The organism is Streptomyces sp. 378, from assembly GCF_030124145.1.
Taxonomy (GTDB): domain Bacteria; phylum Actinomycetota; class Actinomycetes; order Streptomycetales; family Streptomycetaceae; genus Streptomyces.
Genome location: NZ_JASKMS010000002.1, coordinates 281662 through 339332, shown reverse-complemented (window position 1 = coordinate 339332; position 57671 = coordinate 281662). Strand labels below are relative to the sequence as shown.

Sequence of the window (57671 nt, the reverse complement as noted above, 5' to 3'; positions counted from 1 at the left end):
TGCTGGGGGAGCCCGCCGAGGAGCGGCTGGTCGGCGACGAGTCCGTCGCGGTGGCGCGAGCCGGGGCGTACCCGGTGACCGTCGAAGGGCTGACGTTCCGCTACCCCGGTTCCGAGGAGCCGGTGCTCCGGGACGTCAACCTCCGGATCGCGGCGGGGAGTTCCCTCGCCCTGGTGGGGGCGACGGGCGCGGGCAAGACGACCCTGGCCGCGCTGATCGCCGGCATCGGCACCCCGGAGGCCGGGTCGGTGCGCATCGGGTCGACCGACCTCGCCGATCTGGACGAGGCCGGGGCACGGGCCCTGGTGAGCATCCTGACGCAGGAGACGCACGTGTTCTCCGGGCCGCTCGCCGACGACCTGCGGCTGTCGGCGCCGCGGGCGACCGACGTCGAACTGACGGACGCGCTGCGCACCGTCGGCGCCGAGGGCTGGGTCCGCGCACTGCCCGAGGGGCTCGACACCCCGGTCGGCGAGGGCGGTGAGCGCCTGGACGTCACCAAGGTCGCGCAGATCGCCTTGGCGCGGCTGGTGCTGGGCCGGGCGCCGGTGGTGGTGCTCGACGAGTCGACCGCCGAGGCCGGCAGCGAGGGCGCCGCCGAACTGGAGCGGGCCGTGCAGGCCGCCTGTGCGGGCCGCACGACGCTGTTCGTGGCACACCGGCTGACCCAGGCGATGGCCGCCGACCGGATCGCCGTGCTGGACGCGGGCCGGGTCGTGGAGCAGGGCACACACGAGGAACTGGTGGCTCTGGGTGGCCGGTACGCACGACTGTGGCGGGCCTGGCGAGAGGGTAGTTAGGCAACCCTTATTTAGGTTAGCCTAACTCCACATTCTGGAAGGGACGCTGAGTCTTCGATGATGGAACCGCGCGCTCGTCTCACACTGCCTTCTCCCACACGTCTGGCCGATGTGCGCCGGCGGATCGGCGACTACCCGGACAGGACCATCGCCGAAGCCTGCGCCATCGGACTGTCGTACTGGGCGACGGGCGAGAGCCCCGAGGGGATCGACCTCACCCCCGGCACGCTCTTCGCCGACGTCCTCGGCTGGGTCGACAACGGCGGGACCGCCCCCGGAGGTTGGGACATCGCCCCGGACGGTCGCACCCTCGGTGTCCCCGACCGCGTCCGGCCGCAGGACGCGCAGCTCGCGCTGGACGACCTGGCCGACTTCCCGGACCGGCCCCTCGGCACCATCGGCCCGTCCAGCATCGCGGCCAGGCTCCGGACGCTGGGCGAGTGGAACGACAACCGGGCCGACCGGGTCCGCCCCACCATCGTGGAGATGTTCCGGGAGCAGGCCGGTGCCCGGCCGGACGCCGTGGCCGTCGTCGACGAGCACCGGACCCTGACCTACCGTGAAGCGGCCGAATACTCCAGCCAGTTGGCTCACCACCTGCTCGCCCGCGGACTCGGCTCCGAACAGGTCGTGGGCATCTCCCTGACCCGCTCCGCCGACATGGTCGTCGCCCTGCTCGCCGTGCTCCAGGCCGGCTGCGCCTTCGTACCGCTCGATCCGCAGTGGCCCGCCGCACGCCGGGCCGTCGTCATCGAGGACGCCCGGGTCGTCGTCCAGCTCAACACCTCGGGCGACCACGACCCGGCCGAACCGGACGCCGTGGCCGTCGACCTGGGCCACTGGCGGTACGGCTCGTACCCGGCGCGCGGGCCGGCGGTCACCGTCCTCGGCGACGCGCTGGCCTACGTCATCTTCACGTCCGGTTCGACCGGGCGGCCCAAGGGCGCGATGATCCGGCACGAGGCGATCAGCGAGCGCCTGCTGTGGCAGGTGAACGAGATCCTCGGCTTCGGCCACGACGACGCCTCCCTGTTCAAGGCGCCGCTGTCCTTCGACATCTCCATCAACGAGATCTTCCTGCCCCTGGTCTCCGGCGGCCGGCTCGTCGTCCTGCGGCCCGGGGGCGAACGCGACCCCCACCACCTGCTGAGCGTCATCGCCGAACAACGCGTCACCTTCACCTACCTGGTGTCGTCCATGCTGGACGTCCTGCTGGAGATGGCGGGCGACTCCGGCCGCCTGGACAGCCTGCGGCACGTCTGGTGCGGCGGCGAGGTGCTCACCCCCGAGCTGTACGAGCGGTTCCGGACCCGACTCGACATCCCCATGTACCACGGCTACGGCCCCGCCGAGACGACCATCGGCGTCTCGCACGTCATCTACCGGGGCGCCGCGGAACGCCTGTCGACCTCCATCGGCAAAGCCAACCCCAACACCCAGCTCTACGTCCTGGACGACGAACTGCGCCCCGTCCCGGTCGGCGTCGGGGGAGAACTCTACGTCGGCGGCTTCCTCCTGGGCCGCGGCTACGTGGGCGCGCCCGGCCTGACCGCCTCCCGCTTCGTCGCGAACCCCTTCGCGAACGACGGCTCCCGCCTCTACCGCACCGGCGACCTGGCGCGGTTCGCCCCCGACGGTTCGCTCGACTTCCTCGGCCGCGCCGACAACCAGATCAAGATCCGCGGGATGCGGCTGGAGATCGAGGACGTCGAGATCGGTCTCGCCGAACACCCGCGCGTACGGCACACCTGCGTCGTCGCGAAGCAGAACGCCGTCGGCGGCACCTATCTGATCGGCTACGTCATACCGGCCGCCGGCGGCGAGGACCTGCGGGCGGACGAGGTCAAGGCATGGGCCGCCGCGCACATGGTCGAGTACATGGTGCCCACCCACATCGTGGTGATGGAGGAGTTCCCCCTCACCGCGAACGGCAAGCTCGACCGCAACGCGCTGCCCGAGCCCACGATCGAGACCGGCTCCCTCGTGCGCCCCACCACCGACGACGAACGCGCGGCGTGCGCCACGGTCGCGGAGGTGCTGCGCCTCGAAGAGGTCGGGGTCGACCAGGACTTCTTCCAGCTCGGCGGCGACAGCATCCTGGCCATCTCCCTGCTCGGCGCGCTGCGCGAGCGGGGCCTGCACGTCACGGCCCGGCAGATCTTCGCCCACGGCACCGTGGGCGCGCTGGCCGCGGTCGCGAGCCGCGAGGACGTCTCCACCGTCGACCACGCCGATGTCGCGACCGGCACCGTCGTCGGCTCGCCCATCGTGCAGTGGCTCGGCGAGACCACGGACGCCATCGACGGCTTCGTCCAGTCGGTCGTCCTGAACACCCCCGCGGAACTGACCGCCGACGCCCTCGACGCGATCCTCACCGCGCTCGTCACCCGGCACGACATGCTCCGCGCCCGGCTGGTGCGCGGCAGCCGCTGGAGCTTCGACATCCCCGAAGCGGACCGTGCCGAGCCCTGTTGGCAGCAGAGCGACCGGCCGCTCGACGAGTGCATCGCCCTCGCCACCGAGGGACTGGACCCCGAGGGCGGCGCGATGCTCCGGGTCGTCTGGCGCCCCCGGGCCCGCCACCTCGTCCTCGTGGCCCACCACGTGGTCGTCGACGGCGTCTCCTGGCGCGTCCTGACGGAGGACCTGGCCACCGCCTGGCGGCAGTTCACCTCCGGCGAGCCCATCGACCCTCCCGCGGCGGGCACGTCCTTCCGGCGCTGGACCCAACTGCTGGAACGCGCCGCGTTCGACGCCGACAGCTCCTGCTACCGGCGCCCCCTGCCCGGCGACGACCGGCCGCTGGCCCACCGCGCCCTGTCCGAGACGGACACCGTCGCGAACGAACGCCTGCGGACCGTCTCGACCGGCCCGGAGGTCACGGCCGCCCTGCTGAACGAGATCCCCGCGAAGTTCCACGCCGGCGTCAACGACGTCCTGCTCACCGCGCTCGCCGTCGCCCTCGCCCGTCGGCGCCGCGACCTCGGCCAGGACCAGACCTTCGCCCACATCGAGCTCGAAGGCCACGGCCGCGAAGGGCAGTTCGTGGCGGGCTCCGCCGGCTTCGAACCCGACCTGTCGCGCACCGTGGGCTGGTTCACCACCCTCTTCCCGGTGACCGTGGACCCCGGCACGGCAGCCGACTTCACCACTCCCGCCTATCTGACCGCCGCCCTCAAGGCGGTCAAGGAGGACCTCGCCCGGGTACCGGACAACGGCGTTTCCTACGGCGCCCTGCGCTACCTCACCCACAGCGAGTTCGACGCCCCCGCACCCCAGGTGCTCTTCAACTACCTGGGCCGCTTCGCCGCCGGTGCCCCCGGCGACTGGCAACTCGCGGGCACCACCGGCCAACTGGGCGAGAAGCGCGATCCGAGGATGCGCCTGCCGCGCGCCCTGGAGTTCAACGCGATCGCCGAACCCTCCGCGAACGGCGGGTACGAACTGGTCACCACCATCTCCTGGCCCGACGGCATGTTCACCGACGCCGACATCACGACCCTCGGCGACTACTTCCGCACGGCCCTGGCCGGACTCGCCGCGCTCGACCGGGGCGGCCACTCGCCCAGCGACTTCCCCCTGGTCCCGCTCACCCAGGCCGACGTCGACACCCTGGACGGCCCGCGGCTGCGGGACATCCTGCCGCTGACCCCGCTGCAGGAAGGCCTCTACTTCCACTCGGTCTTCGACGACGACTCCGCCGGCGCCTACGTCGAGCAGCAACTCCTCACCCTGGAGGGCGAGGTGGACGCCGGCCGGCTCGCGGCGGCGGCCACCCGGCTGCTCACCCTCTTCCCGAACCTGGCCGCCCGCTTCACGGCCCTGGCCGACGGCCGGGTGGTCTCCGTCCTGGACAACGGCGCCGAAGCACCCTTCGCCACGCTGGACCGCCCCGGCATCACCGACGAGGAGATACGCGACCTCGCCGAACAGGACCGCCGCACCGGCTTCGACCTGGCCACCGGCCCGTTGATGCGCTACACCCTCGTCCGCGCCGGCTCCGGCCGGAACGTCCTGGTGCAGACCGTGCACCACATCATCGCCGACGGCTGGTCCGTGCCTCCCATGCTCCGCGCGCTGCTCGCCGAGTACCACGCGCCGGGCACCGTCCACCCGCTCGGCGGCTTCGCCGACTACGTGCGCTGGCTCGCCGGACGCGACGCCGACGAGAGCGACCGCGTCTGGCGCGAGGAACTCGCCGGACTGCCCGGCCCCTCACTGGTCGCCGAGGGACACACCCCCTCCGACCGGTTCGCCGACACCGCCGTGGAACCCGAGGGCGACATCGACGCCGCCGTCCGCGAGGCCGGCGTGCCGCTGAGCGTGGCCGTGCACAGCGCCTGGGCCGTCACCCTGGGCGGCATCCTCCAGGGCCGGGACGTCGTGTTCGGCTCCACGGTCTCCGGCCGCGACGCCGAGGTCCCCGGCATCGAGGACATGGTCGGCCTGTTCATCAACACCGTTCCCGTACGTGCCCGTTGGGCGCCGGGCAGCACCGCGGGCGACCTCCTCGCCGCGGTGCGGGACCACCAGGGCGCGGTCCTCCCGCACCAGCACGTCTCCCTGGCGCGCATCGCCCGGCGGGCCGGCACCGGCTCCCTCTTCGACACGCTCGTGGTGTTCGACGTGGCCACCGACACGACGTCGCTCCGGCGACCCGGCGACACCCTGGCCATCACGGACATCGTCAACGAGGGCGCCCCGCACTACCCGCTGACCCTGGTCGTCGAGCGCGCACCCGACGGCCGCCCCCGCTTCAACCTCATCTACGACGCCGAACTGCTGGGAGAGCCGACCGCCCGGACCGTCCTGCGCACCTTCACCCGCACCCTGACCGGTCTGCTCACCCACCCGGACACCCCGGTCGACGACCTGACGCCCGGGAGCGCACGGCGACCGGCACCCGTCACCCCGACCACCCTGGGCGGACTCTTCGACGCCGCAGCCCGCCGCGACCCCGCGGCCACCGCCGTCACCCAGTGCGCCCTCGACGGCGCCACTCGCTCCCTGACCTACGGCGAACTGTCCGCCGCCAAGAACGACCTCGCCTCGACGCTGCGCGCGGCCGGAGTGGGCCCGGGCAAGCGGGTCGCCGTGGCCGTCCCGCGCTCCCTGGAACAGGTCGTCGCCCTGGTCGCGATCGTGAGCGCGGGCGGCGCCTACGTCCCGCTGGACCTGGCGTACCCGGACGAACGGCTGGAGTACATCCTCACCGACGCGGCCCCTCAGGCAGTCCTCGTGGACCGCGACCAGCACGACCGCTTCACGCGGCTGCTGGACCGGGCGGGAGTGCCGGCGCGCGTCCTGGTGCAGGGCGAGGAGCCCTCGTCCGCTTCCGCGCTACCCGTTCCCGAGCCCGACTGGCACACCCCTGCCTATGTGATCTATACATCCGGGTCGACCGGCCGCCCCAAGGGCGTCGTCGTCCCGCACTCCAGCGTGGTGACCCTGCTCGCCCACACCCGGCCCGCCATGGACTTCGGCCCGCAGGACGTCTGGGTCCAGTTCCACTCCTTCTCCTTCGACTTCGCGGTCTGGGAGCTGTGGGGCGCGCTGGCGTACGGCGGTGAGCTGCTGGTGCCCGAGTACCGGCTGACGCGCTCCCCGGTCGACTTCCACCGGCTGGTCCGCGAACGCGGCGTGACGGTGCTCAACCAGACGCCGTCGGCCTTCTACCAGTTCATCGAGGCCGACCGGCTGGCCGGCGAGCCGCTGCCCGCACTGCGCCGGATCGTCTTCGGCGGCGAGGCACTGGACCCGGGGCGGCTGCGCGGCTGGGTCGAGCGGCACGGCACGGCAGTCCCCGAGCTGGTCAACATGTACGGCATCACCGAGACCACCGTCCACGTCACCCACCGGGTCCTGACCGACGCCGACTTCGGCCCCGGCGACGACGTGAGCCCCATCGGCGGCCCGATCCCCGGCCTGGTCACCCACCTCCTCGACGACCGGCTCCGCCCGGTGCCGCCGGGCCGGGTCGGCGCCATCTACGTCGCCGGCGACCAGGTCTCGCTCGGCTACCTGGGCAGGCCGGGCCTCACAGCGGGCCGCTTCGTGGCGAACCCCTTCGCGGCCGACGGCTCCCGCATGTACCACACGGGCGACCTCGCGATCCGCACCCTCGACGGCGAACTCCAGTTCACCGGCCGCGCCGACGACCAGGTGCAACTGAAGGGCTTCCGCATCGAGTTGGGCGAGGTGGAGTCCGCGATCCGCGGACTCGCGGGTGTGGTCGACGTGGCCGTCACGGTGGCGGACACCGGGGACCATCTGGTGGCGCATGTGGTGGGTGGAGTGCCGGCTGATTTCGAAAGCCAGTTGTCGAAGAAGCTCCCCGTTCACATGATCCCGGGCAGGATTCTCACGACCGATGCCCTACCGCTGACGGTGAACGGCAAGTTGGATCGAAAGGCGCTGGTGGAGCGTGCCCTCAGGGGCGCGGGGCTGTATCGATGTGCGGCTCCGCCGCGGGGCGCGACAAGCCACAACGCGTCCGCAGACGAAACCACCGCGGTAGCCGCACTCACCAAGATCTTCATCGAGACGCTGCCCGGCGTTGCCGTGGACGCCGACACCGACTTCTTCCACGCCGGAGGCGACAGCATCATCGCGATCGCGGTCGTGAACCGGGCCAGGACACTGGGCCTGCCCGTCACCCCGAGGGACGTCTTCCTGCTCAAGACGCCCCGCGCACTGGCGGAACACCTGGGTACAAACGCACCCCGCCCCACACCGGCGGCAGCCCACCGCGAAGACGGCCCGCTGCCCCCCACCCCGATCATCCTGCGCCAGCGCGAACTCGGCGGCTCCCTGACCCGCTTCGCCCAGGCCAGGACCCTCCGGGCCCCCGAAGGCACCGGGTACGCCGACGCCGTACGCGCCGCCCACGCCGTCGTCGTCGCGCACCCCGCCCTCCGACTGCGGCTCCGGACGGAACACGGCGTGTGGACCCTGCGCACCGACCCCGCCCGCGAGGTCACCGTCACACGCCCGGACACCACCGACGCGACAGCCGTCGCGAACGAGGCCGCAGGACGGCTCGGCCCCGAGTCCGGTGAGGTGGTCGCCTTCGCGTGGCTGGAGTCGAGCCGGACCCTCGTCGTCACCGTGCACCACCTCGCCGTCGACGCGGTCTCCTGGCTGATCCTGCTGGACGACCTGGCCGCGGCCCTGCGCGGCGAGCCCCTGCCCCCACCGACCACGTCCTACGCCGAGTACGCCGAAGCCCTGACACTCCAGTCGGCCCGGACCGTCGACGACGTCGGCCGTTGGATCACCACACTCCGGGCGCCCGACCTGCTGCCCGCCCCCGGCGGACTGCGCCGGACCACCGTCGTCCTCGACCCCGACGTGAGCGACCGGCTCACCCGCACCGCACCCGCCACGCTCGGTGTCGGCCTCACCGAGCTGCTGTGCGGCGCCCTGCGCACCGCACTGACCCGGATCCAGCCGTCGCCCACCGACCTCGCGGTCGACCTGGAGCGGCACGGCCGCGTCCCGGTCCTCGAACAGCACGACTACACCCGTACCGTCGGCTGGTTCACCTCCGTCGCACCCGTGCGGCTGGCCCCGCACACCGACCCCGTCGCCGCCGCGCGCGAGGTCGTCGAGCGCCAGCCGGACGAGGCCGGGCACGTCGCCTACGGCCGGCTCAGGTACCTCAATCCGCAGACGGCCCCGCTGCTGACGGCCCGCCCGCAGGTGCTGTTCAACTACCTCGGCCGGGGCAGCGAGTCCCAGGCGCTGCACCTCGCCGCGGGCGACCAGGGCAGCCCGTACGCCGTCGAGGTCAACGCGTGGACCGACGAGGCCACCGGCAGCCTGCTCGCCGAGTTCGTCCTCGCCGAGGGCATCCCCGACAAGATCACCGAACACTGGCGCAGCGCGCTCCGGCAGCTCGCGGACGCGGCGACCACGGCCGAGCGCACCGCCCCCGTCACCCCGCTCCAGCGGGGCCTGTTCTTCCAGGCCCAGATGGGGGGCTCCGCCGGACACTACGTCGCACAGAACTGGTTCACCTTCGACCGGCGCCTCGACACCGGCGCGCTGGCCGAGGCGATGGCGCACGTGATCGCGCGTCACCCGGTCGTCGGCGCGGGCTTCGCCACCGACGACGCCGGAAACCCGGTGCAGGTCCTCAAGGCCGGGCGACGGGCCGACGTCCGCACCATCGCCCTGTCCTCGGACACCGAGATCGACGCCCTGCGCGCCCGGGACCGGGACACCGGGTTCGACCCGGGCGAGCCGCCGCTGATCCGGCTGACCGTCGTGCACCTGCCCGGCGACCGGGACGGCCTGCTGCTCAGCTACCACCTGCTGCTGTGGGACGGCTGGTCCCGCGAGATCGTCCTGCGGGACCTGTTCGACGCCTACCGTGCCGTCCTCGCGGGCGAGCCGCTCGACCCGGCGCCGGTCACGCCGGGCTTCGAGGAGTACGCCCGCACGCTCGCCGCCAAGGACCCGGCGGAGTCGGAGCGTTTCTGGGCGGAGAAGCTGGCCGCGCTCCCCGGCCCGACCCTGCTCGCCGGACCGTCCCCGTCCTTCTCGGACGACCTGCCGAGCGCGCTCACACACACGCTGTCCGCCGAACAGTCGGACCTGGTTCGGGAAGCGGCGCGGGTGCACGGCGTCACCCTCAACTCGGTGCTGACCGGCGCGTTCGGACTGCTGCTGGGTGCGTACACGGGCCGCGCTGACGCCGTGTTCGGCGTGACCGTGTCCGGCCGCGAGGGCGAGGGGCTGTCCGGCATCGTCGGCGTGCTGCTCAACACCGTGCCGATGTGGACCCGGCCCCGCCCGGACGACACGGTCGGCGCCTACCTGTCGGCCGTCCAGTCGGCCCGGGTCGAGGCGATGGAGCACGAGCACCTCGGGCTCGGCGAGATCCAGCGGGCCGGCGGACACGACACCCTGTTCGACAACCTGTTCGTGCTCCAGAACTTCCTGGACATGGACGCGTTCGCCGAGATGAACGCCCGGCACGGCATCACCTCGGTGAAGGCCGACGACTCCACCCACTATCCCTTCACCTGGGTCGTCACGCCCGGCGACCGGCTCACGGTGAAGCTGGAGTACCGCGACGGCGACACCGGGAACGCCCGCCGTCTCCTCGACGACTACCTGAGCGTCCTGGAGGACCTCGCCCGGGCCACCGGGCCGGTCGGCGCGCTGCGGGGTCTCGGACCGGTGCCCGAGCCGGGCGCACGCACCGACATCGGCACGGACACCGTCGTCGACCGGTTCGACCGGGCGGCGGACCGCGACCCGGGGCGGGTCGCGCTCGTCGCCCACGGATCGACGATGACCTTCGGTGAACTCCGGGACCGCAGCCGGGCTCTGGCGGGCGTGCTCGCCGCGCGCGGCATCGGGCCCGAGACGGCGGTGGGCCTCGCCGTCCCGCGCTCCCTCGACTGGATCGTGGCCCTGTTCGCCGTCCTGCGGGTCGGCGCCGGGTACGTGCCGCTGGAGCTGGATCACCCGGACGAGCGGATCGCCGCCATCGTCGAGGACGCCCGGCCGGACCTGATCCTCACCGTGAGCGCCGTGTCATCCCGGCTGACCGGCGAGCTGATCGAACTCGACCGCCCGCTCCCGGCCGCGGAGCCGTACGTGACGTTCGCACCGGACGATCCCGACCGGCTGCGGCACCCGGCGTACACGATCTACACGTCCGGTTCGACCGGCAGGCCCAAGGGCGTGGTGACCGAGTACGCCGGGCTCACCAACATGCTGATCAACCACCAGCGCCGCATCTTCGAACCGGTGCTGGCCGAGCACGGCCACCGGGTCTTCCGGATCGCCCACACCGTGTCGTTCGCGTTCGACATGTCGTGGGAGGAGCTGCTGTGGCTCGCCGACGGCCACGAAGTGCACGTCTGCGACGAGGAGTTGCGCCGGGACGCGCCCCGGCTGGTCGCGTACTGCCTGGAGCACGGGATCGACGTCGTCAACGTGACCCCGACCTACGCACAGCAACTGGTGGCCGAGGGCCTGCTCGACAACCCCGATCGGCGGCCGGCGCTGGTGCTGCTGGGCGGTGAGGCCGTCACGCCGACGCTGTGGCAGCGGCTCGCCGAGACCGAGGGCACGGCCGGCTACAACCTGTACGGGCCCACCGAATACACCATCAACACCCTCGGCGTCGGCACCTTCGAGTGCGCGGACCCGGTGGTGGGCGTCGCCATCGACAACACGGACGTGTACGTCCTGGACCCGTGGCTGCGGCCGCTGCCGGACGGCGTACCCGGCGAGCTGTACGTGTCGGGCGTCGGCATCGCGCGCGGCTACCTCGGACAGCCCGCCCAGACCGCACACCGCTTCGTCGCCTGCCCGTTCGGCGACCCCGGCGAGCGCATGTACCGCACCGGCGACCTGGTGGTCCGCCGGCCCGACGGCAACCTCACGTACCTCGGCCGCACCGACCAGCAGGTCAAGATCCGCGGCCACCGGGTCGAACTCGGCGAGGTCGAGGCCCTGTTCGCGGCCCACCCGGCGGTGCGGTTCGCCGCCGCGGTCGCCCAGCCCGACCCGCAGGTGGACGGCGCGTACCGGCTCGCCGCCTACCTGGTGCTGGAGGGCGCGGAGCTCGCGACCGTGGCCGCCGACGTGGGTGCCGGGCTGCCGGACTTCCTGCGCCCCACGCACTACGCGCAGGTCGACGGTATCCCGCTGACGGTGAACGGGAAGGCTGACACCAAGGCGCTGCCCGAGGCCAAGCCGCTGGGCGCGCTGACCACGGCGGGGGAGCGGGGGCCGGAGACCGAGACCGAGACCGTGGTGTGCGAGTACTTCGCCGAGGCACTGGACCTGGACGACGACGAGGTGAGCGCGGTGAGCGACTTCGTGTCCCTGGGAGGACACTCCATGCTGGCGGTTCGGCTCGTCGGGCTGCTCCGCCGCGAGTACGGTCCCGTGATCACGATCCGCGATCTGTTCACCCTGCGAACCCCGGAAGCGATTGCCCGCCACCTCGATGACAACTGACACGCAGCGGCCCCGCCAAGGGGCCGCCATCCTCCGCACCGCCCTGCGCCGCAACATCGGCGCCATGGCCTGGGGCACCCTCCTCATGGGCCTCTACCAGGCCGGTGAGACGGCCTTCCCCATCGCGCTCGGCCTGATCGTCGAGCACGCGATGCGCGACGGCCGCAGCCTTGAGGCGCTCGCCCTGTCGATCGGCGCGCTGGCCGTGATCATCACGACGGTGTCGCTGTCGTGGCGGTTCGGCATGCGGATCCTGCAGAAGGCCAACACGACCGAGGCGCACCGCTGGCGGGTGAAGGTCGCCGCCTGCGGCCTGCTACCCGTGGCCCGGGACGTCGACCTCAAGTCCGGCGAGGTGCTGACCATCGCCACCGAGGACGCCGACCAGACCGCCGACATCATCGAAGTGGTGCCGCTGTTGATCAGCTCGCTCGTCGCGGTGCTGGTCGCGGCGGTCGCGCTGGGCCTGGCCGACGTCCGGCTCGGCCTGCTGGTGATCGTGGGGACCGTCGCCATCCTGTCGACCCTCAGCGTGATGTCCAAGCGGATCGGCAGCAGCATCCAGGAGCAGCAGGCCCGGGTGGCGCGGGCGGGTGCGAAGGTCGCCGACCTGATCACCGGCCTGCGCCCGCTGCACGGCTTCGGCGGCAACCAGGCCGCGTTCCGGTCCTACCGGAAGGTCAGCACCGAGGCGAGACACCAGGCGATCACCGTCGCCAAGGTGAACGGCGCCTACGCGGGCACCGCGCTCGCCCTCAACGCGGTCCTCGCCGGTGCCGTGACCCTGACGGCGGGCTGGCTCGCCTTCGAAGGCCGGATCACCATCGGCGAACTCGTCATGGCGGTCGGCCTGGCGCAGTTCATCATGGAACCGCTCAAGCTGTTCTCGGAGATGCCCAAGTACGTGATGATCGCGCGTGCCTCGGCCGAGCGGATGGCGCTGGTGCTGTCGGCCCCGCCGGTCATGACCCCGGGCTCCGGACTCCCGTCCCCGGGCGGCGACCTGGAGATCGACCGTGTCCGCCACGGCACCCTGACCGACCTGAAGTTCCAGGTGAAGGCGGGGGAGTTCGTCGCCATCGCCCCCTACCAGCCACGGGCGGCGGCCGACCTCGCAGCCGTCCTGGCCGTGCGCGTCCCGCCCGCCGCGTACGAGGGAACGGTGCGGCTCGGCGGCCAGGAGCTGGCGGACCTCTCCGTCGAGGCGGTCCGTGAGCACCTGCTGGTCAACCCGTACGACGGGGAGATCTTCGCGGGCACCCTCCGCACGAACATCGACCCCGCGGGCACCAGCCGCACGGTCCCCGCCGCCGTCGAGGCCTCCCTGCTCACCGACGTCGTGGCCCTGCACCGCGAAGGCCTCGACTACGCCGTCCGCGACCGGGGCGCCAACCTCTCCGGAGGCCAGCGTCAACGCCTCTCCCTGGCCCGCGCCCTGGCCGCCGACACCGACGTCCTCGTCCTGCACGACCCGACGACGGCGGTGGACGCGGTCACCGAGCAGCTCATCGCCCGCAACGTGGCGAAACTGCGCCGGGGCCGCACGACGATCGTGATCACCAGCAGCCCCGCGTTCCTGGACGCGGCGGACCGGGTCCTGGTCCTGGACGACGGCACGATCACAGCGGACGACACCCACCGCAACCTGCTGTCCAAGGACGAGACGTACGGCCAGGCGGTCGCCCGGTGAGCTGCAAGGGGGCTGGGGGACATGCCCTCAGGGGCGCGGGGCTGAGCCGATGCGCGGCTCCGCCGCGTGGGCGTGACCGGCCCCCACCGGCCGGGTCATGGCCCCGACGCAGAGGGGGAAAGCTGTCGTCCGGTGAGCTGCAAGGGGGCTCGGGGGACATGCCCTCAGGGGCGCGGGGCTGAGCCGATGCGCGGCTCCGCCGCGTGGGCGTGACCGGCCCCCACCGGCCGGGTCATGGCCCCGACGCAGAGGGGGAAAGCTGTCGCACGGTGAACTGCCCAGGGGCTCGGGGGACATGCCCTCAGGGGCGCGGGGCTGAGCCGATGTGCGGCTCCGCCGCGTGGGCGCGACCGGCCCCCACCGGCCGGCAGGCGACTACTCACCGAGGGCCCAGCCGACGTCCCTGAGCAGGGCATGACGCCACCCGGCCCGGTCATGCCCCGACGCGGACCGGGAAACCCGCACGGTCGCCCCGGCGCGTTCCACCAAGCTCTCGGTCACCTCACAGTGGGGCAGCATCCGGTCCTCGTGCCCGCCGACGTCGAACGCCACCCGCAGCCCCGACAGTTCGGCCCCCTCCCGCAGCCGCTCGGCGACCGCGCCACCGACCGGCCCGCCCAGCGGATCGGCCCACCCCGGGGCTTCCGGCGTCCACCAGAACGACCCGGACTGACAGGCGACCCGCGACACCAACTCGGGAAACTCCAGTGCCGCGTACACCGCGCTCAGTCCTCCGAGACTCTGCCCGGCGACCACCAGCCGCTCCGGATCGGCGTGGACGCCCGACTCCGCCACCAGCGGCAGCAGTTCGTCCCGCACCGCCTCCCACAGCTCCGGCCGGCACGTGAACTCCGTCGCCCGGTCCTTGGCGGGCAGAAAGACGAGAGTGACCGGCGGCAGATCCCCCGCTTCCACCGCCGAGTCGAACGCCGTCATGGCCGGATGCAGATACAGCCAGTCGTCCCCGTCGAGCAGCAGCACCACCGGCCCTCCGCCCCCCGCCGGATGGACCCGCACGGTCCGCCGCCCACCCAGCCGCGCACTCGCCCAGCGGATCCGCGCCCGTGGCACGGGCAGCACCGCATCCGCCCCCAGCAGGGGCCAGTGGGGCTGCTCCGGCGCGTCCGGCGTCGCGGCGATGGACCGGTCACCGCCTGCCCCGGCGGGGTTGAGCGGGTCGGCGTACGACGCGTCCGCCACCAGGAACCGATACGTCACCCGCAGCCGCGCGGGCATGCGCACCTCGGCGTACCAGCAGTCCGTGTCCTTCCAGCGCCGCAGGGCAACCGGTTCCGACCAGCTCTCGAACTCGACGGTCACCGGCTCGGACCCGCGCCACAGGAACAGGGTCACCCAGCCGTCGGCGCCGTCCGGCACCGCCACGGGTGCGCCCGCGGCGGCGGCCCAGAACGCGTCACTGCCGGGCGCGCCCGGCAGCCCGAACTCGGCGAAGGCGTCCTCCCTGTCGGCCGCGGCCAAGCGCATGAACGTCTCCTTGTGAGAGGGAAGGGGCAAAGGCTAAGCTCCGTCAATTAGGCGAGCCTAACCTAATCTTGACCCTCCGAGGAGGCACCGCGCATGAGCACCAACCCCTTCGACGACAGCGAAGGCCGTTTCCTGGTCCTGGTGAACGACGAGGGCCAGCACTCCCTCTGGCCGTCCTTCGCCGAGGTGCCCGGGGGCTGGACGATCGCCTTCGCCGAGAACACCCGCGAGGCGTGCCTGGAGTACGTCGAGACCCACTGGACGGACCTGCGCCCCCGGTCCCTCGCCGCGGCCCAGGACGCCTGATCCTGCCGATGCTGTGCACCAGGCTGACCAACGCCCGCTTCCTCACCATGGAGCCGGACCACCCGGTCGCCCATGACCTGGGCATCTGGCAGGGCCGGATCGTGGGTCTCGACGACGCCGTGACGTCCCTGCCCGCGCGGGAGACCGTCGACCTGCAGGGCGCCACGGTGCTGCCGGGGTTCATCGACGCACATGTCCACCTCGCCTGGACCGGGTTCAAGCAGAACACCCCGAGCATCGCGGGCCGCACCCGCATCGACGACGTGCTCTCGGTCGTGGCCGAGGCCGTCGCCCGCACCCGCGCACCCGGCGACTGGGTGAGCATCGCCGGGTACGACCAGCGGGCCCTTGGCCGCCATCTGACCGCCGCGGACCTCGACCGGGTCAGCGACGGACGCAAGCTCTACCTGCTGCACGACTCCGGGCACGGCTGCGTCGTCAACACCGCCGTCCTGGACCTGCTCCCCGACGGCATCCCGCACGAGAACGGCTTCCTCGCCGAGCAGGCCATGGGCGCCGCCCGCGCCCTGCGTCTGCCGTACTCCCAGGAGGACCTGGCCGAGGCGATCGGCCGCGCGGCCCGCACCTGCCTGGCCGAGGGGGTCACCGCCTGCGCCGAAGCGGGCATCGGCGGCGCCCTCTTCGGCCACAGCCCCGTCGAACTCGGCGCCTACCAACTCGCCCGGGACAAGGGGCTGCTGCCGCTGCGCGTACAGCTCATGGTCTCCGCGGACCGGCTGCGCCCGGTCGACACCCACGAGTCCGACGGCTTCCCGAGCGCCCTCGACCTCGGCCTGCGCACCGGCTTCGGCGACGACCGGCTCTCCGTCGGCGCGCTGAAGATCTACACCGACGGCGGCATGATGGCCCGCACGGCCGCGCTGACCCGCCCGTACGAAGGGCTCGACCACGCCGGGCAGTTGCAGGACGACCCGGACGTGCTCACCGACGTCATCGTGGACGGCCACCTCGCCGGCTGGCAGCTCGCGGTGCACGCGATCGGCGACCGCGCGGCCGACATCGCCCTCGACGCGATCGAGCGCGCCCAGCGCCTGCGACCCCGCCCCGAGGCCCGCCACCGCATCGAACACGCGGGGCTGATCCGGCCCGACCAGCTTCCGCGCTTCGCGCGACTCGGGGTCACCGCCGTCGTCCAGCCCACCTTCCTGCGCTGTTTCGGCGACGACTACGCCTCGATCATGGGTGAGGAACGGGCGCCCTGGATGTACCGGGGAAAGGCGTTCCTGGACCACGGCATCCCGCTGGTGGGCAGCTCCGACCGCCCCGTCGCCGACGGATCGCCCCTGCGCGCCGTCCAGTTCATGGTCGAACGCGTTTCCGCTTCCGGGCTGTTGATCGGCCCGGACGAGGCCGTCACCGTCGACCAGGCCCTGCACGCCTACACCGTCGCCGGCGCCCGCGCCTGCCACTGGGAGGACCGCCTGGGCAGCCTCACCCCGGGCAAACGCGCCGACCTGGTCGTCCTCGGCGACGACCCCCGGCGCGTCGACCCCTCGCGCATCGGCGACATCGAGGTGGCGCGGACCTACGTCGACGGCCTCCCGATCCGCCCGCGCGCCTGATTCCCGGTTCGGACCGAGGAAGGAACCCCTTGACCACGGCCACGCCGCGCCCTGCCGCGCCGCCCCTCGCTCTTCCGGCGCTGACACCCTCCGTGCGCACCGCCCGCCCGGACGAGGCTCCCGCCCTCGCCGCCCTGTCCCGGCCCTTCGTCCGCTCGGGCGCGCTGCGCGAACGCCCCGTCTCCCTCTATGCCGCCCACGCGGCCGACTTCCTGGTGCTGGAGGCCTCCGAAGGCACCCTGGACGGCTGCGTGGGCCTGCGCGCGTACCCCGGGGACCCGGGGGAGGCCGACGCACGCGCGGGCGTCGTCTACAACTTCTGTGTGGCCGCGCACCGGCAGGGCAGCGGAGCGGGGGCCGGACTGTTACGCGCGGTGCTCGCCACGGCGCACGCCCGGTCGCTCGGCGTCCTGTACACGGCGACCACCGGGAGCGCCGGACTGTTCCTGCGCTATGGCTTCACGCAGACGACGGCCCGTCAGGCGCCGCGCTCCTGGGCCACATCCCTGGACCCGCGGCGCAACGCGCACGTGCTGGTCAGGAGGTGGTGACCTGGTCGGGGACCACGGTGGTGCCCGGGCCCGCCCCGGTGAGCACGCTGCGCAGCACCGCGTGCGGTACCCGCCCGTCCACCACGTGCGCTCCGCGGACCCCGCCGCGGACGGCCCGCAGACAGCCCTCCATCTTCGGCCGCATCCCGCTCGCCAGCCCGGGCAGCAGCTCGTCCAGCGCACGGGCCGTCAGACGCCCGATCACCTCGGTGCTGTGCGGCCAGTCCGCGTACAGCCCCTCGACGTCGGTGAGCATCACCAGCCGCTCGGCGCCGAGCGCCACGGCGAGGGCCGCCGCCGCGAGATCGGCGTTGACGTTGTAGACCTGCCCGTCCGCGCCGCGCGCCACGGGGGAGACGACCGGGATGTGCCCCTGCTCCAGCAGCGCGCGCACCATGGCCGGATTCACGTCCACGACATCGCCGACGAGACCGAGGTCCACCGCCCGGCCGTCGACTCGGGCCGGCCGCCGTACGGCCGTCATCGTGTGCGCGTCCTCACCGGTCAGGCCCACCGCGAAAGGCCCGTGGGCGTTGATGTGCCCGACCAGCTCCCGCTGCACGCGACCCGTCAGCACCATGCGCACCACGTCCATGGTCTCCGGGGTGGTCACCCGCAGACCGGCCTCGAACCGGGTCTCCAGTCCGAGCCGGTCGAGCATCGCGCTGATCTGCGGCCCGCCGCCGTGCACGACGACCGGCCGCAGACCCGCGTGCCACAACTCCACGACGTCCTGCGCGAAGGTGCGTTGCAGACTCGCGTCCACCATGGCGTTGCCGCCGAACTTCACGACGACCACACCGCCCCGCAGCTCCTCGGGCCAGGGAAGGGCCTGGACGGACGGATCCCCTGCTCGGTCGGGTGTCACGGTCACGCGGTCACTCCGTTTCCTCACCGACATGGGAGATGGTACTTAGCCAAGCCTAACCTGAATCGAAAGGCCTATTGGTCAAGAGGGCGTGGAGCAGCGGAAGTTGGCATGGCCGGTGGGCGCCCGCCCGAGGTCCTCCAGGGGGAGGAACTCCTCGGGGCGCCCCTGAGCCCATACCGCGGACACCCAGGCCGGCCGTTCACGAGGAGCCGTACGGCTACGCCGATGCTCGATGGTGCGCCTGTGTCCCTCAGTGAGGCACCTTTTCCGCTGAGGCCCACGCGAGGTGAGGAGGCGTTGCGCCTGTTCCCCGGCGTCGCGTCCGGCGCTTGCCCGCCCACCTGCAGACGACGTAGATGGCGAAGGAGACCGTCGTGACGTAGGGGCTGATGGGGAGGGAGCTGCCGAGGGCGAGCAGGATGCCCCCCTCGATCGAGACCACGGCGAAGGCCACGCTGAGCAGCGGCAGGAGGACGGGTGACGCGGTGATGCGGGCGGCTGCCGCGGCGGGGGTGACGACGAGGGTGAGGACCAGCAGGGCGCCGACGACCTGTACGGACAGGGCGACCGTGAGTCCGAGGACGAGCATGAAGGCGAAGGACAGTCGCCGTACCGGCACGCCGCGGGCCTCGGCGACGTCCGGGTCGGCGCTGGCGAAGGCCAGCGGGCGCCAGATGATCGCCAGGGTGACCAGGACGAGGGCGGAGGTGCCCAGCAGCCAGGTCATCTGCGGGGTGTCGACGGCGACGATCTGGCCCGTGAGGAGGCCGAACTTGTTGGCCGCCCGGCCTTTGTACAGGGCGAGGAAGAGCACCCCGAGGCCGAGGCCGAAGGGCATGAGGATGCCGATCGCGGAGTTGCGGTCCCGGGCGCGCGCTCCGAGCACGCCGATCGCTCCGGCCGCGACCAGTGAGCCGACGATGGAGCCCGCCACGATGTTGACCCCCATCAGCAGCGCGGCCGACGCGCCCGCGAACGACAGCTCGCTGATGCCGTGCACCGCGAAGGGCAGGTCCCGCATGATGACGAAGACCCCGGCCAGGCCGCCGATCAGACCGAGCGCGGCGCCGGCGACGAGGGAGTTGCGGACCAGCACCAGCAGTTCGGTGTAGTTGTCGAAGCTGAAGATCTGCTGCCAGATCCCGTCGGCGAACGTCATGGGCGCGCTCCGTCGGTCCGGTGGGTCTCGGGGGCGGGATGATGGGGCGGGGCCGGCTCGTCGGGGGCTCCGACGACCACGATCCGGCCGTGCACCCGGACGACGTCGACGTGGGTGCCGTACAGCCGGGACAGCGACTCGGAGGTCAGCACCTCCTCCGGCGTTCCCACCCGATGGCCGCCGCGTGCCAGGTACAGCACCCGGTCCACCAGCCCCAGCACCGGGTTGATCTCGTGGGTCACGAAGACCACCGCGGTGCCGTGGGAGCGGCGCCGGGCGTCCACGAATTCGGTGACGGCCCGCTGGTGGTGGAGGTCGAGGGAGAGCAGCGGCTCGTCGCACAGCAGGATGCGCGGGTCGGTCGCCAGGGCCTGCCCGATGCGTACCCGCTGCCGCTCGCCCCCGGACAGCATGCCGAGGGGGACGTCGGCGTACGCCGAGGCCCCGACCGCCTCCAGGATCTCGTCCACCCGTCGACGGACGCCGGCGGTGCGCAACCGCGGTCCGAAGCGGTGCCCGTCGATCCCGAAACGCACGAGGTCGCGGGCGCGCAGCAGCGCGTGGGCGGACACGTCCGCCTGCTGGGGGACGTAGCCGATGTGCCGGCCTGCCTCGCGCCCGGGCCGGCCGAGGACGGTCAGCGTTCCTGCGGACAGCTGCTGCCGGCCCAGCAGGGTCCTGACGAGGGTGGTCTTGCCCGACCCGTTCGGCCCGAGGACGGCCAGGAACTCGCCGGGCCGCACCTCCAGATCGAGGCCGTGCCAGACCACCCGCTCGCCGTAGGACACGGCGGCGCCGCGCAGAGCGAGTACCGGGGAGCCGTCGGCGACACCGGTGTCGGTGTCGCTCCGGTGGGCCTGGGGCAGGGAGGGCATGCCCGGTCGCCTCACTTGGTCAGCGCGCTCGCGAGCGCGTCGACATTGGCCGTCATCCAGCCGAGGTAGTTCTCGCCCTTGGGCAGGGTCTCGGTCACGGGAACGACGGGGATGCCGGCCGCCTTGGCCGCGCTCTCGACCTTCTCCGTCTGCGGGCCGGAGGTCTGCGCGTTGTAGACCAGCGCCTCGACCTGCTTGCCGCTGTACAGGGCCAGGGTCTCCTGCAAGACCTTCGGGGAGACGTCGTCGCCTTCCTCGATCGCCTCGCTGAACTCCTCGGGCGTCCTGTCGACCAGGCCGCTCGCCTCGGTCAGGTACAGCGGCACCGGCTCGGTGATGCCGATGCCCTCGCCGCCGTGCTCCTTCTTGATCTGCGCTTCCTTCGACTCCAGCGGAGTGAGTTTCGACTTGAAGGTCTCGGCGTTCTTCGTGAAGGTCGCGGCGTGGTCCGGGTCCGCTTTGCCCAGGGCGGTGGCGATGCTGTCTGAGATCTTGGCGACGCTGGGCAAGTCGTACCAGATGTGCTCGTTGAGATCGCCGCCCTCGGGCGCGGTCCTGCCGGAGACCTTGACGGCGTTGATCACCTCGGCGGAGGAGTCGCTGCTCTTCAGCATCCTGTCGACGAAGTCGTCGTAGCCTCCGCCGTTCTCGACGACGACCTTCGCCTTGGACAGGGCCAGCTGGTTCTGGGTGTCGGCCTCGTAGGAGTGCGGGTCCTGGTCGGGGTTGCTGATGATCGAGGTGACGTCGACATGCTCGCCGCCTATCTGCTCGACGATGTCGCCGTAGACGTTCGTCGAGGCCACCACCGTGACCTTGGACGAACCGCTCGAGTCCGACGTGGAAGTCCCGTCGGCTGCGGAATCCGAACTGCCACAGCCCGCCAGCAGCGCCAGGGAGGCCCCGGTCATCAGCGCCAGGTGACGGCGGGGCGGGGGCGTGCGCATGGGTCCTCCAGGGCGGGTGGTAAAGGGAGTTTTCCCGACAGATCAGGCGAGATCGGATCAGTCGGTCGAAGCCGGTTACTTACCCACGCTAGATGGAAACGAATGTCAGGACCATGGCTGAATCTGATCGATGTGAAAATCATTGCCAAGGCTTGACGTGGCGGCTGCCTGTGCGGCAGGGGCGGGTGCCTCAGGCCCTGGCCGATCAGGCCCCTCGGGCGGCGCACCGTCCGGGGCTCTCTCCGGCAGGTCATGGTCTCCACCGGCTGCCTGGGGGCGATCCTGCGCTGCCGCCGCCGAGGTCATGGGCTGTACGGGGCCGACCAGCCGTGCACACCGGGCCGAAAGCCCGCCGGGATGTCATACGCCTGGGTCCGCTCGTCACCGAGGCCGGCGCGGAGATGGTCGGCGCCGGGCCGAGGGCCGGAACGCGGACGACGGCGCACTGCCCGCCCGGCTGTGCGCGGGGGCCCGGCCCGCGGCAAGTGGCCCGTCTCGACCGAGGCCCGAACTCCCGGGGTCGACAGGAAGCCCGCGTTGGCCGCATCGCAGGGGTGCCGGATCAGGGACAGGCCGGGCTACTCCTGTGCGTGCCGGATGGCGTCCAGCACGATGTGCGCGACGTGGTCGTCGGTGAGGCCGTACCGGATCTCCCGTGCCTGACGGTGTGCGGTCACGATGCGCGAGGTGCGCAGCACCCTCAGGTGCTGCGACACCAGAGGCTGACTCACTCCGAGGGCGGCGACCAGTTCGTGGACGTACTTCTCGCCGTCCGAGAGTTCGCGCACGATGCCGAGGCGGACGGGGGAGGCCAGCGCCTTCAGGAGGTCACTGGCCGCCAAGAGGGCCCGCATCGGTTCCTCGGAAGGGGTCGCTGGAGGAGTGGTCGTCATATGCGCACATTAGCAAGTGGCAATGATTGCCGGTTTCCTTGGCGCCGCCCCGCAAGCCGACTCAGTGATCGTCCCAGTGTCCCTCGTGCGCCGCGTGACGGTGGCCGTCGTGCACGTAGTCGACGTGGTCCTCGTGGGGGATGGCCACATGCCCGCAGCTCTCGCTGTGCTGGTGGTCGTGACCCTCGTGGGGGGCGTGGCCGGTGCTCGCACACTCGTCGACGTGGCCGTCGTGGTTCCGGTGGAGGTGACCGTCGTGCGCGAAGTCGGTGTGGTCGCCGTGCGGGATGGCGACATGCCCGCAGCCCTCGCCGTGGGTGTGGGTGTGGTCGTCGTGCGTGCGGTGCTCGGTGGCGCTGGTCATCTCGTGCTCCTGATCGTGCGGTGGGTCGCGTTCCTGCTCGGCCGAGACATGGGTTCCGCCGACCGTGCATAGCGACATTAACATATAGCGATGTACGTATGTGTTGGGTGACGGGGCGCGCGTTCCTTGGTGCGGATCGTCCGGCCGGGCGGGTGCACCGTGCGCGGAAGGCGCCGCGCTGGTGCGGGGGCGCGCCGCACAGGCGACGTCCACGGCGGACCACCTGGCCTTCACGGCACTCCGGGCGCACGGGGGTGGCGAGACCGTCCGACGGTTGAAGAAGGCGGAGCCGGGCGGGTGGGAGCCGGAGAACCCGGCTGGGACCTCGAACCCACCGGCCGACACGGTGGATGCGGCAGCCCTTGATCCAGAGAGCGTCCCGGTGGGGGCCGGGCGGGAGTCTCCTCATGGCCCGGCGTGCCCGCAGCGGGCCATGAGGAGTCTCGGCCCCGGGTGTCGGCCGGCGATCCCGGCCTCGTCGAAGTGGTGGTGTGCGCCGCCGCGTCTCAGAGGGGTTGCCAGACGCGGGCCAGCGCCGACGTGGTGAGGACCTGGTCCGGATGCCCCTGTCCGGCGAGACGTCCGTCCTGGAGCAGGAGGCATGCGTCCGCCGTGCGCGCGGCCTCCAGGTCGTGCGTGGCCTGGACGACCGTCACCCCGTCCGCGACGAGGTCGGTCAGCAGCGCCCCGATGCGCTCCCGCGCCTCCGGGTCCAGGCCTGTGGTCGGCTCGTCGAGGAGCAGCAGGTCCGATGCCTGCGCCAACCCCTGCGCGATGAGCGCGCGTTGGCGCTGCCCACCCGACAGCTCGCCCAGTTGACGGGAGGCGAGGTCCCGGATACCGAGCCGGTCGAGCGCGGCGTCCACGGTCGTGTGGTCCTGGCGGGTCAGCCGGCGCCACGGGCCGCGCTCGACCCAGCGCCCCATCTCCACGGTCTGCCGGACGGTGAGCGGCAGGGTGTCGCCGACGGCTCCGCGCTGCGGCACGAAGGCGGGCGGCCGGTCTCCGTCGTGGTGGAGATCGCCGGATGTCGGCTTGATCACACCGGCGAGCACGCCGAGCAGGGTCGACTTGCCGCTGCCGTTCGCGCCGACGAGCACTGTCGTGGCCAACGCGGGTATGTCCGCGCTGACTTGATGGAGCACTGGGCGCCCTGGATAGCCGGCGCACAGCCCGCGGAAGCGGGTGTGAGCGGTCCGCTCTCGGGGCGGGGCGGGTGAGAGGGGCGGTTTGTTGAACATGATTTTCATTGTAATGTCGCGGCCATGGAATGGTTGACGGCCCCCTTCGAGGTGACCTTCGTGCAGCGGGCCCTGTGGGGCGGCGTTCTCGTCTCCGCGATCTGTGCGCTGGCGGGCACCTGGGTGGTCCTCAGGGGGATGGCCTTCCTGGGGGACGCCATGTCGCACGGGCTGCTGCCGGGTGTCGCGCTGGCCGCGCTGTTCGGCGGGAACCTGATGGTGGGCGCGGTGGTCAGCGCCGCCGTCATGACGGCCGGCGTCACCGCGCTGGGCCGTACACCGAGGCTGTCCCAGGACACCGGCATCGGACTGCTCTTCGTCGGCATGCTCTCGCTCGGTGTGATCATCGTCTCGCGCTCGCAGTCCTTCGCGGTCGACCTGACCGGCTTCCTCTTCGGTGACGTCCTCGCCGTCCGGCAGCAGGACCTCCTCGTGCTCGCGACGGCGTTGCTCGCGGCGCTGGTGGTGTCGATCCTCGGCCACCGAGCCTTCCTGGCCCTGACGTTCGACGCGCGTAAGGCCCAGACCCTGGGGCTGCGGCCGCGTCTGGCCCACGCGGTTCTGCTCGGCCTGCTCGGGCTGGCGATCGTCGCCTCGTTCCACATCGTGGGAACGCTGCTCGTCCTCGGACTGCTCATCGCACCGCCGGCGGCCGCGCTGCCCTGGGCCCGCAGCGTGCGCGGGGTCATGGCCCTCGCCGCCGTCCTCGGAGCCACCGCCACATTCGGCGGCCTGCTGCTGTCCTGGCATCTGAGCACCGCCGCCGGCGCGACCGTCGCGGCCCTCGCGGTGAGCCTGTTCTTCCTCTCCCACGCGGTGTCCGGGCTGCTTCAACGCCGTGCGCGCCATGCCCCCGCCGCCGCTCCCGTACTCGAAGTCAACTGAAAGAAGCCAGAGGCGATCGTCATGACGGTCAGCAGAAACGTCACTCCCTGGGCTTCGGCCGCACTGACACTCGCCGCGCTGCTCGGCACGGGCTGCGCGGCGGACAAGGCCGACGGCTCCCGCTCTGCGGCGAGTTCCCCCTCCGCCACTCCGCACGGGTACGTCGAGGGGGCGCAGGAGGCCGCCGAGCAGCAGTCCCGGCTCCTGCTGAACGACCCCGGCAGCGGCAGCACCAGGGTTCTCGACCTCATCACCGGCAAGGTGCACACCACCGCTCAGGTGAAAGGCGCCGTCCGGATCGGAACGGACGGCAGGTTCGGCTACCTCCACGCGTCCGGCGGTATCCATGTGCTCGACAGCGGCGCCTGGATGGTGGACCACGGGGACCATGTCCACTACTACAGCGCGGCGGTACGCGACGTGGGCGAACTTCCCGCGCGCAGCCGCGCGCAGGTACGCGGCGATGCCGCCGTGACCGCGGTGACCGACGAGGGCGGTCGCACCCTCCTCTACGACCGCGGCAAGCTGGAGAAGGGCAGGATCGCGTCCCCCCGGACGCTGCCGGGCACCTACACCGGCGCTGTCGTGCCGTACGAGGAACACCTGCTCGCCTTCTCCGACAAGGGCGGCACCACCGAGCTCGTCGTCCTCGACCGCAAGGGCGAACGCGTCGCCGCCCCGGACGTGGAGTGCGAGCAGCCCCGGGGAGACGCCGTCACCCGGCGGGGCGTGATCCTGGGCTGCGCCGGTGGTGCCCTGCTCGTCCGGACCGAGGACGGCGCCTTCACCGTCGAGGAGGTTCCCTACGGAAAGGACGTCCCGGCGCGGGAGCGGGCCACCTCCTTCCGCCAGCGGCCCGGCAGCGACACCCTCACCGCCCCGGCCGGAAGCGACGCCGTATGGGTCCTCGACGTCACCGAGCGGACCTGGACCCGGGTCGACACCGGTCCGGTCGTCGCCGCCAACACAGCCGGAGAGGGCTCCCCGCTGCTCGTCCTGGAATCCGACGGCTCGCTGCACGGCTACGACATCGCCACCGGAAAGCGGACCGCGCGGACCAAGCCGTTGCTGACCGGGGGGAAGAGGGCAGGCGCCGACGGCAACGCCCCCGTGATCGAGGTGGACCGCAGCCGCGCCTACGTCAACGACCCCGAAGGCAAGAAGGTGTTCGAAATCGACTACAACGACGGCCTGCGCATCGCGCGCTCCTTCGACCTGGACGTCAAGCCGGTTCTCATGGCGGAGACCGGACGATGAGCCGGACCGAGGCGAGGCAGCGCGCGAGGGTGGGGATCGCGCGGCTGCGCAGTCTGATCGTGGGCCTGCTCGCCCTCGTCGCCGCCGCGACCGCGACGGCGTGCACCACCGACGGCGACCGGCCCGGCATCGTCGTCACGACCAACATCCTCGGCGACGTCACCCGGGAGATCGTCGGTGACCAGGCCGACGTCACCGTTCTGATGAAGCCCAACGCCGACCCGCACTCCTTCGGCCTGTCGGCGGTGCAGGCCGCCGAACTGGAACGGGCCGACCTGGTCGTCTACAACGGTCTGGGGCTGGAGGAGAACGTACTCCGGCATGTGGAGGCCGCCCGCGAGTCCGGTGTCGCCACCTTCGCGGCCGGCGAGGCGGCCGACCCGCTCACCTTCCACGCGGCCGACGACGGCGGTCCCCGCAGTGAGGATGGGCGCCCCGACCCGCACTTCTGGACCGACCCCGACCGGGTGCGCAAGGCCACCGGACTGATAGCCCATCAGGTCATCGAGCACGTCGACGGCGTGGACGCCGGCACGATACGCGCCAACGCCGACCGCTACGCCGAAGAACTCACCGGCCTGACCGCCTGGATGGAGAAGTCCTTCGACCGCGTTCCCGAGGGCAAGCGGGCCCTGGTCACCAACCATCACGTCTTCGGATACCTCGCCGACCGCTTCGGCTTCCGGGTGATCGGCGCGGTCATCCCGAGCGGCACCACGCTGGCCTCGCCCAGCTCCTCGGATCTCCGCTCCCTCACCGAGGCGATGGAACGGGCGGACGTACACACCGTCTTCGCCGACTCCTCCCAGCCCCGACGGCTCGCCGAGGTGCTGCGTGCGGAGTTGGGCGGCCGGGTCCAGGTCGTCGAGCTCTACTCCGAGTCGCTGACCGCCGAGGGTGAGGGCGCCGACACCTATCTGCGGATGATGCGCGCCAACACCACCGCCCTGGTCGACGGCCTGACCGGCGACTGATCCTCCGGGCCCCCTGTCACGACCGGCTGACGAGCCATCAGCTCCACGTCACTGCCGCCACCGAGCGGCGCGGAAAGGAACACACCGATGAACAAGTCGATACGCAACAGAGCTCTCACGGGCACGGCACTCGCCCTGGCGGTGTCCACGGTTCTGACCGCCTGCGGAGGGGAGGACTCCTCCAAGTCCTCCTCCGACACGAGGGCGAAGAACGCCCCGGGCGCCAAGGCCGCCGCGGTCAAGGACCCGCTGGTCGCCACCTTCGACGGCGGCCTCTACATCCTGGACGGCAAGAGCCTCAAGACGGCCGAGACCTTCGAGCTCCCCGGCTTCAACCGGGTCAACCCGGCGGGTGACGAGGACCACGTCGTCGTCTCCACCGACGCCGGCTTCCGCGTCCTGAACGCCACCGGGCAGACCCTCACCGACATCGTGTACGAGGGTGCCAAGCCCGGCCACGTCGTACGTCACGCGGGCAGGACCGTGCTCTTCACCGACGGCACCGGAGAGGTCAACGTCTTCGACCCCGCGGACCTGGGCAGCGGCAAGAAGCCGGAAGGACGCACCTACACCTCCGCCGAGCCGCACCACGGTGTCGCCATCGAACTGGCCGACGGCACACTCCTCAGCACCCTGGGCACCGAGGAGAAGCGCACCGGCGCGCTGGTACTGGACAAGAACAACAAGGAGATCGCGCGCAACGAGGACTGCCCCGGTGTCCACGGCGAGGCGGCCGCCGAGAACGAAGCCATCGGCATCGGCTGCGAGGACGGCATCCTGATCTACAAGGACGGAAAGTTCACCAAGATCGACGCCCCCGACGACTACGGCCGCATCGGCAACCAGGCCGGGAGCGACACCTCGCCGATCCTGCTGGGCGACTACAAGACCGACCCGGAGGCCGAGTTGGAGCGGCCCACCCGCGTCTCCCTCATCGACACCGAGAAGAAGAAGCTGCGCCTGGTGGACCTGGGCACCAGCTACTCCTTCCGCTCACTGGCCCGCGGCCCGCACGGGGAGGCCCTGGTCCTCGGCACCGACGGCGCCATCCATGTCATCGACCAGAACACCGGCAAGGTCGAGAAGAAGATCCCCGCCGTGGGGGAGTGGCAGGAGCCGCTGGACTGGCAGCAGGCCCGGCCGACCCTGTTCGTCCGCGACCACATCGCGTATGTCTCCGAGCCCAGCAAGAAGGGCCTGCACGCCATCGACCTGGAGACGGGGAAGAAGATCACCTCCGTCACCCTGCCGGAGAGCACCAACGAGCTGTCGGGCGTCGTCTCCGGTCACTGACCGCCTCCTGTCCGCTACGCCCTCGTGCCCTCGCCGCCGCGGCTTTCCGGCCGCGCCGACGGGGGCGCGCCGCTGCCCAGGGCGCTGCCGGGACCATGGCGCCCGGATGCCGGCCCATCCCGCCGTCGGGCCGGGGTGCGGGGTGCCGGTCGTCCTCCCCTGCGGGGTGCGGTTGTTCCGGGCGTGTGGACCGGGCCGGTCCGGAACACGTCGTCACCGTCCCACGGGATCACCGTCGGCGCCGTCGTTCCGGCCGCGCAGTGCCAGGTGGCCGCCGTGATGCAGGGGTGTGGTCAGCTTGATGCGGGTCGCCTCGTGGCCCGTCTCCGCGTCGACGAGGTGCACCTCGCCGTGCCCGCCCCGGCTGACGGCGATCCAGTCGGAGCCCGGTGAGGCGGCCACCGCCCGTCGCTGGACGCCCTCCCAGGGGGTGCCGCCGCGACGCGGAGCGCCGTCCATGGGGGGCAGGGGGCAGCGGTGGACGATGCCGTCGGTGCTCAGCAGGACCAGTTCGTCGCCGTCGGGGTGGATACGCGTGAAGGCGGTGTGGCGCCGGGCGAGAGCCAGCCGGAAGACGAGTCCGGGTCCGAGTTCCGTGTGGAGCGTGCGGCCCGTTTCCAGGTCGTGGTGCCATGCCTGGTTGGTCCAGTCCGGCCACCGCAGCGGGTCCGGATCACCGCCGCGCAGCGTGCTCCACAGCGCCTGCCGGCGGGTGTCGAGCCGGAGGTACCAGCCCCGGGCGGGCGACTCCCACGCGATGACCCCCTCGGCGGCCAGCGCGTCCCCCTCCCTCCGGGCCCGGTGCACGCCCTCGCCCGTGGCCGCGAACACACGTCCCGCGCCGGGCTCCTGAGCGTCCCCGTGGCCGTCGTCCGGCAGCGGCAGCACCGAGTGGGGCGTGACCGGAGGGCAGCCGGGCGGAGCCGCGAGGAGGTCCGCGAACCGGTGCACGGCCAGCGCGCCGGGCTCCCGGTGCCGCAGCACGACCAGGGGATCCTCGCCGCCCAGCACCGTCACGCCCGGCTCGCCGACCCGCGTGCGGACGCGGGTGGCCTCTCCGGTGGCCAGGTCGACGACCGTCAGCAGGTCCGACCACGGTTCGGTGTTCTTGCCCAGGCCGGTGGTCACAACCAGCCGGCGACCGGACGGGTCGCACGCGAGGTGCTCGGCCGGCACGGCGACCGGGACCGCCCGTTCCACGAGCTTCTCAGCGAAGGGATCGAGGACCAGCAATTCCCCTCGGCGGTCGTCGACGCAGGCCACCCGCCCGCCCGGCAGCGCCAGGAACCCGGCGTGCTCGGAGAGATGACGGCCGGTGAGGCGCCCCGCGACGGCGCCGTCCGGCACGGTCACCACGTGTACGGAACCGTCCACGTGGTCGGAGACGAGCAGGACGGGAGCGGCAGCGGGCATGGAATCCTCCAGAAAACCGGTCTGGTGAAAACGATTATCATGTATCTTCGGTGCGTTCCCGGTACTTGAGAAGAAGCGAGGGCATCGATGCTGCGCTCACCGTCGAGATTCGTCCGCACTTGGATCACCGCAGCGGTGGTGGGTTCCGTCCTGGTCGGTTGCGGCTCGTCGTCCGAAGAACCCGCGAGTGACAAGGCCGGGCCCGCCCCGAAGACCGAGGTCACCGTCGAACCCATCAAGGCGGCGACGGAGTTGACCGACACGAACGGCGCCGAGATCGCCCTGAAGGGGAAGCCGGAGCGGATCGTCTGCCTGTTCGCACTGTGCGACGACATCCTGACCGAACTCGGCATCGTCCCCACGGCCACCAACAGCGGGCTGCTGGCGCACTCTGACTTCCTGGGAGAGGAGAAGGCCAAGGAGGTCGACGTCATCCCCGGCGGGTTCATCGCCCCCGAGGTGGAGGCGATCCTCTCCCACAAGCCCGACCTCGTCATCGGGCTGGGGGACACCCACGGCAAGCTCGCCCCGGCGCTGAAGGGCGCCACCACGTTCTGGGCCATGCAGCCCGAGACGTGGCAGGACAGCGTGGGGTACCTGCGCGACGTCGCCGCGCTCACCGGCCGCACCGCCGAGGGAGAGAAGGCCGAGAGGACCTTCCGGGCCAAGCTCGCCGCGGCCGAGAAGGCCCCGAGCGACAAGACGGCCCTCATCATCTACGGCAGCGACGAGAACTTCGGCGTCGCGACCCCGGAGGGCGACGTGGCCGCGAGCCTGTTCCCCAAGATCGCCGACTACCCGTGGAACTCCCGTGGTGTGGAGGGCAGTTACAGCCTCGAGGAAATCCTCGCCCAGGACGTCGACGTGCTGTTCGTCGAGACGTTGAGCTTCGGCGAGGCGGACGGCAAGCTCTCGGAGAAGCTGGCCGAGAACCCTCTGTGGGGCAAGATCCCGGCCGTGAAGAACGGCGACGTCCACGAGGTGAACTCCGAGGTGTGGGCCAAGGGGCGCGGCACCCGTTCGCTGGGCATCGTCCTCGACGAGGCCACGGCCGCGCTGCGGTGAGGTCACCCCTCTCGCCTCCCGCCGCGGTGGATCGCACCGCGGCAGGAGGCCCCCGGCCGTCGCGCGGCGCACGGAGGTGGCAACCACTCCTGGTCGTCGTACTGCTGGCCGCGTCCTCGGTCTGCGCGCTCAGTCTCGGCACCCCCGGCGTTCCCCCGCACCGGCTGGTCGCCGCGATGCTGGAGGGGGACACCACGCTCGCCGGGATCGTCGTCACCGAACTGCGCGTCCCCCGCCTGGTGCTGGCGCTCGTCGCCGGGGCCTGTCTGGGGGCGGCCGGACTGGTGCTCCAGGAGGCGCTGCGCAATCCCCTGGCGGTGCCGGAGATGCTGGGCGTGTCGTCCGGGGCCGCGCTGGGGGTGGCCGCGCCGCTGGTGCTGACCCTGTCGCTGCCGGCCGTCGTCGTGCCGCTGCTGGCCATCGGCGGGGCCGCGTTCGGCGGCGGGCTGACGCTCCTGGTCGCCGGAGTGGGTCGCAGTCCGTCCGCCGTGCTGCTGACCGGAGCCGCGGTGGCGGCCGCGCTGCAGGCCGCTCTGCTCGTCCTCATGGTCATGGCCGACCAGCTCGACCTCCAGCTCATCTACCGCTATCTGCTCGGCTCCCTCTCGGCCCGGACCTGGGACGACGTGACGGGCCTGTGGCCGTGGCTGCTCGTCGCGGCCCCCGCACTCGTGCTGTGCGCGCCGGTGCTGTCGGTGCTGCGGCTGGGAGACGAGGACGCCGAGGCGCTGGGTGTGCGCGCTCATCGCGCGCGGCTGGCCGCGCTGGCCATCGCCGTGGTGCTGATCGCCCCGGTGACGGCCGTGTGCGGACCCGTCGCGTGGGTGGGTTTCCTCGCCCCGCACCTGGCGCGTTGGTTCGACCCCGCCGCGGGGGCCGTGCGCTGGCTGCCGTGGTCCGCCGCCTGGGGTGCCGTCGTCGTGATGGCCGCCGATGTCCCGGCCAGGCTGGCGCTCGCGCCCGTGGAGACACCCGCCGGTGCCTGGACAGCCCTGCTGGGGGTGCCGGCCGGGGTCGCGCTGATGCGGTCCGGCGGGCGCGGCCGTGCCGCCCGGCGGGGACCGGCCGCTTCGGCCGCCGTGCGCACGACGTTGCACCGACCGAGGGGGCCGGTGCCCGGTACGGCGGACGGAGTTCCGCCCCTCGGGGCGCCGGCCCACACAGGTCGAGACGAGTCCCGGCGCGGTGGTCCCGGCGGTGCCTGCCCGCCTCCTTCCGGGACTTCCGGAACGGCACCTTCCAGGACTTCCGGAACGGAGGACGCACGGTGACCCGGCGTTTCACGGCGCTCGCGGCCCTGGCCGTCGTGTGCGCCGGCGTGGAAATGGTGGCCGGGCGCGGGATGTCCCCGGGTGTGGCCTGGGATGTCCTGAACGGGGGCGGTGACGCGACGGAACGCCACATCCTGTTCGAACTTCGCCTGCCCAGGCTGCTGGTGTCCCTCGGTGCGGGCGCGTGCCTGGCCGTGGCGGGGCTGGTCCTGCAGTCAGCGCTGCGCAATCCCCTGGCCGGCCCGGAGGTGACGGGCGTGACCCCGGGGGCGGTGCTCGGCGCCGTCACCGCCACGGCCCTGGGACTCGCCGGGTGGGACTCGCCCCTGGCCGTGGTCCTCGCCGCCTGCGCGGGCGGCTGCGCCGGAGCGGTCCTGCTGTGGCTGCTGGCCGGCCGCGGACGCGGTGATCCCGCGCAGACCGCCGTGCACGGGGTGCTGGTGTCGGCGGTGCTCGGTGGGCTCACCGCCATGGTGCTGCTCGTGGAGCCGGGCGAACTCGGCAGTGTCGTGCAGTGGCTGGTGGGCACCACGGAGGGCCGGGTGTGGCAGCACTGGCATTTGCTGTGGCCGTGGGCCCTGGTCTGGGGGGCCGCGGCCTGGCTGCTGGCCGGGCCGTTGACCCTGCTGCGCTGCGGGGACGACATCGCCCTCGCCGCCGGGCTCTCCGCCCGCCGGGCCCGGACCCTGGCCCTGCTGTGCGCGGTGGCGCTGACGGCGGGCGCGGTGGCCGCCGTAGGGGCGCTGGGTTTCGTGGGGCTGCTCGTCCCGCACCTGGCCGTGGCCGTCTTCGGCGCGGACCTGCGGGTCGGCCTGCCCGGCGCCGCCCTGGTGGGCGCGGTCGTGGTGTGCGGGGCCGACGCGGTGGCGCAGCTCTCCTCGCGGCTGCTGGCCGCGGCGCTGGAGTCCGAACGGCTCACGCTGCCGGTCGGGGCGCTCACGGCCTGTCTCGGCGCCGTGTTGCTGCTGGTCGTCGTGCGCCGCACGCCGAGCCGTTCGTTCTGACGTCGAATCGAGGACAGTGCATGACCGAGGCCGTGGGGATCCACGTGGAAGGGGTCCGGTTCGGCTACCCCGGACGACCCGTGCTGAGGGGCGTCGACCTGACCGTCCGGCCGGGCGAACTGACCGCTCTCATCGGCCTGAACGGCTGCGGCAAGTCGACCTTGCTGCGCCTGGCCGCCGGGCTGCTGCAACCCGACGAGGGGCGCGTGCTGCTCGGTGGGGACGACCTCGCCCTGCTCTCGCGGCGCGCCACGGCCCGGCGGGTGGCGCTGCTGCACCAGTCCGCGCCGGCCGTCCCGGGCATGACGGTCCGTCACCTCGTCCGTCAGGGGCGGTACGCGGCACGCGGCCCACTGGGCATGCTGCGCGAGGGCGACGACCCCGTCGTGCGCCGGGCACTGCGCGATGTCGGCGTGGAGGAGTGGGCCGACCGCGACGTCGACGCGCTGTCCGGCGGCGAGCGCCAGCGGGTCCGGCTCGCGATGGCGCTCGCCCAGGACACCCGCGTCCTGTTGCTGGACGAGCCGACCACCTACCTGGACCTGCACCACCAGCTCGACGTGCTGCAGACGGTGGTCCGCCTGCGCGGGGAACGCGGACTCACCGTGGTGATGGTGCTGCACGACCTGGCGCACGCCGCCCGGTTCGCCGAACGCATCGTCGCCCTGCGCGACGGCCGCGTGGTGGCCGACGGAACGCCGGACGAGGTCGTGACACCGGCCTTGCTGGCGGACGTGCTGAAGGTGGCCGGCCGGGTCGGCCGGGATCCCGAGGGGGGCTGGCCGGTGTGTTACCCAGATCACCCTCTCCCCGCTCTAGAATATGAAAATCAGATTCATTAGTGTGGGGTGCGGCGCTCACCCGAACGCCGCATCTCCCTGCTGATGAAGGAGAGTTCATGGACAACGAGCAGGTCTTCGCACCGATCGCCGACCCGGGTCAGCTGGCTCACGACTCGGCCTCCCACTCCAACGCGCTCGTCGAGAACCCCTTCGAGGACACCGAGGAGTAAGCGAGGGCCCAGCCACCCTCGATCGTGGGCCCGCCCGATGCCTTCCGGGCGGGCCCACTCCCGTCCCAGAGCCGCCGTCAGGAGGATCGCCGTGTCCCGTAGCCGACTCGTCCCGGGCGTCGATGTCGTCGCCGTACCCGCGGGAGGGCTCGCCGTCCGCACCCCCGAAGGGGAGTTCCTCAGCGTCAGGACCGGGGGTGCGGACGAGAACACCCTGCTCTCCCTGCTCAGGGGCGCGACCACGGCCCCGGTGGACGAGGAACTCGCACGTGTGGTGCTGGCGTTCGAGGAGGCCGGCTATCTGGCGGAAGGCCGGCCGCCCACGGAGTGGCCCGCCGCCCGCCGGAACATCCGGCTCCTCGGCGACCCGGTACTGACCGAACCGCTCGCCGCGCAACTGGCCGCCCTGGGCGCGCGGCCCCGTACGACTCCGGCCCTGCCCGCCTCCGGCGGAGCACCGGTGGGTATCGAGGACCTCCTCGACGGTGCCCCCTCCGCAGTCGTGTGGTGCCTCGACGGACCCGTGCCCGACGGGCTGTGGGACACCGCCGACAGCCTGCCCGGACACGGTGTCGCATGGCTGCGCTGCCACCGCGAGGGCTGGCAGGCGTACGTCGAGCCGCTCGCGGCCGCTCCCGGAGACGTCACCTCGGCCCACGTCCGGTCCCGCCGGCTCGCCGCCACACCCGCCCACCGCGAACTGGCCGCGTACTGGAGCGGACCCCGCACCTCCGGCACGCCGGTGCGGCTCGCCGTTCCCGCCGCCACGCTGCTCGCGGCGCTGCTCGCGGACGACCTCGACCGATGGGCCACCGGCGCCCCCGACACGGCCGGCCTCCCGGCGCGTCGCCGGCTCCGACGCGTGGACCTGCGCACCCTGGCCGTCACCGAGCACTCCATCCTTCCGGTACCCGACGTCGCACCGATGCCGAAGAAGGACATATGACGGCGTTCAGCGCGTCGGTGGCGGAACTCGCCACCGACGTCTGTCTCCCGGCCGGCGACGGCCCCTTCCCCGCCGTCCTGATCCGCACCCCCTACGACCGCACCCGGCACCGGGCCGAGGCACGCGGCTGGGCCCGCCGCGGATTCGCCGCCGTCGTCCAGGACGTGCGGGGCCGCTTCGCGTCACCGGGTCAGTGGCACCCGTACACACGCGAGGCCGCCGACGGAGCGGCGGCCGTCCGCTGGATCCGGCGGCAGCCGTGGAGCGACGGCCGGCTGGTGGCCGCCGGCGCCTCCTACGCCGCCCACTGCGCCCTCGTCCTCGCCCTCGACGCGCCCGAGGACACCCGACCGGACGCCGTCATCGCGGCCGTGCCCGCCCTCGGTCCCGCGGACACGGCACGCGAGGCGTCCGGCCCGGAGCGGCTGCTGTCCCGCGCCGGATGGTGGGCCGCCCACGGTGACCGGCGGGACTCCGACGAGAGCGCACTGGACAAGGCCCTCGCCGCGGACCCCGCACTCCTCACCCATCTGCCGGTGTCCGGTCTCCCCGAGCGGCTGGGCCGGAGCCTTCCCTCCTGGCAGGATCTGTGGCGCCACCACGAGCGCGGACGCCTCGTCGCGCGGGCGGCACACGCCCGGACGCCCCTGCTCGCGGTGGGCGGCCACCACGACCACTTCACCGCCGAGACCGTCGCACTGTGGCGCGCCTGGGGCGGACCCTCGGCGCGCCTGCTGCTCGGTCCCTGGGGGCACGGCCTGGTCAGCGCGCCCGGCCCGGACGCGGCACCCGCGCACCGGCTGAACCTCGGTGAGCTGTACGTGCGCTGGGCCCGCCGCGCCCTGACCGGCGCACTCGCCCCCGGCCGCCACGGCGCGCTCGCGCTGGGCCACACCGACCTGTGGCTGTCCGCCGGCACCGACGGCGCACCGCGCGACCAACGGCTGCGGCCGCTGCACGGCCTCACCTTCACCGCCGACCCCGACCGTCCGGTCCGCTCCGACGACCTGACCGCCCCCACCGGCGGTCCGCCCGACCGCTGCCTGCTGGTCACCCCGCCCCAGCCGCGCCCCCTCGACGTGGTCGGACCCGTGCGGGTCCGGCTGCGGGCCACCGCCCACACGCCGTCCGCCGACTGGGCGGTCCGGCTCGTCGCCCTCGCACCGGAGGGCACCGCCGAGCGGCTCGCCGTCGGCGTCCTGCGGCGCGAGGAACCCGCGGGCACGGCGACCGACTTCACCGTCGAGCTCGGCCGGCTCGCGCGCCGGCTGCGGGCCGGTACCCGGCTGCGCCTGGAGATCGCCGGGCACCACTTCCCGGCCCACGCCCGCAATCCCCACACCGGCGACGACCCGGTGACAGCCGACCGGCTGCTCGTCTCCCGGCGCGAAGTCGACCCGGCCGGGGTGGCGCTCACACTGCCCGTGCTCCCGTCCCGCCCCACCCCCATCGACCCCGCCGAGGAGATCCCGCGATGACGGCTCTGCCACTCGAAGCACTCGTCGATCCTCTCTGCGGCATCGTCCGCAAGGTCAAGCCCGTCGAGCATCCCGCGGGCGCCCCGCCCCGCTACACCGCGCTCACCGCCGAGATATCCGACGCCCGCAGACTCGGGCTGTGGCCCGCCGACCGGGTCTCCCTCGGCACCACCTTCGGCGACCCCGAGCAGGCCCGCGTCGCCGCCATAGCCGAGGGCATCGAGCGGTACTGCGGCAACCGCGTGCCGCCGCCCGGCCATCCCGACGCCCCTGTCCGTGCCACCGCCGCCGAACTGGCCGAGAAGGGCCTGCGTCTGTACGGCCCCGGGGATCTGCCCGCGTACGCCGACTGGCAGTACGCCCGCGAGAAGTTCCCCTACCGGCCCCTCACCGCCGACACCCCGGCCCTGTGGACCCGCGGAACCGAGCGGCTGCCCGGCGGACGGACGTCGGAGGTCTGGGCGCCCGTCTCGCTCACCCACCTCAACTGGCGCCAGGGCGACCTGCGCGAGCTGCCCCGCACCCACCACCTCAACTACGCCGGGATCGCCACCGGACAGGGCCTCGACGACGCCGTCGAGCGCGCCCTGCTGGAGATCGTCGAACGCGACGCCCTGGAACTGTGGTGGCATCTGGACGGCCCGGCCCGCGGCATCGACCCGGCGAGCGTGCCCGGCCTCGCCGGCGACCTCGCCGGCTCCGCTCTCGACGTCCACATCGTCGAGATGCGCTCCGAGTTCGCCCCCTGCATGGCCGCGCTCGTCCACGACCCGCGTCTCGGCCTGTACGCCGCCGGGTTCGCCTGCAAGTACGACCCGGCCGAAGCGGCCCGCAAGGCCGTCCTCGAAGCCGTCCACACCTGGGTCTTCACCCAGGGCCTGACCGACTCCGACGGTTGGGTCTTCCAGGCCGTGGCGGCCGGGCTGCTCGCCCGCGGGCTGTACCTGGAGCACCGTGCCGACGGCCGCTACCTCGACGTGTGCGGCGAGCAGTTCGAGCACGTGCGGGACCTGGGCGCGCACGTCCAGGTGTGGCTGGACGCACGGATGGCGGCCGAGGCACGCCGCTTCACCGAGCCCGCGCTCGGCACCGTGTCCGTCGACGAGGTCGAGCCCGGCGGCCGGGAACGGCTGGACAGCGCGCTCCACGCGGGCGGCCACCGGGTCATGACCTTCGACCTCACCACGGAGGACGTGGCCGAGACCGCCCTGCGCGTCGCCCGGGTCCTCGTCTCCGGTCTCCTGCCCAACGCCCCCGCGGCCTTCGGCTACTTCGGCTGCCCACGTCTCGCCGAGGCCGCCCTCGCACGGGGATGGCGTACCACCCCGCCGAGCGCACCGGGGGACTTCACCCTGGCGCCTCCGCCGCACATGTGAGGCCCGCCCCCATGGATCATCCCCGTGCGGAGCGCCCGGAGGACCTCGTCGCCGCCCTCGCCCGCGCCCGCTCCGCGGAGCGCCCCGGCCCCGACACGACCGCCGGAACAGCCGTCCGGGCGTGGCCGGGTGCGCCGCTCCCGATCCCGGCGGCAGGCCCGGCGGACCTCGATCTGCGGGCCCTGCTGCGTCTGTCCCTGGCCGCCTCGGACGGCTCCGGACGGATGCGGCCCGCGCCCTCCGCCGGCGCGCTGCACCCGGTGGACACCGAACTGGTCGTGGGCCCCGGCTGCTCCCTGCCGCCCGGCCGCTACGGCTACGACCCGCTGCGTCACCGCGTCCACCACCTCGGCCGGCAACCCGACGGCACCCTGCCGGGGGTGACCGCCGAGCTCTCCGTCACCGCACGGCGCACGGTCTCCCACTACGGTCACCGAGCCTGGCCGTTGCTGCTGCTGGACACCGGGCACGCCGCCGCCGCGCTGGTCCTGGCGGCCCGCGCACTGGGCGCGGACGAGCCAGGGGTACGGCTGGACGGGCTCACCGAGTACCCCTTGGCGTCCGTGCACATCCCGCCGCCCGACGGGCAAAGCCCGATGCGTCCGGCTGACGGCGCCCACACCGGGGAGCCGACGGGAGGCCCGCCCACGCCCGCGGAACTGCTGGCGCGCCGCAGTGCCCCACCGCCGCTGCCGGGAACCCCCACCCCGAACGCGCTGCGGGCGGTCCTCACCACCGCCGAACGGGCGGGCACCGGCGACCTGCGCTGGTGCGCCGCGGTCGGCCCGCCACGGCCCGGTCTCATGGAACCGGCCGCCGACGGGACGACCCTGCGGCGGCACGCGGCGGGCGAGGCGCGCCCGACGCTCGCGGCCTGGGCGGCGGGCCAGGCGTGGATCGCGGACGCGGGAGCCGTCCTGCTCGCCCACGGCTGCCCCGCCGACGCCGACGCCGCGCACATCCGCCGTGCCCACCTGAGGGCCGGCTTCGCCGTCCACCTGGCCCATGTCACCGCCCTGCGCCACGGACTGGCCGCCCGGCCCGTCGGTTCCTGGCAGCAGGCGGACCTCGGCGCCGCGCTCGGCGCCGCCCCGGGCCGGGACTGGGTCGTCCACGCACTGGCCCTCGGCACCCGCCACGCCGACGAGGAGAACACCACGTGATCGTCCACCCCGAGCTGCGCCGCGCCACCCGGCCCGCACGGCGCCCCCTGCTCACGGCCACCCTCCTGCTGGGCGCCGTCACCCTCACCCACCTGGCGCAGGCGGCGCTGCTGGCCCTCGCGCTCGCCGGCCTGGCCCGCGGAACCACCGGCCAACTGCCCTGGCTGCTGGCCGCGGTGCTCGCCGTCGTCGCCGCCCGCGCCGGGCTCGCCGTGTGGCAGCGGCGCACCGCCACCCGCGCCGGGGCCCGGGTCAGGGTGTCCCTGCGGGACGAACTCCTGGCCCACCTGGGCCGGTTGGGTCCCGCTCAGCTGACCACCGCGCGGGCCGGAGCGGTCCGCACCACCCTCGTCGACGGGGTGGAGGGCGTCGACGCCTATGTCTCCCGCTACCTGCCCCAGCTCCTGGTCACCTTCACGGTGCCGCCCCTGGTGCTGGCCGCTCTGGCCGCCGTCGAACCGTGGGTCCTGCTCGGCCTGGTCCCCGCCCTGCTCCTGGCGCTGGCCGGGCCACGCGCCTGGGACCGGCTCCTCGCCGCCCGCGGCAAGGAGCACTGGGACACCTACGAAGGGCTGGGCGCCGACTACCTGGAGGCACTCCAGGGCATGCCGGCCCTGCGCGCCGCCGGTGCCGTCGGCCGCACCCGCGCCCGCCTGGAAAAGCGTTCCGAGGCGCTGCACCGGGCGACCGTCGCCAAGCTGCGCGTATCCCTGGTCGACACCGGGATCACCGACCTCGCCATCCAGGGCGGCACCGCCGCCGCCGCGCTCCTGGCGTGCTGGTCGGCCGTCACCGGATCCACCACGCCGACCGGCACCTACCTGGTGCTGCTGCTGGCCTCCGAGTGCTTCCGCCCCGTTCGCGACCTCGCGCGCGAGTGGCACGCCGGATACCTGGGCGTGTCGGCCGCGGACGGTCTCGCGGCCCTGCGCACCGCCGAACCGGCCGTCCCCGACACCGGAACGGCCTCCGCGCACGGGCAGGCGCCGCCCGAACTACGCTTCGAAAACGTCCGGTTCACCTACGACGGTGCACCGGCACCCGCCCTGGACGGCGTCTCCTTCACCGCGCAGGCAGGACGGACGACCGCGATCGTCGGCCCCTCCGGCGCGGGCAAATCCACCCTCCTGGCGCTGCTCCTGCGCCACCACGACGTCCAGGAAGGCCGGATCACCCTCGACGGGCGCCCCACGACCGAGTACGCGCTCGACTCGCTGCGGCAGCACATCGCCGTGGTCTCGCAGGAGACGTACCTCTTCCACGCCACCATCGCCGACAACCTGCGCCTGGCCCGGCCGGACGCCACGGACGACGAACTGACCAGGGCGGCGCGCGTCGCCGGGATCCACGACGAGATCGTCGCCCTTCCCGACGGCTACGCCACCGTCCTCGGTGAACGCGGCGCCACCCTCTCGGGCGGGCAGCGCCAGCGACTCGCCCTCGCGCGGGCCTTGCTGGCGGACGCGCCGGTGCTCGTCCTCGACGAGGCCACCAGCGCGGTCGACGAGCGCCGCGAGGCGGGCATCGTCCGCGAGTTGCTGCACGCGGCGAGCGGCAGGACGGTCCTGGTGGTCGCCCACCGGATGGCCGCGGTCCGGCACGCCGACCGCATCGTCGTCCTCGACGCCGGACGGGTGGACGCCGTCGGCGAGCACCCCGACCTGGTCGAGGCCGGCGGCGTCTACACGCGGCTCGTCGAGGCCGGCCGCGCCCACCGAGGAGAACTCGCCGCATGAGCACCGTCACCGCACCCGCCACCACCGACGCGGACGTGCCCGCCCGAGGCGCGCTGCGCGCCCTGCTCCCCGCCCTCGCCGCACACCGCGCCATGACGGCCCGCACCTGCGTCGCCGCGCTCCTCGAACAGAGTTCCCTCGTCGCGCTGCTGACCCTGGCCGCGCACACCGTGGGCACCGCCGTCATCGAGGGACGCGCCCCCTCGGCCGGCACCGCCACCGCGCTCGTCGCCCTCGTCCTGGTACGCGCCCTGATGACCTGGCGGGAGATGGACCTCTCCCACGACCTCGCCTACCGGGTCCTCGCCGCACTGCGGGTCCGCGTCTTCGACGGACTCGCCCGCAGCGCGCCCGCCCGGGTCGCGGGCCGCCGTAGCGGCGACCTGGCCGCCACCGCCATGGCCGACGTGGAGGCCCTGGAGTTCTTCTACGCCCATACCACCGCCCAACTCCTGGCGGCGGGAACGGTCTTCACCGGCGGAACCGTGGTTCTCGCCACGGTGGAACCGTGGCTGCTCGTGGCCGTGCTGCCGGTCGCGGCCCTGCTCGCCGCGGCGCCCTTCGCCGACGCCCGCGCCCGCGCGGCGCGCGGCAGCCGCACCCGGACGGCCATGGCGAGACTGTCGGCCGACACGGTGGAGACCGTCGACGGGCTGCGCGAACTGCTCGCCTTCGGCTCCCTGGCCAAGCGTCGCCGCACGCTCGCGGAGCGGGGTCGGCAGGTGGGTGACGCCCAGCGTGCCGAGGCCACCTGGGAGGCCGTCGCCGCCGCGGTCCGCGACCTCCTCATCGTGGCCGCCGTCCTCGGCGTGGTCGCGGCGGCGGCACAGTCCGTGACCTCCGGACGGCTGCACGGCGCCTGGGCCCCGGCGGCGATGGCCCTGGCCCTGTCCGTCCTCGGGCCGGTCGCGGAATCGGCCCGCGCCCTGAGCCAGGCCGTGGCACTGCGCGCCGCCGCCGCCCGCGTCGGCGCCGCCGTCACCGCTCCCGCCCTCGCGCCACCGCCCGCCGCACCCCGCGCTCTGCCCCCGGGGCCGCTGGGCGTCCGGCTGCACCGGGTGCGCTTCGACTACGGCGGCGGGCCCGTGCTGGACGGCGTCGAGCTGACCGTCCGCCCGGGACAGACGCTCGCCCTGGTCGGCGCCTCGGGCGCCGGCAAGTCCACCTGCGCCCACCTGCTGGCCCGCTTCTGGGACCCGTCCGAGGGAGCGGTCCAGCTCCTGCCCGCTCACGGCGATCCCGTGGACGTGCGGGAGGTGCACGACGCGGAACTGCGGCGCGCGGTCGTCCTCGTGGGGCAGGAGACGCCCCTCTTCCACGGCACCCTCGCCGAGAACCTGCGGCTCGCCGCACCCGAGGCGGACGACGACCGGCTCGCCGAAGCGGCACGGCTGTGCGGCGTCGACCGGATCGCCCCGATGGACACCCTCGTCGGCGAGCGCGGGGCCACGCTCTCGGGAGGCCAGCGAGCCCGCGTCGCCCTCGCCCGCGCGCTGCTGGTCAGCCCGAGAGTGCTGATCCTCGACGAGTCCACCGCCCACCTGGACAACACCGGCGACGCCCAACTCGCCACGGCCCTGCGGGCGGAGGGCCGCACCACCATCGTCATCGCACACCGCCCGGCCACCATCCGCCGTGCCGACCGCGTCGCAGTCCTGGAGGAAGGCCGCATCACGGAAGAGGGAACCTGGGAGGAACTCACCGGCCGCCACGGCAGCGCGCTCAACCGCATCCTCACCACCTCCTGAGCCCGGGACGCCGCCCGGTATCCGGGCCGGTGAGGCTTAGCGGCGGGTTTACCTGGAAACGACTACTCCCGAACGATCGTCCGGACGACGGTCGGCCGACACCGGGAGGGGTCTCACGTGGATGCGCCCTTGTACCTGAGGCCGAGGGTGGATCCGCCGCTCGCCGCACTGCTGGCGGACCGGCCCTTCCTGCACTCGCTCGTCGACGCCCTGGGGTCACCGCTCCATGTGCTGCTCCCCGAGGCCGTCGCGGAGAACACCGCCCGCTTCCGTTCCGTCTTCCGCCGCCACCATCTGGCCGGACGCGTGTACTTCGCGCACAAGGCGAACCGCTCCAGCGCCCTGGTACGGAGACTGGCGGCCGAGGACCCGGCCGCCGTCGGCGTCGACGTCGCCTCCCTGGAGGAGCTGAAGCACGCACTGGGCTGTGGATTCACCGGCGACCGCATCATGGCCACCGGCCCCAAGGACGCCGAATTCCTCTGGCTGGCGGCCCGCGTGGGCGCGACGGTGAACCTCGACTCGCCGGGAGAACTGGAACGGCTCTCCGGCCTGGTGCGCTCGCACGGTCTCGGCCGGGTCGCCGTACTGGTGCGCCTGTCCGGCTTCGAGTCCGCCGACGGCCACGGGGGAGCGGGCACGCGGATGCTCTCCCGACGCAGCCGCTTCGGCACCCCGGTACGGGACACCCAGGCGCTGCTGTCGGCGCTCGAACGCAACGCGGACGCCGTGGAGTTCACCGGCGCCGCCTACCACCTGGACACCACCGGCGTGGAGGAGAAGGCGCGGGCGCTGGAGCAGTGCGTGCTGTTCCTGGACCAGTGCCGGGCCCGGGGACTCGCGCCGCGCGCCCTCGACATCGGGGGCGGCTTCGGCGTCGGCTACGTCGCCGAGGCGGGGGAGTGGGAGCGGTGGACCACCGCGCTGACCGAGGCCGTGCTCGGTGTGCGCCCGCCGATGACCTGGCGCGGTCACGGCTACGGGCTGCGCAACGAGGGCGGCACGGTGCGCGGGGCCGCCGCGCTGTACCCGGCGTACCGTCCCACCGCCGGCCCCGGGTACCTCGACGAGCTCCTCTCCCTCCCCGCGCCGGCGCTGGGCCGGCCGTCGGCCACCCTCCTCCTGGAACACCTCCACGATCTCCACATCGAACCCGGTCGTTCCCTGGTCGACCAGTGCGGGCTGTCGCTCGCGCGGGTGCTGGACGTCCGGCCCGCTGACACGGACTCCGGCCACCACCTCGTGCGCCTCGGCATGAACGCCGGAGACATGAGCCTCGAGGAGCACGGAGTGCTCGTGGACCCCGTGCTGCTGCCACGCGGCGAAGCGGCGGCCGGTGACGAGGCACCGGTCGGCGTCTACCTCACCGGCAACCTGTGCCTGGAAGGCGATCTCATCACCCGTCGCCTGGTGTTCCTGCCCAGGCTGCCGCGTGAGGGGGATCTGCTGGCCTTCGCCAACACCGCCGGATACGCCATGGACTTCCACGCCCACCACGCACAGCGGCAGCCCATCGCGCGGACGGTCGCGGTGGAGCGCCAGGGCGACTCCTGGCGCTGGTGCCCGGACGAGGACTACTGGCCGATCACACCCTTGAGGGGAACCACCGCATGAGGTACGACAGCATCACCGAGGCCATAGGCAACACACCCCTGGTGCGCATCGATCCCGCCGTGCACGGGCTGCGCCACATCGACCTCTACGCCAAGCTGGAGATGCTCAACCCCTTCGGTTCCGTCAAGGACCGGCCCGCCTGGCACATGGCCCGGCCTCATCTGGAGGCGGCCGCCGGCGGCGACGGCACGGTCGTGGAGCTCTCCAGCGGCAACACCGCCAAGGCCCTGGCCCTGCTGGCCGGCATGCACGGGCTGAGGTTCAAGAGCGTCACCAACCGCATGCGCGTACCCGAGATCAAGGAACTCCTCCTGCTCCTCGGCGCGGAGATAGAGGAACTCCCCGGGCGCAGCGAGTGCCTCGACCCGACCGACACGGACGACCCGCTGACGCACTTCCATCAGGCGCTCTCCGACCCGGGGAGCACCTATTTGCACACCGACCAGTACTTCAACCCGCGCAACGTCGAGGCGCACGCGGCGGGCACCGGTCCCGAGATAGTGAAGGACCTGGACGGGCGGGTGCCGGACTGGTTCGTCGCCTGCGTGGGCACGGCGGGTTCGTCGACCGGTGTCGCCAGGGTCCTGCGCGAGCACGACCCGCGGGTGCGCGTCCTCGGCCTGGTCGCCCACAAGTCGGACTTCATCCCCGGCATCCGCACCATCGACGAGGTGCACCAGGTCGGCCTGTTCGACCCGGCGACGTACGACGCCATCGAGTCGGTGACCTCCGGGGAGGCCATCGACGGGATGCTCACCCTGATCCGGCGCTGCGGACTGCTGTCGGGGCCGACCGGAGGCGCCGCCTACCAGGGAGCGGTCCGGCACCTGCGGCACGCCGACGCCGAGCTGGACGACACGGGGGAGCGCCGGACGGCGGTCTTCATCGTCTGCGACCGGGCCGAGAGCTACCTCAGCTATGTGCGTCAGCGACGTCCGGAACTCCTGGGCCGCACGGACCGGGGGCGCTCGGCGACGGCCGTCACCGACGCCGAAGCCCGCGCGGAGGCCCGCGTCATCGGCGTCGACGACGCCCGGCGCTGGACCGCTGCGGGCGACCCCCGACCGCTCGTCGTCGACCTGCGCAGCCCGCACGCCTATGCCGCCCTGCACATCGAGGGCTCGGTCAACATCGTCGACGAGGTGTTCGAGGACCTGCTCCGCGGCGGGATGCCCTTCAGCAAGCGCACTCCCGTGCTGCTCGCCTGCCCCGTCGGGGAGAAGTCGCTGCGTTACGCCGCCGCGCTGGCCCGGATGGGCCACCCGGACGTCCGCAGCCTCGACGGCGGGATCGTCGCCTGGCGGGACGCGGGCGCGCCGCTGGTGCGCGAGTGAGCGCGGCACCGCCGCTTCCCGGGACGGACGGTGAGGAAGACCTCTCCTGGCAGCGGGACCTGAGGGAGCAGTTCCCGATCATCACCGACCATCCCGAGCTGGCGTACCTCGACAGCGCGGCGACGTCCCAGAAACCCCGCGCCGTACTGGAGGCCGTCCAGACCTATCTCACGACGTCGAACGCCAACGCGGGCCGCGGCACCTACCCCTGGGCCAACCGGACCACGGAACTGGTGGAATCGACCCGGGGGCGGGTCAAGGAGTTCCTCCACGACCCCGAACCGGACCGCTCCGGCGTCCACTTCACCGGCGGCACCACCGAGGGACTGCGCACCGTCGCCCGCGACTGGCTCGTCCCGTACCTCACCGACGGCGACGAGATCCTCGTGCCCCACGCCGACCACCGGGCCAATCTGGACCCCTGGCTCGAGGCCCGGCGGCTGCTGGCCGAGCGCGGTGTCGACGTCCGAGTAAGGGCGTTGCCGTACCAGCCGCTCTCCGGTGACTACGACCACCGGGCCCTGGACGAGGCCGTGGGCCCGCGGACCCGCTTCGTGGCCGCCACCCACGTCCACCACGTCTATGGCGGTGACATGAACGTGCACCGCATCCGCGCGGCGGTCGGCCCGGACGTACCGATCTGCCTCGACGCGGCGCAGAGCGTCGGCCACCTGCCCGTCCACCTCGACGATCCGTCCCTCGACGCCGACTTCGTGGTCTTCTCCGGGCACAAGGCGATGGCCCTGCCCGGATCGGGGGCGGTCTGGGCGCGCAACGCCCGGGGGCCCGTGTTCCGGCCGGGCGGCTGGCAGGGCACGCCCAACACGGTGGGCATCGCCTCCCTGCGGGCCGCGCTCGACTGGCTCGACACGGCCGGAGTCGAGCGGATCGCCCACTGGACGACCACGCTCACCACCCGGCTGACGGACCGGCTCAGGCACCTCGGCGCGTACGAGGTCCTCGGCTGCCCGGCGAGCCTGGCCGCCGACTCCGCGCTCCCCGCGGCCCAGCGCCGCCACGGCATCGTCACCTTCCGCCACCGCGACATCCCCTCGGACGACCTCGGGTTCATCCTCTACAGTCACGGCTTCATGGTGCGCGCCGACAGCCTCTGCCAGGCCGGAGCCGACGAGCGGGACGGTTCGGTACGGGTGAGCCTGCACGTGTACAACTCGGCGGAGGAGATCGATCGCCTGCTGGGCGTTCTGGCCTCGTTCGCGTGAATGGCAACTGATAACCGTTTCCACCTGTAGATTCGTCTGTGCCTACGGACGGACGAGAGACGGATGAGGTGGCGCAAGCGATGGGCGTGAGCATGGCGACGGCCCGGATGTGGGTGGAGCGCTGGGAACGACAGCAGCAGCGGTACGCGGTGGACCGCGAGGAGCGGTTCACCGTGATCGCGGACGTCGTCGAGCACATCACCGCCGGCCGTGACCGTCCCCTCCTGCTCGATCTCGGGTGCGGCCCCGGCTCCCTGGCCGCCCGGCTCGCCGCCCGCTTTCCGCACGCCGAGATCGTCGCGGCGGACATGGATCCCCTGCTGCTGGAACTGGGTCGGACGCACCATGCCGACGCCGCACGCTACGTCGACACCGTCATCGGCGAGGAGGGCTGGACCGACGCCCTCGCACTGCGACGCCCCCTGGACGCCGCCGTCTCGTCGACCGCGCTGCACTACCTGCCCGAGCAGGACCTGCTGCGCACGTACCGCTCACTGGCGTCCCTGCTCCGCCCCGGCGGCGTCCTCGTCAACGGCGACCACTTCCCGCCGGGCGCCGCACCGTGCTCGGCCCTCACCGCCCATGTGGGCCGTCGCAGGTCCGAGCGTACGGGCGGACCCGCCGAGGAGGACTGGCGGTCCTGGTGGGACGCCGCGGCCCGGGACCCCGAACTGGCCGACCTGCTCGACGAACGCGGACGGCGCCAGGCGGCGCACGCCGGGAGCGGGGGCGACGAGGAGATGACGGTGTGCCGCCACGCCGAACTGCTGCGCCGGGCGGGCTTCGCCCATGTGGCGCCGGTCTGGCAGTACGGCGACAGCGCCGTACTGGTGGCGGTCATGGACGACGCTCGCGGGGGCCGTGCTCCCGCCGGGCCGTGAGCCCGCAGGGGAGAAAGACGCTTCAGAGGGCCAGGCTCATCAGGATCTCGTCCCGGTCGTCACCGGGCGCCACACGCAGCGCGCCCGGCCACCGGCCGACCTCGGTCCAGCCCGCCTTGCGGTAGAAGTCCTCGAGCCCGAGGCCGGACCGCACGGCGAGCTGCAGCCGCTCCAGGCCCATGTCGTCGCGCGCGACGTCGCCGGCGCGTCGCAGCAGTGCGGTCCCCACACCCCTGCCCCGGAAGCGGACATGTGTCTGGACGTGGTTCACGATGCCGCAGTGGGCCACGAGAGGGTGCTGCTCGCGGCGCAGCAGCATCCAGCCCGCGAGCGCGCCGTCCACCCTCGCCAGAAGGAGTCTGCTCCGGTCCGGGGACAGGTCACGCGTGATCCTCTCGACCGCCGGCCGGAGCGCGGCGTCCGTTACCGGCGGGAGTGGGCAGTCCATCGGCACGACGGCTCCCCCGGCGTTGATGACCGCCGCCCAGCATGCGGTGAGTTCCCTCCGAATGTCGGCGGTGGCGTCGTCGGCCCGGCTGATCTGTGCGGTGATGGGATTCCGCACCTCATGAGCTGTCACAGCCGGTAGCTTGCCAGCCGCCCGCTGCCCTCCGGGCGTTGTCCGCGGACTCGTGCAGGGCCGAATTCCGTGGCCGGTCCCGAGCGTCACCGGACCGGGCGTGAGTCGCCGCTCAGGTCCCCGCGGTGGAGCGGCTAGATGATCGGGCGTATCCCGGGGCGAGCCGTGTGGGTACTATATGGGAATGGTTTCCATTACCAAAAACTGGCCGTCCGACGAAAGGTAGGCACGACCTTGTCCGCCCACTGCCAATTGACCGGCACCAAGCCGGGCTTCGGCAACACCATCTCCCACTCGCACCGGCGCACCTCGCGCCGCTTCGACCCCAACATCCAGCGCAAGCGCTACTGGCTGCCGAGCGGGGGCAGGTACGTCCGGCTGACGCTCAGCGCGAAGGCGATCAAGACCGTTGACAGCATCGGAATCGAGGCCGCGGTGGCCCGCATCCGCGCCCGGGGAGTGAAGGTCTGATGGCCAAGAAGAGCAAGATCGCGCAGAACGACAAGCGCAAGGCGATCGTCGAGCGGTACGCGGCCCGACGGGCGGAGCTGAAGGAGATCATCCGCCGGCCGTCCTCCACCGACGCCGAACGCCGGGCAGCCGTGGAAGAGCTCCGGCGCCAGCCCCGCAACGCCAGTGCCACCCGCGTGCGCAACCGTGACAGCGTGGACGGGCGGCCGCGCGGCCACCTGCGGAAGTTCGGCCTGTCACGGGTCCGCATGCGGGAGCAGGCCCACGCCGGCTTCCTTCCCGGGGTCACCAAGTCGTCCTGGTAGCACCGGAGTTCTCGTAGTGGACGGAGCTCCTGGCCGCGTCTCGGCGGAGTCGCGGCCAGGAGCTCGCCCGGCGTATGCCGCCCTCCTGCCTCCGGTCGGTCAACCCTCGCGGGTTTCTGAGGATCGACACACGCTTCGCGGTGTCAGGGCAGGCGCAGGAGATTGAGCCGGTAGCCCTCGGCTTGGGGGAGCCGCTGTGCGGCGAGCGCGGACAGCGTCTCCTGGTAGGAGACCGGCAGTTCGTCTACCAGAGGGCCGGGAAGGCTCGTGAGCGTGTGCGACGCCAGCACCTGGACGCCCGGCCGCCAAGCGGCCAGTCCGGCCGGGTCGGGGCAGTACCAGTGCATGCGGGCCGCGACCTTGCCGAGGGCGTCGTGCTGTTCCTGGGTGTCGAAGAAGCCGGGACCGGCGGTGTCGAGTGCCAGCAGTGCACCCGGGAAACGGCCGGAGAGGAGATCGACGACTCGACGGACATCGGGCTCGTGCAGGTAGGGCAGCACGGCCTCCGCCACGAAGAGATACGGCCCGTCGGTTCGAGAGGCGACCTCGGTGGTCCATGCCTCGTCGGTCACCGAGGCCGCGATCATCGTCCGCCGCGCGGTGTCCGCGAAGAAGTGGGCGCGCAGAGCGATCGCGTCGGGCAGGTCGAGGTCGAACCACGTGACCCGGCCGTTGTCGACCCGCTCGTAGCGTGTGTTCAGTCCGGTGCCGATCTCGACCACGGTTCCGTCGGGGTGTGCGGCCAGGAAGTCCGCCACCCAACGGTCGAAGAGCAGGGTGCGCAACATCGCGCCGGTGAGGCTGGGCAGACCGTCGAAGCGTGCGAAGTCGTAGTCGATCGCGGCGACGATCTCCTCGGCCCGGGCGTCGCGCAGCAGGGGAGATTCCCTGCGGTTCTCCACGGCGCGCGCGTACAGCGGGATGAGGAGAGTCTCCTGAACCGTTCCCAGACGCGGCTTCATCCTGTCCATGACCGGCCTCCCTGCGGCAGATCGGTACCGGGCCGGACGGTGCCGTGGCTGCGACCACCGTCCGGCCCGGAGTCTCAGTGCCCCGTCACGGAGGTGAGGGGTTCGTGCTCGTGCTCGCAGACCTCGTCGAAGCCGTAGGTGTCCCAGGCGGGGAAGGGGTCGGAACGGGGATTCGGCTCGTCTTCCCTCATCAGGCAGTCGGTCAGGACCGCCCGCAGGGACTCGGTGTTCAGGCTGGTGCCGATGAACACGAGTTCCTGGGCGAAGGGGCTCTCGACGTCACGGGCGGAGGCGGGTTCGAAGCGCGCCACCGAGCCGGCCTGGGACCACAGTCCCGTCACATGAGGGCGGGTGGCCAGCGTGAAGAAGCCCTTGGACCTGAGTACCTGTCCGTGGACGCCGCTGTCGAGCGACTCGGTGATGAACGTCCACAGCCGCCCGGGGTGGAAGGGCGCCCCGGAGCGGAAGACGGTCGAGGAGATGCCGTACTCCTCCGTCTCGGGAACGTGATCGCCGTTGAGTTCCCTCACCCAGCCCGGAGCCTGCTGTGCTCGCTCCAGGTCGAAGCGGCCGGTGCCCAGAATCTCGCCGGTCGGTACGCGACCGCGCACGGCCGGCACCACGTGGGCGGCGGGTTGAGCCGCGCCAGGGTGGCTCGCAACCGGTCGGCGGACGCGGCGTCGACGAGGTCGAGCTTGTTGAGGACGATGACGTCGGCGAACTCGATCTGGTCCATCAGCAGGTCACTGACCGTGCGCTCGTCGTCCTCGTACTGATCCAGGCCCCGTTCCACCAGTTCGTCGCCACCGGCCAGCTCGGGCAGGAAGTTGGCGGCGTCCACCACCGTGACCATGGTGTCCAACCGGGCCAGGTCGCCGAGGGTGGCGCCGTCGTCACGGGCGAAGGCGAACGTGGCGGCGACAGGCATGGGCTCGGAGATGCCGGAGGACTCGATGAGGAGGTAGTCGAAACGCCCCTCCCGTGCCAGCCGGTCCACCTCTTCCAGCAGGTCGTCACGCAGGGTGCAGCAGATGCATCCGTTGGTCATCTCGACCAGGCGTTCCTCGGTACGCGACAGGGCCGCCTCGCCGCCGCGCACCAGGGCGGCGTCGATGTTGATCTCGCTCATGTCGTTGACGATGACGGCGACGCGCAGGCCCTCACGGTTTGCGAGGACATGGTTGAGCAGGGTGGTCTTGCCGGCGCCGAGGAAACCCGACAGAACGGTGACGGGCAGGCGGCGCGAGGGGGTTTGCGTCATGCGGTGTCAGCCCTCGGGACGGAGCAGGCCACGCTCGTACGCCTTGGCCAGCCGCTGGGGGACAGCGTACGGGGCCCCGTCCACCGTGACCGTCACCAACTGAGGCGTCGCCGCCTTCCATTGCGCGCGCCGGTGCCGGGTGTTGCTGCGCGACATCTTGCGTTTGGGCACGGCCATGGGGACCTCCGGTGGGAAGAGTGAGCAAGGCAGACGGTACCTGAAAATGGATGTCATTACGATGGGTCGCCGCCGGAACCGGGTAGTAGAGGAAATTTTGCACGCTGGTGATCAGGAGCGGTGCCGGGACCGCGTGGGTAGGGCGCGGGCGGCCGGGGGGCACCGTGACACTGGTAGCGCGCTCCCTGCCGGACGTACCGCACCCGAATCCCGCCCTGCCGCCCTGCCGCCCACGGCGAGCTTCCCGTCCGGTCACGTCACCGCCGCCCTGGCCCTCACGGCCTGCGCGGCGATCATCGTCTGTGGACGGAGAGGCGCAGTACCTGTGAGGCGGGCAACCGACGGGCTCGTCCCAGGAGCCGCCGTTCGGGGACCGGTCCCGCGCTACGGCGCCTTCACGCCGCCGGTTCCGGGTAGAGCCACCGCCCGCCCGGGGTTTGGACACCCGGGCTCCCAGCCGAGGGTGATCACCTGCCTCCACGGCCGGCCTGCTCATCCTTTCGGACCGGATGCCGTCAGGGTTCCGTCAAAGCCGTGGGCGCCGCCGTAAGGGAGCCGTCAACGACCGGTCTGATCCGGCCACAGGTGCGCTTTCCTTTGATCGTCCGTTTCAACCGAACCTCACTCCGGGAGTTCGCGATGGCCGATCTGGCCTTCGTCCTCACCACGATCGCGGTCTTCGCGCTGGTGGTCCTCGTCGGCAAGGGGGTGACCAAGCTGTGACCGCCGAGAACGTCGTCGGTCTCGTCATGGCCGTCGCCCTGTTGGGCTATCTCGTTCTCGCCCTGATCTTTCCGGAGAGGTTCTGAGACAAGAGATGGGTCCCGTACTCGCAGGCGTTCTCCAGCTGCTCGCCCTGATAGCGGCACTGGCGCTCGCCCACCTCCCGCTCGGCACCTACATGGCCAGGGTCTACACCTCCGACAAGCACTGGCGGGTCGAGAAGTGGATCTACCAGGGCATCGGTGCCGACCCCGACACGGAGATGCGCTGGCCCGCCTACCTGCGCGGTGTCCTCGCCTTCTCGGCCGTCGGTGTGCTCTTCCTCTACCTGCTCCAGCGCCTCCAGGGCCATCTGCCGGGCTCGCTGGGCTTCGCCGCGATCGACCCGGACCAGGCGTTCAACACCGCCGCGTCGTTCGTGAGCAACACCAACTGGCAGTCGTACTACGGCGAGCAGGCCATGGGGCACGTCGTGCAGACCGCCGGTCTGGCCGTGCAGAACTTCGTCTCCGCCGCCGTCGGCATGGCCGTCGCCGTGGCGCTCGTGCGCGGCTTCGCGCGCTCGCGCACCGGTGAGCTGGGCAACTTCTGGGCCGACCTGGTGCGCGGCACCGTCCGCCTCCTCGTCCCCATCGCCGCCGTCGGCGCGGTCGTGCTGGTCGCGTGCGGTGCGATCCAGAATTTCTCCGGCATCCACGAGGTCGGCCAGTTCATGGGCGGCTCGCAGCAGTGGAACGGCGGGGCGGTCGCCTCGCAGGAGGCCATCAAGGTGCTGGGCACCAACGGCGGCGGCTACTTCAACGCCAACTCCGCCCACCCGTTCGAGAACCCCACCCCGTTCTCCAACCTCTTCGAGATCTTCCTGATCCTGGTCATCCCGTTCTCGATCACCCGGACCTTCGGCATCATGGTCGGCTCGGTCAAGCAGGGCTACGCGATCCTCGCCACCATGGCCACCATCTGGGTCGGCTTCGTCGCGCTGATGATGTGGACCGAGTTCGCCCACCACGGCCCCGCCTTCCAGGCCGCGGACGGTGCCATGGAGGGCAAGGAGGTCCGCTTCGGGATCGGCGGCTCGTCGATCTTCGCGGTGTCGACCACGCTCACCTCGACCGGTGCGGTGGACTCCTTCCACTCCTCCTTCACCGGCCTCGGCGGCGGCATCACGATGCTCGGCATGATGCTGGGCGAGATCGCGCCCGGCGGGGTCGGGTCAGGTCTCTACGGCATGCTGATCATGGCGATCATCGCGGTGTTCATCGCCGGTCTGATGGTCGGCCGGACCCCCGAGTACCTGGGCAAGAAGATCGGCACCCGCGAGATCAAGCTGGCCGCCTGCTACATCCTGATCACCCCGGCCCTCGTGCTCGTCTTCACCGCCTTCGCGATGGCGCTGCCCACCCCGGCCCATTCGATGACCAACAGCGGGGCGCACGGATTCTCCGAGATCCTCTATGCCTACACGTCCGGAGCGAACAACAACGGCTCGGCCTTCGCCGGCCTGAACGCGGACACGCAGTGGTTCAACACCACGCTCGGCCTGGCCATGCTGCTCGGCCGCTTCCTTCCGATGGTGTTCGTGCTGGCGCTGGCCGGCTCGCTCGCCGAGCAGCAGCCGGTCCCGGCGACCGCGGGCACCCTGCGCACCGACAAGCCCCTGTACAGCGGGCTGCTGGCCGGCACGATCATCATCATCACCGGTCTCACGTACTTCCCCGCCCTCGCGCTGGGACCGCTGGCCGAAGGGCTGGCGTGATGACCACCGACGCAGAGAAGCAGGACTCCATGTCCACTGGCACCCTCGCGCCCCACCAGGACGCACCCACCGGGCACAAGGACCCCGAGGGCCGCGTGGGCGCGGGCCTCTTCGACTCCGGGCAGCTGGTCAAGTCGCTGCCGGACGCCCTCCGCAAGCTCGATCCGCGGGTGATGGTCAAGTCCCCCGTGATGTTCGTGGTGTGGATCGGCTCGGTACTGACCACGGTCTTCTCCGTCACGGACCCGGGCGACTGGTTCGGCTGGACCATCAGCGCCTGGCTGTGGCTGACGGTCGTCTTCGCCAACCTGGCGGAGGCCGTCGCCGAGGGCCGCGGCAAGGCGCAGGCCGACACCCTGCGCAAGGCCAAGACCGACACGGTGGCGCGCCGGCTCGACGGTCGTGCCGAGGAGCGCGTGCCCGGCACCGAGCTGAGGATCGGCGACCTGGTCGTCTGCGAGGCGGGCGACATCATCCCCGGTGACGGCGATGTCGTCGAGGGCGTCGCCTCGGTCGACGAATCGGCGATCACCGGCGAGTCCGCGCCCGTCATCCGTGAGTCCGGAGGCGACCGATCCGCGGTCACCGGCGGCACGAAGGTCCTGTCCGACCGCATTGTCATCAAGATCACGACGAGGCCGGGCGAGACCTTCATCGACCGGATGATCAACCTGGTCGAGGGCGCGGCCCGGCAGAAGACGCCCAACGAGATCGCCCTGAACATCCTGCTGGCCTCGCTGACGATCGTCTTCCTGCTCGCCTGCGCCACGCTGCCGCCCCTGGCGGACTACGCGGGCACGCACCTGACGATGGTCGTGCTGGTCGCCCTGCTGGTGTGCTTGATTCCGACCACGATCGGCGCCCTGCTCTCCGCGATCGGCATCGCCGGCATGGACCGGCTGGTGCAGCGCAACGTGCTCGCCATGTCCGGGCGGGCGGTCGAGGCCGCCGGCGATGTCTCCACCCTCCTGCTGGACAAGACCGGCACCATCACGCTGGGCAATCGGCAGGCCGCCGCGTTCGTGCCGGTGCGCGGCACGACCGAGGCCGAGGTCGCCGACGCCGCGCAACTGTCGTCGCTGGCCGACGAGACGCCGGAGGGGCGTTCCGTCGTCGTCCTCGCCAAGGAGGAGTACGGCCTGCGCGAGCGTCACCAGGGCGAACTGGTGGGCGCCGAGTGGATCGCTTTCACCGCGCAGACCCGGATGTCGGGTGTGGACATCGACGGGCGCAGAATCCGCAAGGGCGCGGCCGGTTCGGTCATCGCCTGGGTCGAGGAGCGGGGCGGCACGGTCGCCGCGGACGCGGAGGGGGTCGCCCAGCGGATTTCCGAGGCGGGCGGTACACCGCTGCTGGTCGCGGTCGAGGACGTGCGCGGGGCCCGTGTCCTGGGCGTCATCCACCTCAAGGACGTCGTCAAGGACGGCATGCGGGAGCGGTTCGAGGAGCTGCGCCGCATGGGCATCAAGACCGTCATGATCACGGGCGACAATCCGCTGACCGCCAAGGCGATCGCCGAGGAGGCGGGCGTCGACGACTTCCTCGCCGAGGCCACTCCCGAGGACAAGATGGCCCTCATCAAGCGGGAGCAGGCGGGCGGCAAGCTGGTCGCGATGACCGGTGACGGCACCAACGACGCCCCGGCACTGGCCCAGGCGGACGTAGGCGTCGCGATGAACACGGGGACGTCGGCCGCCAAGGAGGCCGGCAACATGGTCGACCTCGACTCCAACCCGACCAAGCTCATCGAGATCGTCGAGATCGGCAAGCAGCTCCTCATCACCCGGGGTGCGCTGACGACGTTCTCCATCGCCAACGACGTCGCGAAGTACTTCGCGATCATCCCGGCGCTGTTCGCGGCCGTTTATCCGGGCCTGGACAAGCTCAACATCATGGGCCTGTCCTCGCCGGACTCGGCGATCCTGTCCGCGGTGATCTTCAACGCGCTGATCATCATCGCCCTGGTTCCACTGTCCCTGAAGGGCGTGCGGTACCGGCCGGTGAGCGCGGACAAGCTGCTGCGGCGCAATCTGACGATCTACGGCCTGGGCGGCCTGGTCGCCCCCTTCCTCGGGATCAAGATCATCGACCTGCTCATCTCCCTCATCCCCGGAATCGGCTGAAGGCCATGAACAACTCCGTCACCCACACCGCCCGGCTGCTCGGGGCGGGCCTGCGCGCTCTCCTCGTGCTGACCCTGGTCACCGGGGTCCTCTACCCGCTGGTCGTCACCGGCATCGCACAGGGGCTGTTCCACGACAAGGCGAACGGCTCCGAGATCAAGGCGGACGGCAAGGTCGTCGGCTCCTCCCTGATCGGCCAGGCGTACGACCTGCCGCCGGCGGAGGGCCAGGAGACCCCGGCGCCGGACCTGAAGTGGTTCCAGGGCCGTCCGCACAACGGCCTCGGCACCAACAGCGTCAACACCCGGTACCAGCTCCTCCTGTCCGGCGCGACCAACCGCTCCGGGGACAACGACGAGCTCATCCAGTGGGTGAAGGACGCCAAGGCCGCCGTCGTCAAGGACAACTCGGTGACCGGCTACAGGATCAAGCCGTTCGAGGTGCCGGCCGACGCGGTGACGTCCTCCGGCTCCGGCCTCGACCCGAACATCTCGCCCGAGTACGCGGACCTCCAGGTCCACCGCGTCGCCGAGAGGAACGGTCTGCCCGTCGCCACACTCCAGTCGCTCGTCGACGAGCACACCGAGGGCCGCACGCTCGGGTTCATGGGCGAGCCCCGGGTGAACGTCCTGGAGCTGAACATCGCCCTCAAGGAGCTGCTGGCCAAGAGCTGACGGCGTGACGCGATCCGGGAGTCGGCGGCCCGCAGGCACCTGCAGCCCGCCGGCTTCCACAGCCGTAGAGTCGGTTCTCCAGCCGGCGCGCCGGCCCGATGTACGACAGGAGAGCACACAACCCATGACCCGGGTGCTCGTGGTGGAGGACAACCCGCAGCTCGTGCGGGCCCTGGTGATCAACTTGCAGGCACGCCACTACAGCGTGGACGCCGCTCCCGACGGGGTCACGGCCCTGCGGCTCGCCGCCACGCGCCAGCCCGACGTCGTGCTGCTGGACCTCGGCCTGCCCGACATGGACGGCGTCGACGTCATCAAGGGCCTGCGGAGCTGGACCCGGGTGCCGATCCTGGTCCTGTCCGCCCGGCAATCGTCCGGCGAGAAGGTATCCGCGCTCGACGCCGGCGCGGACGACTACATCACCAAACCCTTCAGCATGGACGAGCTGCTGGCCCGGCTGCGGGCCGCCGTCCGGCGCACCGAGGACCTCCCGCTCGCCCCCGAGACCTCGCTGGTCGAGACGGACGACTTCACCATCGACCTGCTCGCGAAGAAGGCCGTCCGGGGCGGACGGGACGTGCGGCTCACCCCGACCGAGTGGCATCTGCTGGAGATCCTGGTCACCCATCCGGGCCAGCTCGTCACCCAGAAGCACCTCCTTCAGGAGGTCTGGGGCATCTCACAGCGCAACAAGAGCAACTACCTGCGCGTCTACATGGCCCAGCTGCGTCGCAAACTGGAGAAAGACCCTTCCCACCCCCGCTATCTCATCACCGAGCCCGGCATGGGCTATCGCTTCGAAGCCTGACCGAGGAAACGACATGGCACGCGGCACGCTCCGGATCTACCTCGGCGCGGCACCCGGCGTCGGCAAGACGTACGCGATGCTGTCGGAGGCGCACCGCCGTATCGAGCGCGGCACCGACTGCGTGGTCGCCTTCGTGGAACACCACGGCCGGCCGCGCACCGAGGTGATGCTGCACGGCCTGGAACAGGTGCCGCGCAAGGAGATCGACTACCGGGACACGCTCTTCACCGAGATGGACGTGGACGCCGTCCTGCTGCGCGCCCCGGCCGTCGCCCTGGTCGACGAGCTGGCCCACACCAACGTGCCGGGCTCCCGCAACACAAAGCGCTGGCAGGACGTGGAGGAACTGCTCGCCGTCGGCATCGACGTGATAACGACCGTCAACATCCAGCACCTGGAGT

46 protein-coding genes and 1 pseudogene (2 of these 47 only partly in view) are annotated in these 57671 nt (G+C 72.2%); 34 read left to right on the top strand and 13 right to left on the bottom strand.

What is annotated here, in order from left to right:
* The 3 genes in view from QNO09_RS04340 to QNO09_RS04330 are tightly spaced (at most 57 nt apart) and all read left to right on the top strand, a layout consistent with a single transcriptional unit that may run on beyond the window.
* Positions 1-800, top strand: partial view of an ABC transporter ATP-binding protein gene (locus QNO09_RS04340; RefSeq protein WP_283968683.1) — the 3' end only. 988 nt of this gene lie to the left of the window's left edge; the window shows 800 of its 1788 coding nt (coding positions 989-1788); its start codon lies off the left edge, out of view; the stop codon is at positions 798-800.
* 57 nt (positions 801-857) lie between these two features.
* Positions 858-11783 carry a non-ribosomal peptide synthetase gene (locus QNO09_RS04335; RefSeq protein WP_283968682.1) on the top strand — a complete coding sequence of 3642 codons (10926 nt, stop codon included), beginning with the start codon at positions 858-860 and terminating at the stop codon, positions 11781-11783.
* Positions 11773-13473: an ABC transporter ATP-binding protein gene (locus tag QNO09_RS04330; protein ID WP_283968681.1), complete on the top strand. Its 1701-nt coding sequence runs from the start codon at positions 11773-11775 to the stop codon at positions 13471-13473. The genes QNO09_RS04335 and QNO09_RS04330 overlap by 11 nt, the downstream gene beginning before the upstream one ends.
* 375 nt (positions 13474-13848) lie before the next feature.
* On the opposite strand, the gene QNO09_RS04325 is transcribed toward QNO09_RS04330, so the two are convergent.
* Positions 13849-14958 (bottom strand): alpha/beta hydrolase-fold protein, encoded by a 1110-nt coding sequence (locus tag QNO09_RS04325; protein ID WP_283968680.1) that lies wholly within the window; start codon positions 14956-14958, stop codon positions 13849-13851.
* 93 nt (positions 14959-15051) lie between these two features.
* Here QNO09_RS04325 and QNO09_RS04320 point away from each other — a divergent pair, with 93 nt between their 5' ends.
* From QNO09_RS04320 to QNO09_RS04310, 3 genes are read left to right on the top strand one after another with little or no spacing between them, the layout of a single operon-like run.
* Positions 15052-15264, top strand: coding sequence for an MbtH family protein (locus QNO09_RS04320; RefSeq protein ID WP_283968679.1), 213 nt, complete (start codon positions 15052-15054; stop codon positions 15262-15264).
* A gap of 8 nt (positions 15265-15272) precedes the next feature.
* Positions 15273-16847, top strand: coding sequence for an amidohydrolase (locus tag QNO09_RS04315; RefSeq protein WP_283968678.1), 1575 nt, complete (start codon positions 15273-15275; stop codon positions 16845-16847).
* A 29-nt stretch (positions 16848-16876) separates the two neighbouring features.
* The gene (locus QNO09_RS04310; RefSeq protein WP_502962240.1) at positions 16877-17398 is read left to right on the top strand and encodes a GNAT family N-acetyltransferase; all 522 of its coding nucleotides are present in this window, start codon (positions 16877-16879) and stop codon (positions 17396-17398) included.
* Here the strand turns inward: QNO09_RS04310 and argB are convergent.
* The 7 genes from argB to aztA form a co-directional block, all read right to left on the bottom strand.
* Positions 17385-18299 carry an acetylglutamate kinase gene (gene argB / locus QNO09_RS04305; protein WP_502962239.1) on the bottom strand — a complete coding sequence of 305 codons (915 nt, stop codon included), beginning with the start codon at positions 18297-18299 and terminating at the stop codon, positions 17385-17387. The two genes, QNO09_RS04310 and argB, sit on opposite strands and share 14 nt — an antisense overlap.
* A 220-nt stretch (positions 18300-18519) precedes the next feature.
* Complete coding sequence (locus QNO09_RS04300; protein WP_283968677.1) at positions 18520-19428, bottom strand: metal ABC transporter permease; 909 nt, start codon at positions 19426-19428, stop codon at positions 18520-18522.
* The gene (locus QNO09_RS04295; RefSeq protein ID WP_283968676.1) at positions 19425-20303 is read right to left on the bottom strand and encodes a metal ABC transporter ATP-binding protein; all 879 of its coding nucleotides are present in this window, start codon (positions 20301-20303) and stop codon (positions 19425-19427) included. Before QNO09_RS04295 ends, QNO09_RS04300 begins: the two co-directional genes overlap by 4 nt.
* 11 nt (positions 20304-20314) lie before the next feature.
* A complete protein-coding gene (locus tag QNO09_RS04290; RefSeq protein ID WP_283968675.1) occupies positions 20315-21250 on the bottom strand; it encodes a metal ABC transporter solute-binding protein, Zn/Mn family in 936 nt (311 codons plus the stop codon).
* A 578-nt stretch (positions 21251-21828) separates the two neighbouring features.
* Positions 21829-22143 carry an ArsR/SmtB family transcription factor gene (locus QNO09_RS04285; protein ID WP_283968674.1) on the bottom strand — a complete coding sequence of 105 codons (315 nt, stop codon included), beginning with the start codon at positions 22141-22143 and terminating at the stop codon, positions 21829-21831.
* Between the two features lie 61 nt (positions 22144-22204).
* Positions 22205-22507: a hypothetical protein gene (locus tag QNO09_RS04280; protein ID WP_283968673.1), complete on the bottom strand. Its 303-nt coding sequence runs from the start codon at positions 22505-22507 to the stop codon at positions 22205-22207.
* A 506-nt stretch (positions 22508-23013) separates the two neighbouring features.
* Positions 23014-23757 (bottom strand): zinc ABC transporter ATP-binding protein AztA, encoded by a 744-nt coding sequence (gene aztA, locus QNO09_RS04275; protein ID WP_283968672.1) that lies wholly within the window; start codon positions 23755-23757, stop codon positions 23014-23016.
* Positions 23758-23772: 15 nt separating this feature from the next.
* On the opposite strand from aztA, the gene aztB reads away from it, so the two are divergent.
* The 4 genes from aztB (at position 23773) to aztD (ending at position 28157) form a co-directional block, all read left to right on the top strand.
* A complete protein-coding gene (aztB, locus tag QNO09_RS04270) occupies positions 23773-24633 on the top strand; it encodes a zinc ABC transporter permease AztB (RefSeq protein ID WP_283968671.1) in 861 nt (286 codons plus the stop codon).
* A gap of 21 nt (positions 24634-24654) precedes the next feature.
* Entirely contained in the window at positions 24655-25890 is a 1236-nt protein-coding gene (locus QNO09_RS04265; RefSeq protein ID WP_283968670.1) for a hypothetical protein, read from the top strand.
* Entirely contained in the window at positions 25887-26864 is a 978-nt protein-coding gene (aztC, locus tag QNO09_RS04260; RefSeq protein ID WP_283968669.1) for a zinc ABC transporter substrate-binding protein AztC, read from the top strand. The genes QNO09_RS04265 and aztC overlap by 4 nt, the downstream gene beginning before the upstream one ends.
* An 87-nt stretch (positions 26865-26951) precedes the next feature.
* Positions 26952-28157: a zinc metallochaperone AztD gene (aztD, locus tag QNO09_RS04255; protein ID WP_283968668.1), complete on the top strand. Its 1206-nt coding sequence runs from the start codon at positions 26952-26954 to the stop codon at positions 28155-28157.
* Between the two features lie 213 nt (positions 28158-28370).
* On the opposite strand, the gene QNO09_RS04250 is transcribed toward aztD, so the two are convergent.
* Positions 28371-29570: a YncE family protein gene (locus QNO09_RS04250; protein WP_283968667.1), complete on the bottom strand. Its 1200-nt coding sequence runs from the start codon at positions 29568-29570 to the stop codon at positions 28371-28373.
* A gap of 87 nt (positions 29571-29657) precedes the next feature.
* Between QNO09_RS04250 and QNO09_RS04245 the strand changes: the two genes are divergently transcribed.
* From QNO09_RS04245 to QNO09_RS04175, 15 genes are all read left to right on the top strand, one after another.
* On the top strand, positions 29658-30635 hold the full coding sequence (locus tag QNO09_RS04245; protein WP_283968666.1) for an ABC transporter substrate-binding protein: 978 nt from the start codon (positions 29658-29660) through the stop codon (positions 30633-30635).
* A gap of 104 nt (positions 30636-30739) precedes the next feature.
* The gene (locus QNO09_RS04240) at positions 30740-31906 is read left to right on the top strand and encodes a FecCD family ABC transporter permease (protein WP_283968838.1); all 1167 of its coding nucleotides are present in this window, start codon (positions 30740-30742) and stop codon (positions 31904-31906) included.
* Positions 31903-32910: an iron chelate uptake ABC transporter family permease subunit gene (locus tag QNO09_RS04235; protein ID WP_283968665.1), complete on the top strand. Its 1008-nt coding sequence runs from the start codon at positions 31903-31905 to the stop codon at positions 32908-32910. Before QNO09_RS04240 ends, QNO09_RS04235 begins: the two co-directional genes overlap by 4 nt.
* A 20-nt stretch (positions 32911-32930) precedes the next feature.
* Positions 32931-33752, top strand: coding sequence for an ABC transporter ATP-binding protein (locus QNO09_RS04230; protein WP_283968664.1), 822 nt, complete (start codon positions 32931-32933; stop codon positions 33750-33752).
* Between the two features lie 56 nt (positions 33753-33808).
* A complete protein-coding gene (amiA, locus tag QNO09_RS04225) occupies positions 33809-33922 on the top strand; it encodes a streptamidine family RiPP (protein ID WP_241270818.1) in 114 nt (37 codons plus the stop codon).
* 91 nt (positions 33923-34013) lie between these two features.
* Positions 34014-34868, top strand: a complete 855-nt coding sequence (locus QNO09_RS04220; protein WP_283968663.1) for a hypothetical protein — start codon at positions 34014-34016, stop codon at positions 34866-34868.
* Positions 34865-36346, top strand: a complete 1482-nt coding sequence (locus tag QNO09_RS04215) for a CocE/NonD family hydrolase (protein ID WP_283968662.1) — start codon at positions 34865-34867, stop codon at positions 36344-36346. Before QNO09_RS04220 ends, QNO09_RS04215 begins: the two co-directional genes overlap by 4 nt.
* Positions 36343-37722, top strand: coding sequence for a YcaO-like family protein (locus QNO09_RS04210; RefSeq protein WP_283968661.1), 1380 nt, complete (start codon positions 36343-36345; stop codon positions 37720-37722). The genes QNO09_RS04215 and QNO09_RS04210 overlap by 4 nt, the downstream gene beginning before the upstream one ends.
* 11 nt (positions 37723-37733) lie before the next feature.
* Complete coding sequence (locus QNO09_RS04205) at positions 37734-38885, top strand: nitroreductase family protein (RefSeq protein WP_283968660.1); 1152 nt, start codon at positions 37734-37736, stop codon at positions 38883-38885.
* Positions 38882-40621, top strand: a complete 1740-nt coding sequence (locus QNO09_RS04200) for an ABC transporter ATP-binding protein/permease (protein ID WP_283968659.1) — start codon at positions 38882-38884, stop codon at positions 40619-40621. Before QNO09_RS04205 ends, QNO09_RS04200 begins: the two co-directional genes overlap by 4 nt.
* The gene (locus QNO09_RS04195; protein WP_283968658.1) at positions 40618-42369 is read left to right on the top strand and encodes an ABC transporter ATP-binding protein; all 1752 of its coding nucleotides are present in this window, start codon (positions 40618-40620) and stop codon (positions 42367-42369) included. The genes QNO09_RS04200 and QNO09_RS04195 overlap by 4 nt, the downstream gene beginning before the upstream one ends.
* A gap of 117 nt (positions 42370-42486) precedes the next feature.
* Entirely contained in the window at positions 42487-43983 is a 1497-nt protein-coding gene (locus QNO09_RS04190; protein ID WP_283968657.1) for a Y4yA family PLP-dependent enzyme, read from the top strand.
* A complete protein-coding gene (locus tag QNO09_RS04185) occupies positions 43980-45317 on the top strand; it encodes a pyridoxal-phosphate dependent enzyme (RefSeq protein WP_283968656.1) in 1338 nt (445 codons plus the stop codon). The genes QNO09_RS04190 and QNO09_RS04185 overlap by 4 nt, the downstream gene beginning before the upstream one ends.
* Complete coding sequence (locus tag QNO09_RS04180; RefSeq protein ID WP_283968655.1) at positions 45314-46540, top strand: aminotransferase class V-fold PLP-dependent enzyme; 1227 nt, start codon at positions 45314-45316, stop codon at positions 46538-46540. Before QNO09_RS04185 ends, QNO09_RS04180 begins: the two co-directional genes overlap by 4 nt.
* A gap of 80 nt (positions 46541-46620) precedes the next feature.
* Positions 46621-47421 carry a class I SAM-dependent methyltransferase gene (locus tag QNO09_RS04175; protein WP_283968654.1) on the top strand — a complete coding sequence of 267 codons (801 nt, stop codon included), beginning with the start codon at positions 46621-46623 and terminating at the stop codon, positions 47419-47421.
* 22 nt (positions 47422-47443) lie between these two features.
* Here QNO09_RS04175 and QNO09_RS04170 read toward each other — a convergent pair whose 3' ends face one another.
* On the bottom strand, positions 47444-48001 hold the full coding sequence (locus tag QNO09_RS04170; RefSeq protein ID WP_283968653.1) for a GNAT family N-acetyltransferase: 558 nt from the start codon (positions 47999-48001) through the stop codon (positions 47444-47446).
* 234 nt (positions 48002-48235) lie between these two features.
* Between QNO09_RS04170 and rpmB the strand changes: the two genes are divergently transcribed.
* Together rpmB and rpsN are read left to right on the top strand one after the other, a co-directional pair.
* Positions 48236-48472 carry a 50S ribosomal protein L28 gene (gene rpmB, locus QNO09_RS04165; RefSeq protein WP_283968652.1) on the top strand — a complete coding sequence of 79 codons (237 nt, stop codon included), beginning with the start codon at positions 48236-48238 and terminating at the stop codon, positions 48470-48472.
* Positions 48472-48777: a 30S ribosomal protein S14 gene (gene rpsN, locus QNO09_RS04160; RefSeq protein WP_283968651.1), complete on the top strand. Its 306-nt coding sequence runs from the start codon at positions 48472-48474 to the stop codon at positions 48775-48777. Before rpmB ends, rpsN begins: the two co-directional genes overlap by 1 nt.
* 143 nt (positions 48778-48920) lie before the next feature.
* On the opposite strand, the gene QNO09_RS04155 is transcribed toward rpsN, so the two are convergent.
* The 3 genes and pseudogenes from QNO09_RS04155 to rpmF form a co-directional block, all read right to left on the bottom strand.
* Complete coding sequence (locus QNO09_RS04155; protein WP_283968650.1) at positions 48921-49748, bottom strand: class I SAM-dependent methyltransferase; 828 nt, start codon at positions 49746-49748, stop codon at positions 48921-48923.
* A 74-nt stretch (positions 49749-49822) separates the two neighbouring features.
* Positions 49823-51009 (bottom strand): annotated as a pseudogene (locus QNO09_RS04150) (GTP-binding protein).
* A gap of 6 nt (positions 51010-51015) precedes the next feature.
* Positions 51016-51186 (bottom strand): 50S ribosomal protein L32, encoded by a 171-nt coding sequence (rpmF, locus tag QNO09_RS04145; RefSeq protein WP_283968649.1) that lies wholly within the window; start codon positions 51184-51186, stop codon positions 51016-51018.
* A 597-nt stretch (positions 51187-51783) separates the two neighbouring features.
* Here rpmF and QNO09_RS04140 point away from each other — a divergent pair.
* The 7 genes from QNO09_RS04140 to QNO09_RS04110 form a co-directional block, all read left to right on the top strand.
* The gene (locus QNO09_RS04140; protein ID WP_283968648.1) at positions 51784-51909 is read left to right on the top strand and encodes a hypothetical protein; all 126 of its coding nucleotides are present in this window, start codon (positions 51784-51786) and stop codon (positions 51907-51909) included.
* Positions 51906-51995 carry a K(+)-transporting ATPase subunit F gene (gene kdpF / locus QNO09_RS04135; protein ID WP_283968647.1) on the top strand — a complete coding sequence of 30 codons (90 nt, stop codon included), beginning with the start codon at positions 51906-51908 and terminating at the stop codon, positions 51993-51995. The genes QNO09_RS04140 and kdpF overlap by 4 nt, the downstream gene beginning before the upstream one ends.
* A gap of 8 nt (positions 51996-52003) precedes the next feature.
* Positions 52004-53665 (top strand): potassium-transporting ATPase subunit KdpA, encoded by a 1662-nt coding sequence (gene kdpA, locus QNO09_RS04130; protein WP_283968646.1) that lies wholly within the window; start codon positions 52004-52006, stop codon positions 53663-53665.
* A complete protein-coding gene (gene kdpB, locus QNO09_RS04125) occupies positions 53665-55788 on the top strand; it encodes a potassium-transporting ATPase subunit KdpB (RefSeq protein ID WP_283968645.1) in 2124 nt (707 codons plus the stop codon). Before kdpA ends, kdpB begins: the two co-directional genes overlap by 1 nt.
* Before the next feature lie 5 nt (positions 55789-55793).
* Positions 55794-56462 carry a potassium-transporting ATPase subunit C gene (locus QNO09_RS04120; RefSeq protein ID WP_283968644.1) on the top strand — a complete coding sequence of 223 codons (669 nt, stop codon included), beginning with the start codon at positions 55794-55796 and terminating at the stop codon, positions 56460-56462.
* A gap of 124 nt (positions 56463-56586) precedes the next feature.
* A complete protein-coding gene (locus QNO09_RS04115) occupies positions 56587-57270 on the top strand; it encodes a response regulator (RefSeq protein ID WP_283968643.1) in 684 nt (227 codons plus the stop codon).
* A gap of 13 nt (positions 57271-57283) precedes the next feature.
* Positions 57284-57671, top strand: the 5' end (the start) of a protein-coding gene (locus QNO09_RS04110; protein ID WP_283968642.1) for an ATP-binding protein. 2153 nt of this gene lie beyond the right edge of the window; only the first 388 of its 2541 coding nucleotides appear in the window; the start codon lies at positions 57284-57286; its stop codon lies beyond the right edge, outside the window.

What these genes read in the sequence shown, in the direction of transcription:
- QNO09_RS04335 (WP_283968682.1), top strand. Translation starts at nt 858, where the DNA reads ATGATGGAACCGCGCGCTCGTCTCACACTGCCTTCTCCCACACGTCTG.
- QNO09_RS04330 (WP_283968681.1), top strand. Translation starts at nt 11,773, where the DNA reads ATGACAACTGACACGCAGCGGCCCCGCCAAGGGGCCGCCATCCTCCGC.
- QNO09_RS04325 (WP_283968680.1), bottom strand. Translation starts at nt 14,958, where the DNA reads ATGCGCTTGGCCGCGGCCGACAGGGAGGACGCCTTCGCCGAGTTCGGG.
- QNO09_RS04320 (WP_283968679.1), top strand. Translation starts at nt 15,052, where the DNA reads ATGAGCACCAACCCCTTCGACGACAGCGAAGGCCGTTTCCTGGTCCTG.
- QNO09_RS04315 (WP_283968678.1), top strand. Translation starts at nt 15,273, where the DNA reads ATGCTGTGCACCAGGCTGACCAACGCCCGCTTCCTCACCATGGAGCCG.
- argB (WP_502962239.1), bottom strand. Translation starts at nt 18,299, where the DNA reads ATGTCGGTGAGGAAACGGAGTGACCGCGTGACCGTGACACCCGACCGA.
- QNO09_RS04300 (WP_283968677.1), bottom strand. Translation starts at nt 19,428, where the DNA reads ATGACGTTCGCCGACGGGATCTGGCAGCAGATCTTCAGCTTCGACAAC.
- QNO09_RS04295 (WP_283968676.1), bottom strand. Translation starts at nt 20,303, where the DNA reads ATGCCCTCCCTGCCCCAGGCCCACCGGAGCGACACCGACACCGGTGTC.
- QNO09_RS04290 (WP_283968675.1), bottom strand. Translation starts at nt 21,250, where the DNA reads ATGCGCACGCCCCCGCCCCGCCGTCACCTGGCGCTGATGACCGGGGCC.
- QNO09_RS04285 (WP_283968674.1), bottom strand. Translation starts at nt 22,143, where the DNA reads ATGACGACCACTCCTCCAGCGACCCCTTCCGAGGAACCGATGCGGGCC.
- QNO09_RS04280 (WP_283968673.1), bottom strand. Translation starts at nt 22,507, where the DNA reads ATGACCAGCGCCACCGAGCACCGCACGCACGACGACCACACCCACACC.
- aztA (WP_283968672.1), bottom strand. Translation starts at nt 23,757, where the DNA reads ATGAAAATCATGTTCAACAAACCGCCCCTCTCACCCGCCCCGCCCCGA.
- aztB (WP_283968671.1), top strand. Translation starts at nt 23,773, where the DNA reads ATGGAATGGTTGACGGCCCCCTTCGAGGTGACCTTCGTGCAGCGGGCC.
- QNO09_RS04265 (WP_283968670.1), top strand. Translation starts at nt 24,655, where the DNA reads ATGACGGTCAGCAGAAACGTCACTCCCTGGGCTTCGGCCGCACTGACA.
- aztC (WP_283968669.1), top strand. Translation starts at nt 25,887, where the DNA reads ATGAGCCGGACCGAGGCGAGGCAGCGCGCGAGGGTGGGGATCGCGCGG.
- aztD (WP_283968668.1), top strand. Translation starts at nt 26,952, where the DNA reads ATGAACAAGTCGATACGCAACAGAGCTCTCACGGGCACGGCACTCGCC.
- QNO09_RS04250 (WP_283968667.1), bottom strand. Translation starts at nt 29,570, where the DNA reads ATGCCCGCTGCCGCTCCCGTCCTGCTCGTCTCCGACCACGTGGACGGT.
- QNO09_RS04245 (WP_283968666.1), top strand. Translation starts at nt 29,658, where the DNA reads ATGCTGCGCTCACCGTCGAGATTCGTCCGCACTTGGATCACCGCAGCG.
- QNO09_RS04230 (WP_283968664.1), top strand. Translation starts at nt 32,931, where the DNA reads ATGACCGAGGCCGTGGGGATCCACGTGGAAGGGGTCCGGTTCGGCTAC.
- amiA (WP_241270818.1), top strand. Translation starts at nt 33,809, where the DNA reads ATGGACAACGAGCAGGTCTTCGCACCGATCGCCGACCCGGGTCAGCTG.
- QNO09_RS04215 (WP_283968662.1), top strand. Translation starts at nt 34,865, where the DNA reads ATGACGGCGTTCAGCGCGTCGGTGGCGGAACTCGCCACCGACGTCTGT.
- QNO09_RS04210 (WP_283968661.1), top strand. Translation starts at nt 36,343, where the DNA reads ATGACGGCTCTGCCACTCGAAGCACTCGTCGATCCTCTCTGCGGCATC.
- QNO09_RS04205 (WP_283968660.1), top strand. Translation starts at nt 37,734, where the DNA reads ATGGATCATCCCCGTGCGGAGCGCCCGGAGGACCTCGTCGCCGCCCTC.
- QNO09_RS04195 (WP_283968658.1), top strand. Translation starts at nt 40,618, where the DNA reads ATGAGCACCGTCACCGCACCCGCCACCACCGACGCGGACGTGCCCGCC.
- QNO09_RS04185 (WP_283968656.1), top strand. Translation starts at nt 43,980, where the DNA reads ATGAGGTACGACAGCATCACCGAGGCCATAGGCAACACACCCCTGGTG.
- QNO09_RS04175 (WP_283968654.1), top strand. Translation starts at nt 46,621, where the DNA reads ATGGGCGTGAGCATGGCGACGGCCCGGATGTGGGTGGAGCGCTGGGAA.
- rpsN (WP_283968651.1), top strand. Translation starts at nt 48,472, where the DNA reads ATGGCCAAGAAGAGCAAGATCGCGCAGAACGACAAGCGCAAGGCGATC.
- QNO09_RS04155 (WP_283968650.1), bottom strand. Translation starts at nt 49,748, where the DNA reads ATGGACAGGATGAAGCCGCGTCTGGGAACGGTTCAGGAGACTCTCCTC.
- rpmF (WP_283968649.1), bottom strand. Translation starts at nt 51,186, where the DNA reads ATGGCCGTGCCCAAACGCAAGATGTCGCGCAGCAACACCCGGCACCGG.
- kdpA (WP_283968646.1), top strand. Translation starts at nt 52,004, where the DNA reads ATGGGTCCCGTACTCGCAGGCGTTCTCCAGCTGCTCGCCCTGATAGCG.
- kdpB (WP_283968645.1), top strand. Translation starts at nt 53,665, where the DNA reads ATGACCACCGACGCAGAGAAGCAGGACTCCATGTCCACTGGCACCCTC.
- QNO09_RS04120 (WP_283968644.1), top strand. Translation starts at nt 55,794, where the DNA reads ATGAACAACTCCGTCACCCACACCGCCCGGCTGCTCGGGGCGGGCCTG.
- QNO09_RS04115 (WP_283968643.1), top strand. Translation starts at nt 56,587, where the DNA reads ATGACCCGGGTGCTCGTGGTGGAGGACAACCCGCAGCTCGTGCGGGCC.